The sequence below is a fragment of the Cohnella nanjingensis genome, assembly GCF_014212125.1.
Lineage (GTDB): Bacteria > Bacillota > Bacilli > Paenibacillales > Paenibacillaceae > Cohnella > Cohnella nanjingensis.
In genome coordinates, this window is sequence record NZ_JACJVP010000033.1 from 1 (window position 1) to 57,260 (window position 57,260).

The following is a 57,260-nucleotide window of genomic DNA, read 5'->3' on the forward strand; positions in this document are numbered from 1 at the left end:
CGTCACGCCCGCCGCGGCCCGCTTGCTCGGCGCCGTCGCGACGGCCGCCGAATGCGGCGGCTGGCGCGTCCTGGCCGCCGCGGCGCTTCTTGCCCTTGCCGCGCGCGAAGCCTGGCGCGTTCGCGCAGCCCTTGGCGCCGATGAAGTTCACGCGGCCTGCGCCGCGCGGCTTCATGTCGACCATTTCGAAGTCGATATTGTAATCGTCCATGTTCACCCGACCTACCCGAATACGCACTTCGTCGCCGATCCGATAGACCTTCGACGTACGCTCTCCGATGAGCGCCATGTGCAGCTCGTGAAAATGATAATAATCGTCCGACAGATCGCTCAGCCGGATCAAGCCTTCAACCGTGTTGTCCAGTTCGACGAACATGCCGAACCCGGTCACGCCGCTGATGATTCCGTCGAATTCCTCGCCGATCTTATCCAGCATGAATTCGGCCTTCTTCAGCTTGGCCGTATCGCGTTCCGCATCGACCGCGACGCGCTCGCGCTCCGACGACTGCTGGGCGATGTCCGGCATCCGGACGGCCAACTTCTCGAAACGGTCCTCGGGCAGCGTTCCGCCGTTCTCCAGCACTTCCCGCATTACGCGGTGAATCACCAAGTCCGGATAGCGCCGGATCGGCGACGTGAAGTGCGTGTAGAACTCGGCGGCGAGCCCAAAGTGGCCGAGGCTCTGCGCGTCGTACTTCGCCTGCTTCATCGACCGCAGCATCATCGTGCTGATGACGGTCTCTTCCTTTGTATCCTTGATCTCTTCGAGCAGCGTCTGCAGCGCGCGCGGATGGACGGAGTTGCCCTTGCCGCGCACGGCGTAGCCGAAGTTCGCCGCGAACTGCATGAAGTGCGTCAGCTTCTCGCCGTCCGGTTCCTCGTGGATCCGGTAGACGAACGGCACCTTGAGCCAGTGGAAATGCTCGGCCACCGTCTCGTTCGCCGCCAGCATGAATTCCTCGATGATCTGCTCGGCGACCGAACGCTCGCGCTTCACGATGTCGACCGGCTTGCCTTCCTCGTCCACGATGACCTTGGACTCCTGGAAGTCGAAGTCGATCGCGCCGCGGCGCATCCGCTGATCCCGCAGCGCCATCGCGAGCTCCTGCATCGCCTTGAACGTGTCCACGAGCGGTGCATAGCGCTCCAGCAGCTCATTATCCTCGTCCACGAGGATCTTGCGCACGTTCGTATACGTCATCCGTTCCGTCGTCTTGATGACGCTCGTGAAGACGTCGTGGCGCACGCGCCGCATCGTCTTCGGCTCGAACTCCATCTCGCACGACAGCGTGAGACGGTCCACCTTCGGATTGAGCGAGCAGATGCCATTCGACAGCCGGTGCGGCAGCATCGGGATGACCCGATCCACCAGGTAGACGCTGCAGCCCCGATTGTACGCTTCAAGGTCGAGCCGCGAATTCTCGCGCACGTAATAGCCCACGTCGGCGATATGCACGCCGAGCAGGTAATTGCCGTTCGGCAGCCGTTCGACGTTGACCGCGTCGTCGAGGTCCTTGGCGTCCTCGCCGTCGATCGTGACGATAACCTTGTCCCGCAAGTCGCGGCGGCCCTGGCGTACGATCTCCTCCTCGGCGATCGCGTCAGGCGCGGCGTCGGCCTCGTCCATGACTTCCTCCGGGAAGCTCTCCGGCAGCCCGTGCTTGCGGATGATGCTCAGAATATCGACGCCCGGGTCGTCCTTGTGCCCGAGCACTTCGACGATCTCGCCTTCGGCGGCCGAGCGGCCTTCCGGATAGTGGATGATGTTCACGACGACCTTCTGGCCGCTGACCGCCCCGTTGAACCCGTTGGGGCGGATGAAGATATCCTTGTTGATCCGCTTGTCGTCCGGAATCACGAAGCCGTAGCTCTCATGGTTCTCGAACACGCCGACGACCTGCGTCACCGCGCGCCGCACGATGCGCACGACTTCGCCCTCCATGCGGGCGCCGTTCTCGCTCTTGGAGGTCACGCGCGCGAGGACGGTGTCCCCGTTCATCGCGCCCTTCAGGTCGTTCGCATGAATATATACGTCCGGATGGTCCTGCTCGTCCGGTAACAAGAAGGCGAATCCCTTCGCATGGGCTTGCAACCGCCCGCGAAGCAGGTTCATCCGTTCCGGTACGCCATAGCGGTCCGAACGGGTACGCATGACTTTGCCGTCCTGCTCCAGATCCGTCAGCATTTTCAGGAAGGCCTTGAAGTCAGCCGCGTCTTCTATGCCGAAATTTTTCTCCAACTCTTGGTACGTCATCGGCTTGTATGCATCTTCTTGCATAAAGCCTAGCAGCTCCTGCTCCGTACACAATGGCACCAGCATCACCTCGTCTTCCCTTAGTATACACGCTTTAGCCGTACCCCAATCGGGCTATCCGCCCGCGCGTATGCACAAAAAAAGCGGGAAGCCTTCGCTTCCCGCTTAGTTGATCCGCTAATTACGCCTTCACGACGTAGGCTACGATCAGCGACAGGACGAAAAATCCAACCGCCAGCACGATCGTCGCGCGTTGCAGCACCAGGTCCAGGCCGCGCGCTTTCTGCTTGCCGAACAGATGCTCTGCACCACCGGAGATGGCGCCCGACAGACCCGCGCTCTTCCCGCGTTGCAACAGGACGACGCCGATCAAGCCCAGCGAGAAAATGACCAATACGATTTTCAAAGCAATTTCCACTGCTTCCACCTCCTGAGATGCCGGAACAACTGACGCAGTCCGATCAATACAAAAACAGTATTCTCATTGTATCACACGGGCACGAAAGTGACAACCGTCTCCGTACAAGGACGATCGGCGGTTTATCGCGGCAAGGAGCGGCAGTCACGAGACGAAGTCTCCGCATCTCGCGCATAAGGCAAGCCAACCTCATTCCCTCATTCCCCGTTTGGCGGCCAACCGGACCCCTTGACCCATTAGTTGCATTTGTACATCTTATTTCCCCTCCAAAGCCGTCCAACGCGTAAAAAGTTGCATTCGTACATCTTATTTAGTCGGATCGGACGAAAAATCGCCAAATCGTCGAAATAAGTTGTACGTTTACAACAAAATCGGCCATTTACCCCATTTCGCAGTCAATAAGATGTACTTTTGCAACTTATTATCGGCACGGCCCCAAATCCGGCATTCCCCGCTACGCTTCTCTCGCCCTTCACACGATCCCCGCTCTTCCGTAACAGGCCCGCCTTTCATGTCCACCGAACATCCGCACGATCTCCCGTCCTGCGAATCGTTTCGTCTCTCCTGTCACCGGCACTCGCGCGATCTTATACGCTCTCCGGTTAGTGCTCGTCACTTGCGCCTATCGCTCAATACCCGTCCGTCTTGCCGCCCATCCGCTTGGCCTCGTCCACGGCCCAGTCCGCCTTGGCGGAACTGACGTGGTCGCCGCCGTTGCTGCCTTTGCCGTTTCCGTCACTGCCACCGTTGGTGCCCTGACCGCGCCCGTCACTGTTGCCCTTACCGTTTCTGCTGTCACTGCCGCCGTTGGCGCCCATACCGTTTCCGCCGCCGCCGCTCTTGCCCCCGCCGCTTCCCGCTTCCGCGTCCGCCTTCGCCAGCCCTTCGCGTACCCGGCGCCCGTAATCGGCATCAGCCTCCGTGAAGTAGCCGATCATCCGCTCGCGGATGTCCGGCTTGCAGATCTTGAGCGCCCCGACGAGATTCTCGATCAGCTCGTCCCGCTCCCAATCCTCGAACGCGCGATACGTGTCGCCCGCCTGGCCGAAGTCGTTCGCCCGCTCGATCTTCTGCCGGACCAGCTTCGCGTCGTAATGCGGCTCATGCTCCGCACCCTCCGCCTTGGCCTCTACCAGCCCGCCGAGCGAGGACGGCTCGTAGTTCACGTGCGGACTCTGCCCCGGCGCGGCGTCGACCCGATACTCCATCTGGCCGTCGCGTTGATTGGTCGCCACGTGCGTCTTCGGCGCGTTCACCTGCAGCTGCAGGTAGTTCGTCCCGACGCGATGGCGCTGCGTGTCCGAATACGAGAAGGTGCGGCCCTGCAGCAGCTTGTCGTCCGAGAAGTCGAGGCCGTCCACGAGCACCCCGGTTCCGAACGCCGCCTGCTCCACTTCGGCGAAGTAGTTGACGGGATTGCGGTTGAGCACCATCCGCCCGACCGGGAAGAACGGGAACTGCGCCTGCGGCCACAGCTTCGTCGGATCGAGCGGGTCGAAGTCCAACTCGTCGTGCGCGCCGTCGCTTATGAGCTGCACGCTAAGCTCCCACTCCGGATGCTCGCCCTGCTCGATCGCCTCGTACAGATCCTGAGTCGCATGGCTGTAGTTCAGCTTCTGAATCTCGTCCGCTTCGGACTGGCGCAGGTTGCGGATCGGCAGCTTCACCGGCTCCCAATGGTACTTCACCAGCACGCCTTCGCCCGCTTGGTTGACCCACTTGTATGTATTCACGCCCGAGCCCTGCATCTGGCGGTAGTTCGCCGGAATCCCCCATGGGGAGAACAGGAACGTCACCATATGCGTCGCCTCGGGGCTGAGGGACAGGAAGTCGAACATCCGCTCCGGATCGTTCAGATTGGTTACAGGATCCGGCTTGAACGAGTGCACCATGTCCGGGAACTTGAGCGGATCGCGGATGAAAAAGATTTTCAGGTTGTTGCCCACGAGGTCCCAGTTGCCGTCCTCGGTGTAGAACTTCACGGCGAAGCCGCGCGGATCGCGCAGCGTCTCGGGGGAGTGGCCGCCGTGCACGACGGTGGAGAAGCGAACGAAGACCGGCGTACGCTTGCCCTGCTCCTGGAACAGCTTGGCGCGGGTATATTTGGAGACCGGCTCGTCGCCGACCTTCCCATATGCCTCGAAGTAACCGTGCGCCCCGGCGCCGCGCGCGTGCACGACGCGTTCGGGGATGCGTTCCCGGTCGAAGTGCGTGATTTTCTCGAGGAAATGATAGTTCTCCAGCGTCGTCGGCCCCCGGCTGCCCACCGTCCGCACGTTCTGGTTGTCGGCGATCGGGTGTCCCTGCCGGTTCGTCAAGGTCATCTCTTGGTCCTGCTGCGGTTCGCGCTCGTTCGGCGCCATCTGGCATCCCTACCTTCGATATGGAATCGAGGGTATTGTTTCCAAGCCGAAGGGGAGTATGCGATACACAAGCCGTTCATCGGCAGGAAAGCCGCGGACGCGAAGCGAGCCGCTTCGTTCGTGCCGGTCGCTTCGAGATCCCCGTTCCCGCGGGGATTCCGATTATTGGCGCTTTGATCGGCAAGATCGTCTCCTATGCCCGTAACATTTTTGCTTAAAATGAGAAGAGCCGATGGGATCATCCCCCATCGGCTCTTTAGGTTTAATACGCGCTTTTGCCCGCTTAAATCCAGCCGCGCTCCTTGAACCAAGCGTAGTTCAGCTTCGCGCTCTCGAGCGAGTTCACGTCGTACCGCTCTTGCTCGATGATGACGTACTCGACGCCTGCCTTCTCGGCAGCCGCCAGCGCGGAATCCCAATCGACGGAGCCCTTGCCGATCTCCGTGTCGTTGCCGTCTTCCTTGAAGTCCTTCGCGTGCACGAGCGGCAGACGGCCTGCGTACTTCGCGATGTAGGCGGCCGGATCTTGGCCCGCTACCTTCACCCAGCCGAGGTCGAACTCGGCGAACAGCTTGTTCGCCGGCAGGCGCTCGAACAGATGGTCGATGACGAGCTTGCCGTCGTACGCCGGTTTGAATTCGAACGCGTGGTTGTGGTAGCCGAACGCGAGGCCTGCGGCCGTCACGATATCGGAAGCCTGCTCCAGCGTAGCCGCGAACTTCGCGATGTCGTCTTCGCCCGGGTTGTCCGCCAGCGGATACCACGGCACGACGAAGCGCTGGATGCCCAGCTCCAGGGCGTACTCGACTTGCTGCTTCAGGTTGTCAACGAGCTTGTCCGGCTCGTTGACGGTCAGGCCGACGTGCGCGGAATTCGCGTTCAGTCCGGCGTCCTTCAGCGCTTGCTTCAGGTCGCGGGCAGCTACGCCATAGTAGCCGGCCAGCTCTACGTTCTTGTATCCAATCTCGGCAATCTCGCGAATCGTTCCGAGGAAATCCTTCTCGCTGCGGTCACGTACGGAGTACAGCTGAATCGCCACTTGCGGCTTGCTCATGGAATAACCTCCAAGGTCGAATTTGCACGCGCTGCAAGCGCATGCACGTCTCTTCCCCATTATAGGCCCGGCGCGCGTCCGGTTACGAGTACGGTTTTGGCTCAGTTATTATGGGATTTGGACGTCATGCCCCCGATACCGGAATCTCCCCCGTCACCGGCAGGCGCGCTTTCGAGTACTTCCTCCATCCAGGATGCTTGGCCCGGAAATACCGACGTCGCCGCTCTTCCCGGATGAGACCGATTCGTTGCACAACGCAAAAAAAAGAGCCCGGCCCTCGGGCCGAGCTCTTCATCTAAGATCCAGACACGCGTGTTAACGGCTGAACCGCGGCACGATGCCGCTGCCCTGCTCGCCCGCGGCCTTAGCCGTTCTTCCGCGACGCGGACGCACGGACCCCGACGGTCAAGATCTCGCAGGCGCCCAGCGTTCTCGCGAATCCGGCGCCGTCCGCCGCGGCCGGCAGCGCCGCGCCCGTACGCTCGAGCACGTCGCTCTCGTAGGCAGCGCCTGCCGCTTGGACGCGCAGCTCCGCCGCTTCCGGCCGCAGATTGTACCATCGCAGCAGCAGGTCGCCGCTCTCTTCGGCAATCTTGGCCGAGGAGAACGCGACGCCCTCGCCTTGCCAAGCGAGCAGCCCGTGATCCGGCTGCAGCGCCCCGGCATGTACGCCGGTCTGCGCGGCCGTCCACGGCACCTGGAATTGATAAGCTTCCGCATACGCTCCGCTGACTGCGCCGTCGCCCGCATGCGGGATGATCTTCATCTCTACGGTGTGCGGACCGATGCATTGCGCTTCCGGCGTCGGGAATACGCCCCAGTCGCCAAGCTCGGCTACTGCGCGGAGCAGCGTGACGGCGATCGTGTTGCGCCCGTCGCGCAGCACCTCGTACTCGTTCAGCCCGAAGTTCGCGATCGTGAGGCCTTGCGTCCCGTCGCTGACGTCGGCGAACGCCTGCTGATGCTGCGCGTTGCTCGGGTTCTCCCATTCGGCGGCCGGTTCGTTGTCGCGGACCGCCACCTCGAAGATGGCGTCGGCGCGATGGACGGCCGTCGTCAGATCCGTCGGGAACAGCGCGCGCACGCGATGATCCTTGGCTTGGTTGTCGAAGGAGGCGCGGATGCCGACGCCCTTGCCGCTGCGCTCGAGGCTGACGATCGTCGTGATGACGAGCGGCACCGTCTCGGCGACGCGCTGCGCCTGGCGCTCCGGGAAGTAGACGGCTTCTTGCTTCTCGATCTCGAACGCGGCGTCCGCCGAAGCCGGCACGGCCCAGCGATGCACGATCTCGATCGCGGCGCGGTACGGCGTATCCTCGACGACGCGGATCCCTGCCGCGAGGCCACGAGTCGTGAGCGCCTCTTCGCCGTTCGGCTGCTTGTACATATACTCGTTGCCGATATCGCCGGTGTCCTCGTACACGAGCAGGTCGCGGTAGGTGCGGCCGCTGGCGCGGTCGGTGACCGCGAGCGAGCCGTCGTCCGCGATCTCGACGCGCAGCGCGCCGTTGTCGAGTACGCGGCCGCCTTCGACCAGGGAAGCCGGTTCAGCGCCTTCCTGCTTAGCGGCCGCCTTCACCCAGCCGTAAGCCTTCAGGCCAAGCGCAGGCACGTCCGTCGCTTCGAACGTCAGCTTCACGCGGCGCGACCAGTACGGCTGACGGAACTTGTCGTCCGGCAGGTCATAGCCGAACTGCAAGCCCAGATCCTCCATCGTATAAGGCACGGCCGTTCCTTCGCCGTCGATCAGCGTCCGGCCGGTCACATCGATCGCCTTCATCCGGCCGGTCATCTCGGCGGCCGGCAGGCCGTCGCGGAAGTACACGCGCGCGACGTCCAGATCGACCTCGGTGACGCCGCTGCGGGACCAGCCCGTCGTGTTGTAGGCGATCAGCGGCAGCGCGTCCTCGCCATAAGCGGCGAAGACCGTCGTGTCGACCGCATCCGCCACGAATTGCTTGGCATCGTCCACGATCGTCTCGGCGACGTGCCGGCTCTTGTCGAACCGGGCGACCATCTCGCGGTGCACCTCGTCGACGCTGCAGCCGCAGATGCTGTCATGCGGATGGTTCTGCATGAGCGTCTTCCAGGCGTAGGTGAACAGGTGGTGCGGGTACTCGCCGCCGATCGCGTGCGCGAACGCCGCGAGCGGCTCCGCCACGCCGGACAGCAGCGACTGGCCGCGCTGGTTCATCTGCTTCAGATACACCCGCGCGGAAGCGGTGTTCACGAGCGTCGACCAGCCGTCCGTGCGTTGGCTGCGCAGCTCGCCTTTTACGACCGACAGCTCGTTTGATAGCGCACCGTTCAGCTGCGTCAGGTACTCCTCGAAGCTGGAGTGCACGAAGTCCGTGTCCGGATACAGCTGCCGCGCCACGCGGATCGCCTCGGACAGGTCCGTCTGGATCGGCTGATGATCGCAGCCGTTCATGAACAGCAGCTGTCCCGTCGACGCGTATTTGCCGGCTTCGTCGAGCTTCCGGTCCCAGTAGGCTTTGGCCTCCGCCTCGTCCACCGGCACCTCCATGCCGTTGCAGTACCAGTTCGCGAACAGGATGCCGAGCACGCGCGAGCCGTCCGGTCCTTCCCAGATCAGCTCCGAGAACGAGGACTCGTAAGCGGAATCGGCAACCGTATTGTTGAAGCCGGTCGGCTTCACGCCGCGGCCGAACACGGCGTTGTCGATCCCGGCCTGGCGCAGAATCTGCGGGGCCTGCCCGATGTTGCCGAACGTGTCGGGGAAATAGCCGACGCGCGCGATCGTCCCGTAGCGGGCGGCGTCCTGGTGGCCGATCTGCAGGTTGCGCAGGTTGGCCTCGCCGCTCGTCAGGAACGCGTCCTGCAGGATGTACCACGGTCCGATCTGGATCCGGCCTTCGCGAACCCACCGCTCCAGGCGCTCCCTTTGATCAGGCCGCACCTGCAGGTAGTCTTCCAGAATGATCGTTTGGCCGTCGAGATGGAAGCTGCGGTACTCCGGATCGCGCTCCAGCGTGTCCATCAAGGTGTCCATCAGCTTGATCAGTAGCACGTGGTGCTTCTCGTACGGCAGGTACCATTCCCGGTCCCAGTGCGTGTGCGAGATGATATGCGCGGTGCGGCGGTCCGGCTTTGCGGCCGCGCCCGGCTTCTCGTTCCTATTGTCCATCGTTCGTCTCCCCTCTCCTTAAGCCTTGGCTGCGCCCGCGGCGCGCACTTTCACTTCATCCGGACGATACACGTTCGTGACCCGGCCTTCCCGATCCGTCGCGAAGAGCACCGACCGCTCCCGCTCCAAGGCGAAGCTATAGGTCAAGCCCGTCTTGACGTCTTGAACTTCAATGTCCGCGTCATAGGCATACTCGGAGACGAAGACGTACAACGCGCCCTCGGACATCGAAAGCTTGCGGCCGTAAACGCCCTGCAGGTCGCCGCCCTGAATCCAATGCAGATCCGGTACGTATCCCGACGCCTCGAGCGCGTAGGCGTACAGCGCCGCGACCGTATCGGTCCGCTCGTTCAGCTCGACCGGCAGCGGGCTCCAGAGGATTCGCCCTTGGCCGTGCGCCGCCTCGACGACGTGATCCGCGCCTGCGGCTGCCGCACGCGCGACGCCCGCATTTGCACCTTCCGCAGCGCCTGCATTTACAGTTCCCGCAGCATTTGCGCCTTCAACGCCTACGACCGTACTGCCAGCCGCTGCCGGCACTTCCTTCATCACCTCGGCGATGCGGCGATGGCCGTACGACACCGGATAGACGCGGTCTCCGATCGCGAGCCGCTCCTCGCGGACGACGTTGACGAGCTTGCGCGCGCCCAGGACGTCCGCCAGGCGAGTCCCATGGCGCCAGTAGGCGTCGATGCCCGCCGGACCGGTCAGCAGGAGCGTCGCCCCCGTCCGGCTCACGATGTCGAGCAGCCGGGCGAACGCGGCGTCATCGACGTTGTGCGCGGACGGCAGAACGATCAGCTTGGCCGGGTCCGCTTCCAGCGCGTCCAGGTTGTACTCGGACACGCCGCGGAACGGCACGTTCAATTCGTAGCCGAGCACGCGCGTCGCCCGCGTCGTCGCGTCGAACGCCAGCTTCCGGTTGGAGAAGTCGTTCGAATACGGGAACACGACGGCGACGTCCTCGAGCGCCCGCCCGCGGAACAGATCGCGCGACTGCGCCATGAACGCCCCGAAGTCGTAGGAGACGTCCGCCTCCGGCTTCTCTGTGCCGTCCGCCCGCAGCGCGCCGATATGCGATTCGTTGGCGTTGTCCATGTAGAAGTTGGTATTCCAGATCCACTGGATCGCGCCCGCCCCGCCGGTGGAGAACGCATATGCGTACTTGCGCTCCAGCATGGCGCGCAGCTCTTCCTCCGACCGCTTGGCGAAGCCCGCCGGCGTCTCGACGTACATGATGCCCGTCTCCTGCACGACGTTCGGCTTGTTCGCCGTCTTCGCGAAGATGCCGTCCCAGAGCAGATAGTCGTTCAGCCACCAGGAATGCACCGTCGTATAGTCGACCGCTTCCTCATAGAAGAACGGCGACGGACGCTGCGCGCCGAGCGCCTCGTCCTGCCCGACCGTCACCAGGTGATCCGGGCATTCGTCCTTGATCGCGTCGTACAGCTGCTTGGCCCAGCGGTTGTGCATCTCCATCGAGAACAGCGCGTAGTCCAGCCAGCGCGTCCCCTTCTTGCCCTGGTGCATGTCCTGCACGTCGAAGTTGATCTCCTCGGGCTCCGGGATCTTCGCGCTCGCGAAGTCCGGCAGCTCGCCCGGCGTCATGCTCCAGCGCGCCCGCAGCGTCTCGATCGCGCCGTGGCGCCGCTCTAGCCACTCGACGTAGGCGGCCTGCTCGAACGGATCGCGGCTCGACCGTGGACCGTCCGCGAAGATGCGCGGCGGATCGAACATCGACGGCTCGTTGATCAGATCCCAGTCGACGTTCGTCGTGTTCCGGTGGCGGCCGACGATCGACCGCACGAACCGCTTCTGCGCTTCGACGCTGCGCGGGTCGAGGTACGGATTGCGCCCTTCCCACGGCTCCGGCGTGAACGAGAAGAACGTAAACGTCAGCTGCAGGCCGTGCTTCTTCGCGGTCAGGATGAACGCGTCGATCGAACGAAGCACCTCTTCGGAAGCGTGGCCGTCCACCTGCATGACGTTGCGGTACGCGGTCCAGATGCCGGTGCGGATCCAGTTGATCCCCGCCTTGGCCATCTGCGCCATGTCGCGGTCCCAGACGGCCGCATTCGGGAGGAACAGGAACTTGCGCGCCACGTCGGACGTCATGTACGTCATGCCGACGACCGGCAGCGGCCGGCCGTCCTGCTCGAAGTAATCCCGTCCGGCGCGGATCGGGCTGCCCGCCGACAACAGCGCGGCATCCGCAGCCCAGAACCCTTGGCGCAGCACGCGCGTCTCGCCGGCGGCAGACGTCGCGGCGCACGTCACGGCGTAGAAGCCGCTGCGCAGGTCGATCGGCAGTGGCAGCCGCCGGATCTCCAGCCCTGCGCCGACTTCGATCTCGAGCGTCTCGGCATGGACTTGCTCGCCCGAGCCCTCGTGCGTCACCGCGATCGCGAACGTCCAGGCGGTCTTCGCCGCCGCCGTACTAGCGTCAGTAACGTTGCCTCCCGCAGATTCCGCACCCCGGCTATCGCTGGCCGCGCCTGCTGCGCTGCTCCGCGCGTCCGCAGCCGCCACCGTCGCAGGGACAAATGCCCCGCCCCGTCCCAGCCGCTGCGCCTGCAGCGTCAGCATCGGCCGCTCGTGCAGCTCGTACGACGCATAGCCCGGCTTCACCCACAGGTCGGTCGTCCCTGCGGCGCAGAACGCCGCCCAGCGTCCCAGCGCCTCGATCCCGCCGCGCTCCACAAACTCAAGCCCGAGCGGTACGTTGACGAACAGCCAGCGGCCGCCCGCAAAGTCGCCCTTCGTGTTCTCCCACAGCACGGCGGGAGCGGCGACCTCCCGGCCTGCCGCCGAGACGCCCTTCAGGAGCGCATAGATATGCGCGTCCATCGGACCTGCTGAGCCCATCTGGTGCGGCAGGTCGCTCGACTTGGTCACGTGCGGCACGAGATTCCACGTATCCGAGACGTCGAACAAGCCTTCGCTGCCCGCGAAGAGCGGGATATCGTCCAGCGCCGCCAGCCGGGCGATCGGTTCGCCCTTCACCGGCAGCATCTCGTGGATGCGCAGCTGGCGGTGGTAGGCGGTCGTCTCCGGCTCCGCCTGCCAGCCGCCGTCCGCCTGGCGCACCGGCACGCGGAACGGCGCGCCGCCCGCGCTCACGAGACCGCCGCCCCGCTTCAGGAAGGCGAGGACCGCTTCCCAAGCGTCGGCCGGGAAGTACGGCGCGTGCAGCGAGACGAAGACGCCTCCGGACGCCTCGTCCAGCCTCGCGGCGAGCTCTGCGGCATCGGCGACGGTACCGAGCGCGCGGAGCGAGTCCATTCCGTGCGCATCAAGAGACAAAGCCCCCGGGAAGGAGGCGTCATAAAAGAAGATCGTATTGGATTTGATATGTTGACCTGCATAAAGGTTAGGCATCGAGCAATCCCTCCTGCATCGCCTTGTAGACGAGCTGCGAGAATAGGCTGTTGGACCAGGCGAACCACTTGCGCGTGAACGCGGCCGGGTCGTCGGCGTGGAAGCCCTCGTGCATGTAGCCGGTGTCGGCGTCCGTCGCTTCGAGCATGGCGATCATCGCCAGCTTCTCCTCGGCGGTCGCGGCCGTCAGTCCCTGCATCGACAGCGCCATGTGCCAGATGTAGTCCGGCGGCGTATGCGGACTGCCGATTCCCTTCGCGGCCTTGCCTTCGTAGTAGAACGGGTTCGCCTTGCTCAGCGCGAAGCGCCGCGTATTCCGGTAGACCGGATCGTCGGCGCCGACGTAGCCGAGGTACGGGATCGAGACGAGTCCCGGCGTGCCCGCGTCGTCGAGCAGCGCGTAGTTGCCGAAGCCGTCCGTCTCGTAGGCGTAGATCGGTCCGAACTCGGGGTGCCGGTAGATGCCGTACAGCTTGATCCCGTAGTCGATCTCAAGCTCCAGCCGCGCCATTTCCTTCTCGAACGACAGGTCGCGGAACACGAACTCCGCGATCTCCCGCATCTGGCGGAGCGTCACGACGGCGAACATGTTCGCCGGGATGTTGTAGTGGAACTCGCAGGCGTCGTCGCTCGAACGGAAGCCCGACCAGACCATGCCCGTGTAGTTGACCGGCATGCCGATGCCGTCGTTCATGAGCGAGTCGGTGATGATGCCGTTGTCCCGCTCGAAACGGTACGGCGAACGCTCGAAGTGCCGCTGCTCCGTCTTCCACAGGTCGACGGCCGCGCGCATCGCCGCCTTGAAGTCGGCGTCGAAGATGTCGGCCGAGCCCGTCGCCTTCCAGTAGGCGAACGCGAGCCGCATGGAGAAGCAGATCGAGTCGAGCTCGAACTTGCGCTCCCACACCCAAGGCGACATGTCCGTCTTGTCGTCGGTGTTCCAATGCCAGTCGTTAGCCAGCTCGTTGAACGCGTTCGCGTACGGGTCGATCCGGATATTGCGCATATGAAGCTTGATCAGCCCGCCGATGATCCGGCGTACGTCGGCATCGTCCTTCGCGAACGGGACGTAGTGGATAACCTGCTCGACCGAGTCGCGCAGCCACATCGCGGGGATGTCTCCGGTGATGACGAACGTCGTGCCGTCGTCCAGCAGCTTGGTCGTCGTCTCCAGCGTGTTCGGGAAGCAGTTCTTGAACAGCCGGAGCAGCTTCGGACGGTGCGCGAGCCTGCGCTCCGCCTCTTCCAGCACCTCGCGGATCGCCGCCGGCAGCGGCAGCTCCGGCATCGCGATCTTGGGCAATCTGAATTGTTCCATGTCGTGTATGACCTCCGTAGGCGGGGCGTCCGGCCGTTATTCCTTCACGGCGCCGACGGTCAACCCTTGAATGAAGTAGCGTTGGAAGAACGGATAAGCGAGCACGATAGGGCCGGTCGCGAGCACGACCATCGCCATCCGCGACGTATCCTGCGGCATCGACTGCAGGATGCCAACGCCGAGGGACGGATTGTTCGTGTTCTGCAGGATGAACTGCATGCTGTTCTCGATCCGCATGAGCATCGACTGCAGCGGGACGAGGTTCGGCTTGTCGATGTAGAGCAGCGCGTTGAACCAGTCGTTCCAGTAGCCGAGCGTGCTGAACAGGGCGATCGTCGCCAGGCCCGGCAGCGCCAGCGGCAGCACGAGCCGGACGAAGATGCCGAGCTCGCTCGCGCCGTCGATCTTGCCGGACTCGATGATCGCGTCGGGGATCATCGTGACGAAGAACGTCCGCATGATCATGATATAGAACGCGTTGACCGCCATCGGCAGGATGAGCGCCCAGATCGAATTCTGCAAGCCGAGCAGTTGCGTGGTCACGATATAGGTCGGCACGAGGCCTCCGTTGAACAACATCGTGAAGAACGCGAAAAACGAGAAGAAGTTGCGGTATTTGAACCCTTTGCGCGAGATCGCGTAGGCGAACAGCGAGATGAAGACGAGACTGATCACGGTGCCGACCGCCGTGACGAAGATCGTCACCCCGTAGGAGCGCAGCAGTTGGTCGCCCGCCTTGAACAGATAACTGTAGGCGTCGACGCTCCATTTTTTCGGGAACAGCGAGTAGCCGTTCTTCGCCAGCGTCTTCTCGTCCGTGAACGAGATGATCGTGACGAATAGGAACGGGAAGACGCAAGCGATCGCGATGATGGCGGCGATCAGGTTGAAGGCGACGTTCCAGGCCGGCGACAGCCGGTGAAAGTCGCGCGAGCGGATGCGCGTCAAGGATGCCATAGGTAGATCTCCTTTCTCGGAAGCGGTCTCCTGCTTAGAACAGGGCGTTGTCCTTGTTGAATCTGCGGACGACGTAGTTGGACGTGATGACCAGCACGAAGCCCACGAACGATTGGTACAAGCCCGCGGCGGTGCTCATTCCGATCTCGCCGGTCGTCTTCAGCCCGCGATAGACGTAGGTGTCGATGACGTTGGTGACGGAGTAGAGCGTGCCCGAATCGCGCGGCACTTGATAGAACAAGCCGAAGTCCGCGTAGAAGATCCGTCCGATCGCCAGCAAGGTCAGGATCGTCATGAGCGGCATGAGCATCGGAAGCGTGATGTTGCGGATCTGCTGCCATTTATTGGCCCCGTCGATCATGGCCGCTTCGTAGAGCGACTTGTCGATCCCCATGATGGCGGCGAGGTAGACGACGCTGTTGTAGCCGATCGACTTCCACAGGAAGACGACTATGATGATGAGCGGCCAGTACTTGGGATCGGAGTACCATTGGACCGGATCCGCGCCGAAGGCGGCGGCGATCTTGTTCACCATGCCGCGGTCGAAGCTCAGGAAGCTGTATACGAAGTAGCCGACGATGACCCAGGACAGGAAGTAAGGCAGGAACATTCCGGTCTGGTACCATTTCGCCAGCCGCTTATTGGCGATTTCGGAGAGAACGATCGCAAGCCCCACGGCGAGCACGAGGCCCACGACGATGAACACGGCGTTGTAGAGCAGCGTGTTCCGCGTGATGACGAAGGCGTCTTCGGTGCTGAACAGGAACTTGAAGTTGTCGAAGCCGACCCATTTGCTATGGATGATGCTGGCCAGGAAGCCGTCTTGGCTGACCCGGTATTCCTTGAACGAGATGACCGTGCCGATCATCGGGAGATACGCGAAAAAGATGAACCACAGGGTGGCGGGAAGCACCATCAGGAGCAGCGCCTTGTTGCGGTTGATGTCCTTAGCGAAGCGTCCTAAGGCTTTCATAATCAATCACCCCTTCGAAGATGTGAACCGTAGGCGAGCAAGAAAAAACGGGCGAATGCCGAACATTCGCCCTTTGCCGCTATGCCGTTTCCGGATTGCCGATTACTTGTTGTTGGCTGCTTTCCATGCGTCGAGCTGCGCTTGCGCTTCGGCCATGACTTTGTCGAGACCGGCCGCTTTCAGCTTGTCGATCGCCTTCGGCAAGTATTTGTCCGGATCGACCGTACCCGTCATCAGCGGCGCCCAGTAAGCTTCCTTCGCGTTGTTGATGGCCGCGATCTCGTTGGACACCTTCGACATGTCGAAGTTGAAGCCGAGCAGGACCGCCGGTTTGCCGGCCGCGTTGTACTTCTTGAACTCGTCCCACTTGTTCTCCGGGTCGCCCGGGTTCAGGTAGGTCAGCATGACGTTGCCCAGCGAGAACGTCGGCATGTCGTAGTTCTTGGACTCCGGCAGGTTCTCCATGTGCGTGTCGTCGATCTTCTTGTAGTGCGTGCCTTCGATGCCGGAATCCACCATGTTGCGCAGCACCGGATCGGTGTTCAGCAGGTTCAGGAACTCCATCGCTTTCTCCGGATGCTTGGAGTTCGCGGAGATCGCCTGCATCGAGCCCATGACGGACCAGTTGTAGATGAGCGCGTCGCTAAGCGGCGTGGATACGATCGGGTATCCGGCGCTCGTCGACCAGAGGTTGTCGGCGAACGGCTGCGTCGTCGCTTTGTCGACGAACCATTTGCCCGTCACCATCGCGTCCGAGGAAGATTCGGTCGTCGCGGCTTCGGTCGGAATGTAGCCGGCCGTGTAGTACTTGTGCATCGTTTGGAGCGCTTGCTTCATCTCCGGCGTTTCGAGGACGTTTACGACCTTGTAGCTGTTGTCGTCCAGCTTGACGGCGAGCGGGAATTTCTCGATCAGGTAGTCGTACGGCACGTACGGTCCGTAGTTCTTGTCGACCTGGAACGGCATGACGTCCGGATTCTTCTCCTTGACGGCCTTCAGCAGCGGCTCGAGGCTCTCCAGCGAGCGGATGTTCGAGATATCCAGCTTGTCGGCGTCGAGGATCTGCTTGTTGAAGCGCCATACTTCTTGGGAAGGAAGCTCCTTGTACGCCGGGATGCCGTAGTTGTGGCCGTCGACCTTGGAGCCTTCCAGGAAGGCCGGATCCAGCGTGCTGACGATGCCTGCGCCTTCTTTTTTCAGCAGGTCGTCGATCGGCTTGAACGCGCCTTTGCGCGCATTCTGCACGTAGTCGAACGCCCAGGAGGCGGTGAACATGATGTCCATCGGCGTGCCCGAAGCGGTCAGCACCTGCATCTTCTGGTTGTAGTCGCCCCAGTCGATCATTGTCATCTTCACGGTGACGCCGATTTTGTCTTTCGTATATTTGCTGACTTCCTGCATGACCTTGTCGACGTCCTTCTGCGGCGTGCCGATCGTGTACCAGTTCAGCTCGACCGATTCTCCCTTGGCGGGGCTGCCGCCGCCGGATGCCGACGGGCTGGCGGATCCGCCGGATGCGTTGCCGTTGCTGCTGCCGCAAGCGGATAGCGCCAGCGAAGCCGCCAATACGGACGCGAGGGTGAGCGTCATTTTTTTGCGGTTGTTGCTCATGTGAGAGCCTCCCTTTTTCTATCTGCAGTAGTGTGCTTCAATTCATATCTCAACATTAATCGATGAAAACCGTTTCAAAAATACAAGAAACCAAAGATATCATGTACAAACTAAAGAAAGGAACCGCCGAACGCCTTCGCGCGTCACAGCAGCCCCTTGTATTCGCTCGGCGAGATGCCGACGTGCTTCTTGAATTGCTTGTAGAAATAGCCGATCTCCAGGTACCCGACCTGCCGCGCGATCTCGTTCACCTTCAGCCGGCTGTCCTTCAGCAGCTCCTTCGCCTTGTCGATCCGGAACTTGTTGATCCGATCCGCGAAAGTATCCCCCGTCTGCTTGTGGAACAGGTGCCCGAGGTAGTTGGGATGGATATGATACTGCTCGCCCAGCGACTTGAGCGTCAGCCCCTCGGTATAGTGCGACTCGATGTGGCGCAGCACCTGGCGGATGACGGGGCTGAGGTCCTCGCCGGAGTATGACTCGACCGAGAGCTGCGCGGCGGACTGGACCGCCCGCTCGACCTCCTCCAGCGAATCCGCGCCCGTGATGCGCTCCAGCGCTTCCTTGAAGCCCTCCCCCCGGTCGCCGCGGCTCAGCTTGTCCGCCTCCATCTTCATGCGGATGACGAGCTCGATCGCGGCGGTCTTCGCCCGGGTCGGGTTCAGCCCCTCGGCCGCGCGGATCGCTTGGAAGTCGCTCGCGATCTGGTCGGTCAGCGCGTCCTGCTCCCGGGCGACGACCCACTTGGCGTACACATCCCAGCTCAGCAGCTCTGCGGGGAAGGCCGTCTCGTCGGCGGACGGCAGCCGGTCATAGTCGACGAACGCGCGGTCCGGCAGCACGAGGAAAAACTGCTGCGCCTTGCGCGCCTGCTCGTAGCTGGCGCCGACCTCGGCCATCGGGCAGGCGCCGCCGATCGAGACGCGGACGGGACTGGCATGCCCTTCGAGCGCGTCAGCCAGCGACTCCAGCGCACGGACGGCTTCGGCCTTGCCCGTCTCGGGATCGTCCAAGCCGAAGACGATGACCGTGTCCTCCTCCAGGTCGCGGAACACGACGGCGGCGGATTCCTCCTTGAACCGCGCCTCGGCGGCCTCATACGCCGCCTCCGCGCCGCCCTGCGCCCGCAGCACCGCGACGGCCGCGTACGGCTTCGTCAGGTCGATGCGCAGGAGCGCCGTCCGCTCCGCCCATTCGGGCGGGGAGATGCGGCCGGTCAGGTAGCGGTACATGACGTTGTCGCGCAGGATGCCGATCTCGTCGTCGCCGAAGGGGCGCTCGGCCTGCTGCGCGTTCAGCTTGTCGACCGTCCCGGAGAGCGTGGCGTGGAGCTCTTCGAAGTGGACCGGCTTCAGCAGGTAGTTCTCGATGCCGAGCCGCATCGCTTGCTTCAGGTAGTCGAATTCGTTGTATCCGCTCAGGATGATGACCTTGAGCTGCGGCAGCCGCTCCCGCGCGTGCCGGATCAGCTCCAGACCGTCCATGACGGGCATGGAGATGTCGGTGATCAGAATGTCGGCCGGCGCCTCCCGGAGCCGCTCCAGCGCCTGCTCCCCGTTCTCCGCGGTGCCGACGACCTCCAGGCCGAAGGCGGACCAATCGACCGCGTCGCTCAACCCTTCGCTTATGAACGGCTCGTCATCGACGATCAGAACTTTATACATCGCTGTTCGCTGCTCCCTTCTCATCGCCGCCCGGCCAGCGGACCGTTACTTCCGTGCCGCTGCCCGGCTCGCTCTCGATATTCACGCCGTTCGGTGGACCGTAGACCAGCCGCAGCCGGTCGTGCACGCTCCGGAGGCCGAACGAGACGCCTTGGCCCTCGGCCTCCGGCAACTCCAGCGCCTGCCGGATCTGCCGCAGCCGCTCCGCCGCGATGCCTCTCCCGTTGTCCGCGAAGCGGACGACGATCGACTCCTCGTCCCGGCATGCCGCGATCGTCAACCGGTTGTCCGACCGTTGCGTCTCCAGGCCGTGCACGATGTAGTTCTCCACGATCGGCTGCAGCAGCATCTTGAATACCGCGACGTTCGCGAGCGCGGGATCGCATTCGATCGTATAGGCGAACTTGTCCTTGTAGCGGATGCGGAACAGCTCCAGATACAGCCGGCACATCTCCAGCTCCTCGGAGAGCGTGCACGATTCGCCCGTATGGACGACGTTGCGGAACAGCGCGGCGAGGCTGTAGATCATCTCGCCGACGTCCTTCGCGCCCTGCGACATCGCCCGCATCCGGATCACTTCCAGCGTATTGTACAGGAAGTGCGGGTTCACGCGGGCCTGCAGCGCGGCCAGCTCGGTCTGCTTGATCCGGATCTCGGCCTTGTATTCCCGGTCGATCCGCCGGTTCAGCTCGTCGAGCATCTCGTTGAAGCTCTGCGAGATCTGGCCCAGCTCGTCCTCCCGCGGATCCTGGAGCCGCGCGCCGAGATCGCCGCCTTCGACCTTGCGTATGAAGCGGACGATCTTGTTCGTCCGCTTCGCGATGCGCGCGACGACGAGCGACGGGATGACGACGGCGACCGCGATGCAGGCCGCGCTGATCAGGATGATCGTCCGCCGGAGTCCTTCGTAGGCCTTGGCGACCTCCCGCTTCGGCGAGATGCCGACGACGAGATAGCCGGCTTTGTTCTGCGTCAGCAGCGAGACGTAGGACGGCTCGTCCAGCTGCTCGACGGGTTTCGGCGACTGCAGCTCGCTCATGTACGGGTAGGTCTCGCCGTAGCCCCGGCCGGACGAGTCGAACATCACCTGCCCGTCCGGCGTCAGCACGAGGATCTTTCCTTTGAGCGGCTTGCCGGCCTGGGCGAGCGACTTGCTGACGAGGCCGGAGTCGAAGTAGACCAAGAACTGGCCGATATTTTTCAGCGTGTTCTTGTCGTTGAGCTGGGCGCGCATCGAGTAGAGCTGCTGATCCCATTGGCCGATCGTCTTGCGCACCCAGACGTTCGGCGTCGAAGCGACAGGCCCTTCGGCCGACATGACGTCGGGCACGTACGAGTTGCCCCGGTTCACGTTGAACAGCTTGCGGGTGCCGAACGGCATATAGACGTACATCTCCTGCCGCTCGGCGCTGTACAGAATAAGGTTGCGGATGTCCGGGTCGGTGTCCCGCCGGTCTCTCAGGAACGCCAGGATGTTCGAGCTGCTGTCGTCCCCTCCGGCGTAAGCGCGGTCGAGCGTATACTGCACGTAGTCCTGGTAAGGGTGCGTTAGCAGGTAGGAGGCGCTGGCCGCCAGCGTGTCGTTTCGGTACACGTCCGCGATCGCATTCTGCACCCATTCGTATTTCTCGTCGATATAGCGGCTCACCCGGTCCATCGCTTCCCGCTGGTTGTCCAGCTCGCTCTCCACGATCGAGGCGGACATGAAGTTGAACAGCAGGTAGGAGAGCGTGATGATCGTCACGATCACGATCGCGGCGAAGGTCACGATCACCTTGGTGAACAGGTTGTTCCGGATATAGTTGCGGTAGATTTTCCCGAGTCTCAACGGTATGGTTCCCTCGCAGGCAGGCAAGATGATAAATCGCGTGCACCCATTATAGCATGCTCATCCTCGAAGGCGCGCCACTCGGAGGAAGCGTCCTGCTGACTGACCAACCAGCCGTCCCCCGTACACAGCAAAAAGACGAACCCGTGTGCATGCACAGTCGGGTTCGCCTTTTGGGAAGTTGCATTGGCTTCGCGCTGCAGCGCGAGGCGGATTACTTCAGGTTGCTCAAGTTGTAGAACGCCTTCTTGCCCGCGTATTGCGCGGCGCCGCCCAGGCGGTCTTCGATGCGGAGCAATTGGTTGTACTTCGCGACGCGGTCCGTACGGGACGGAGCGCCCGTCTTGATCTGGCCGGCGTTCGTCGCCACCGCGATGTCGGCGATCGTGCTGTCTTCGGACTCGCCGGAACGGTGAGAGATGACAGCCGTGTAGCCGGCGCGCTTCGCCATCTCGATCGCGTCGAACGTCTCGGTCAGGGAGCCGATTTGGTTGACTTTGACGAGGATGGAGTTGGCTACGCCCTTCTCGATGCCGTCAGCCAGACGCTCGGTGTTCGTGACGAACAGATCGTCGCCGACGAGTTGGACTTTGCCGCCCAGACGGTCGGTCAGCAGCTTCCAACCTTCCCAGTCGTCTTCGGAGCAGCCGTCTTCGATCGTGATCAGCGGGTATTTGTCTACCCAGCTCGCGAGCAGGTCGACGAACTCGGCGGAGGTGAAGGACTTGCCTTCGCCTTCGAGGTGGTATTTGCCGTCTTTGTAAAACTCGGTGGAAGCGACGTCCATGCCCAGGAACACGTCGACGCCCGGCTTGTAGCCGGCTTTCTCGATCGCTTCGATGATCGTGGACAACGCTTCTTCGTTGGAGCCGAAGTTCGGCGCGAAGCCGCCTTCGTCGCCTACGGCCGTGTTCAGGCCTTTAGCCTTGAGGACGGACTTCAGCGCGTGGAAGATCTCGGCGCCCGTGCGGAGCGCTTCCTTGAAGGTAGGCGCGCCTACCGGCAGGACCATAAACTCTTGCACGTCGACGTTGTTGTCGGCATGCGCGCCGCCGTTGACGATGTTCATCATCGGAACCGGCAGCGTCTTGGCGTTGAAGCCGCCCAGGTAGGCGTAGATCGGCAGGTCCAGCGCGTCTGCCGCAGCGCGGGCTACCGCGATGGAGACGGCGAGGATCGCGTTCGCGCCCAGCTTCGCTTTGTTCGGGGTGCCGTCGAGCTCGATCATCTTGCGGTCGATCGCGACTTGGTCCAGCGCGTCGTAGCCGATGATTTCCGGCGCGATGATGGAATTTACGTTTTCTACGGCTTTCTCGACGCCTTTGCCGAGGTAGCGGTCTTTGTCGCCGTCGCGAAGCTCAACGGCTTCGTAGGCGCCGGTGGATGCGCCGGATGGCACGATGGCGCTGCCGAACGCGCCGGATTCGAGACGAACTTCAACTTCGACAGTCGGGTTGCCGCGGGAGTCGAGGACTTCGCGTGCGTACACGTCAGAGATAATCGTCATGGGTTGAACACTCCTTAGGGTCGTTAATTTAGGGTCTTGATGGCACGCGGCCTTGGGACTGCACTAGGTATGTTACGCGCCCGGCAGACAAGCGTTGCATTCTCTTCGCCTGTCGCTTGCGCGGTTGATCTTTCATGGCGTAAAGGATGATTGAGCAGGGCTGCAACCCGATTCTTTCGGCTTACAGACCCCAGGTCGCGCGATTTCGGCGTTGTAACCCGATTTTTTCGGCTTACAGACCCCAGGTCGCGCGATATCGGTGCTGTAACCCGATTTTTTCGGCTTACAGACTCCAGTTCGCGCGTTTCGGCGCTGTAACCCGATTTTTTCGGCTTACTGACCCCAGGTCGCTCGATTTCGGCGCTGCAACCCGATTTTTTCGGCTTACAGACCCCAGGTCTCGCGATTTCGGGGCTGTAACCCGATTCTTTCGGCTTACAGCCCCCAGGTCGCGCGATATCGGTGCTGTAACCCGATTTTTCGGCTTACATACTCCCCATCACGCGGCTCTTGGTTAGCCCTGGATCAGCGTGCGGCCCGTCATCTCGACCGGCTGCGGCAGCTCGAGCAGCGTGAGCAGCGTCGGCGCCACGTCGGCCAGGATGCCGTCGCTGCGGAGCGTCACGCCCGGCTTGGTCACGATGCACGGCACCGGGTTCGTCGTATGCGCCGTGAACGGACGGCCGTTGTCGTCGATGACCATGTCGGCGTTGCCGTGGTCCGCGATGATGACGGCCATGCCGCCCTTCGCCAGGATGGCGTCGACGACTTTGCCGAGGCAGGCGTCGGTCGCTTCGACCGCTTTGATCGTCGGCTCCAGCATGCCGGAGTGTCCGACCATGTCCGGGTTGGCGAAGTTCAGGATGATCGCGTCGTGCTTCTCGTCCTCGATCTCCTTCACCGCCGCGTCCGCGACTTCGTAGGCGCTCATCTCCGGCTGCAGGTCGTACGTCGCCACCTTCGGCGAGTTGATCAGGATTCGCGTCTCGCCCGGCAGCTGGACGTCGCGTCCGCCGCTGAAGAAGAACGTGACGTGCGGGTACTTCTCCGTCTCCGCGATGCGCAGCTGCGTCTTGCCCTGCTGCACGAGCACTTCGCCGAGGGTGTTGTCGAGCTCCTTCGGCTTGTAAGCCACGAATCCGCCGACCGATTCGGCGAACAGCGTCAGGCAGACGAAGTACAGCCCTTTCGGACACTTCGGACCCCGGTCGAAGCCGCGGAAGTCCTCGTTCGTGAACACGTTCGACAGTTGAATCGCGCGGTCCGGACGGAAGTTGAAGAACACGACCGCGTCCTCCGACTCGACCAGGCCGACCGGCTTGCCGTCCGCGCCCACGATAACCGTCGGCATGACGAATTCGTCCATGACCGACTTCTCGTACGATTCCTTCACCGCTTGGATCGGATCGACGTAGGTCGGGCCTTCGCCGTACACCATGGCGCGGTAGGACTTCTCCGTCCGCTCCCAGCGCTTGTCGCGGTCCATGGCGTAGTAGCGCCCTTGAACCGTCGCGATGCGGCCGATGCCGACTTCTTCGATCTTCGCTTGGAGCTGCGTCAGGTAGCCCACCGCGCTGTCCGGCGCGACGTCGCGGCCGTCCAGGAACGCGTGGATGTACACGTCCGTCAGCTCTTCCTTCTTCGCGAGCTCCAGCAGCGCGAACAAGTGCGCGATATGGCTATGCACGCCGCCGTCGGAGAGCAGGCCGTACAGGTGCAGCTTCTTGCCGTTCTGCTTGGCGTGGCGGACCGCGCCGAGCAGCGTCTCGTTGTCGAAGAAGTCCCCTTCGCGGATGGACTTCGTGATCCGCGTCAGATCCTGGTACACCGTACGTCCCGCGCCGATGTTCAGATGGCCCACTTCGGAGTTGCCCATCTGTCCCTCCGGCAGGCCGACCGCTTCGCCTTGGGCCGTCAGCTGCGTATGCGGATACGTCGCCCACAGGCGGTCGAAGTTCGGCTTGTTCGCTTGGGCGACCGCGTTGCCGTGGGTCTCCTCGCGAAGGCCGAAGCCGTCCAGGATGATCAGCGCAACCGGTTTGGGTGCGGCCATCTTACTTCGCCCCCTCGACGAGCGCTGCGTACGATGCCGGCTCCAGGCTGGCGCCGCCGACGAGCGCGCCGTCGATATCCGGTTGGCCCATGTATTCCGCTACGTTGTTCGGCTTCACGCTGCCGCCGTATTGGATCCGGACTTGGGCCGCGACTTCGGCGCCGAACAGGCCGCTCACGACGCTGCGGATGTAGGCGATGGCTTCGTTCGCGTCGGTCGCGCTCGAAGACTTGCCCGTTCCGATCGCCCAGATCGGCTCGTACGCGATGACGACTTGGGCCGCTTGCTCGGCCGTGAGGCCCGCCAGCGCGGCTTCGGTCTGCACGCGGTTCACTTCGTCGGTCTTGCCGGCTTCGCGCTCTTCGAGCTTCTCGCCGACGCACACGATCGGAGTCAGCCCGTGCTTGAAAGCGGCATGCGTCTTCTTGTTGACGGTCTCGTCCGTCTCCGCGAAGTACTGACGGCGCTCGGAGTGGCCGATGATGACGTAATGCACGCCGAGATCCTTCAGCATGACGCCGCTCACTTCGCCCGTGAAGGCGCCGTTGTCTTCGAAGTGCAGGTTCTGCGCGCCGACCTTCAGCGACGTCCCCTTCACGGCTTCGACGAGCGCCGGCAGCGCCGTGAACGGCGCGCAGATGACGCTCTCTACGCCTGCGACTTCGGCCTTGCCCTTGACTTCGTTCACGAACGAGACGGCCTCGGAGACCGTCTTGAACATTTTCCAGTTGCCTGCGATGATCGGAGTTCTGCTCATGGGTTCACCCTCACTTATCGTTTAGCGCCACGACGCCCGGAAGTGCTTTGCCTTCCATGAATTCGAGCGACGCGCCGCCGCCGGTGGAAATATGGTCCATCTTGTCGGCCAGGTGGAACTTCTCCGCAGCAGCCGCCGAATCGCCGCCGCCGATGATCGTGTAGCCTGCCGACTCTGCGCAAGCCTGCGCGACCGCGCGCGTGCCGTGCGAGAACGGTTCGATCTCGAATACGCCCATCGGCCCGTTCCAGACGACCAGCTTGGAGTTCTTGATGACGTCCGCGTAGATCTCGCGCGTCTTCGGTCCGATATCGATGCCTTCCCAATCGGCCGGGATGCCGTCGGTGTCGACGATCTTCGTGTTCGCCTTGGCGCTGAATTCGTCCGTGACGACGATGTCGACCGGCAGGTAGAAGTTCTTGCCGAGCTTCTTCGCCTTCTCGAGGAATTCCAGCGTCAGGTCGAGCTTGGAGTTGTCGCACAGCGATTGGCCGATCTCTTTGCCTTGCGCCTTGAGGAAAGTATAAGACAAGCCGCCGCCGATGACGATATTGTCGGCGATCTCGATCATCTTGTTAATGACGTCAATCTTGTCCTTGACCTTGGAGCCGCCTACGATCGCCGTGAACGGACGCTCGGGGTTGTTCAGCGCTTTGCCGAGAACGTCGAGCTCCTTCTCCATCAGCAGGCCGGATACGGCCGGCAGATGATGCGCGATGCCTTCGGTGGAAGCGTGAGCACGGTGAGCGGCGCCGAACGCGTCGTTGACGTAGACGTCGGCGAGCGCCGCGAACTGCTTCGCCAGCTCCGGATCGTTCGACTCTTCGCCCGGGTAGAAGCGGACGTTCTCCAGCAGCAGCACGTCGCCGGCGTTCAGCGCGTTCGCCTTCGCCAGGACTGCTTCGCCTACGGCTTCGTCGGCTTTAACGACCGGCTTGCCGAGCAGCTCGGACAGGCGGGCGGCGACCGGCGTCAGACGCAGCTCTTCCACGACTTCGCCTTTCGGACGGCCGAGGTGGCTCGCCAGGATGACCTTCGCGCCTTTCTCGATCAGATAGCGGATCGTCGTGAGCGTCTCGCGGATGCGGGTGTCGTCGGTGATGGCGCCGTTCTCGAGCGGTACGTTGAAGTCGACGCGTACGAATACTTTTTTGCCGGATACGTCGATGTCGCGAACACTTTTCTTGTTCATGGTCCACACTCCTCCTACTATTCAAAAGCCTGTATCGGCCGTCGGCGGCCGGGAGCCGCCGGGCCGCCCGAAGATCGGTTCCGGGCGGGATCCGGCCCCCGGATACGGCGTCGGCGGCGATCCTTCCCGGGCTACGCAGACGGAAAGAGGAGCGCGGCGTCTCCTCTTTTCCGTTTTCGAGAATTTAAGTTCGGTCTTACAGGCCTTTGCTGGCGATGAAGGTTACCAGGTCTACGACGCGGTTGGAGTAGCCCCATTCGTTGTCGTACCAGGAGAGGACTTTGACCATGTTGCCTTCGACGACCATCGTGGACAGCGCGTCGATCGTGGAGGAAGCGGCGTCGCCGTTGTAGTCGCTCGATACGAGCGGCTCTTCGGAGTAGTTCAGGATGCCTTTGAGCGGGCCTTCGGAAGCGGCTTTGAGGGCGGCGTTCACTTCTTCGACCGTGACGTTGACTTTCAGCTCGGCAACCAGGTCGGTTACGGATACGTTAGGCGTAGGAACGCGCAGCGACATGCCGTTCAGCTTGCCTTTGAGCTCCGGCAGGACGAGAGATACCGCTTTGGCGGCGCCCGTCGTGGAAGGAATGATGTTCTCGGCGGCGGCGCGAGCGCGGCGCAGATCCTTGTGCGGCACGTCGAGTACGCTTTGGTCGTTCGTATAGGAGTGGACGGTCGTCATCATGCCCTTGACGATGCCGAATTGATCGTTGATGACCTTCGCGAAAGGCGCGAGGCAGTTCGTAGTGCAGGAAGCGTTGGAGATGATCGTGTGTTGGGCCGGGTCGTACTTGTCTTGGTTGACGCCCATGACGATCGTGATGTCTTCGTTCGTAGCCGGTGCGGAGATGATGACTTTCTTCGCGCCGCCTTTGAGGTGAAGCTCGGCTTTGTCCTTCGCGGTGAAGATGCCCGTCGATTCGACGACGATCTCAGCGCCTACGGAGCCCCAAGGCAGGACGCCCGGGTCGCGCTCCGCGAATACTTTAACCGTCTTGCCGTTGACGATCAGCGCGCCTTCGGCAACTTCAACCGTGGCGTCCAGCTTGCCGTGCGTCGTGTCATATTTAAGCAGATGAGCCAGCGTGCTGACGTTCGTCAAATCGTTGATCGCGACTACTTCTACGTTAGGGTTGTTCAGAGAAGCGCGGAATACGTTGCGTCCGATCCGTCCAAAGCCATTAATACCGATTTTTACCGTCATTGATGGTTCCTCCTTGGAAATTCTTATTTTTATTTTGATCTATAGCAGGCGCCGCTAAGCGCCGAGACCACAAGTTCTTCCTGGGCGAGGCTAGGCGTGTCTGAGCGCCTCCTGGGCCGCCGCCTCGTCGGTGACGAGCACGTCGTCGTGCCCGAAGCGCATGACCGCCGCGATCGCCTCGCCCTTGCTATGTCCGCCCGCGACGCCGATGACCGACTCGGCCGCCTCGATGTCCTCGAGCCGCAGGCCCGCGGTCGCCATCCGGTGCACCACCGCGCCTTCGCGGTCGAAGTAGTAGCCGAACGCCTCCGCCAACGCGCCGTCCCGCAGAATCTCCTGAACGGTGTCGGCGTCCAGCTTGCGCCGCCGCGCCATCGCCGTCGCGTCGCCGATGCCGTGGACCACGATGCGCGCGCTGCGGATCATGTCCACCACTTCCCGCACGTTCGGCTCCTGCATGATCGACTGGTAGGCTTCCTCGCTCAGGTGGTCGGGCACGTGCAGCATCCGGTACCGCGCGCCCGTCCGCTTCGCCAGCTCGGCGGCGATCGTGTTCGCTTGGTAGTCCACGCTCTCGCCGAGACCGCCGCGCGCCGGGACGAACCAGTTGTCCCGCAGGGGGGACGGCACCGAGAGGTGCGCCGCGAGGCGCGCCATCGTGGATCCGCCCATGACGGCCACGACGTCGCCGGGAGTGAGCACGTGGCGCAGCACCCTGCTCCCCGCGCGGCCGAGCTCCCGCTTCACGTCGTCGGAGTCGTCCGAGTCGCCCGGCACGATGACGACCTGCTTCAGGCCGAACTTCGCGCGGACCGCCTCTTCCAGGTCCGCGAGGCCGAACATCTCCTTGACGAGCGGCTCCATCTCCTCCAGGAGACGTTTGCCCGCGTCGCTCAGCGTCATGCCGGCCGTGCCGGCCTCGAGCAGCCCTTGGGCCCGCAGCAGGTCGAGCTCGGCGCGCAGCGTGCGCTCGGTGAGATCGACGCTGGCGGCCAGCGTCCGCCGGCCCACCGTTCCCGACACGCGGATGCGGTGCAGAATGTCGTAACGCTTCTGCAGCACCTGAACCAGGTCGGGCACTAGCTTCTTCTGAATGTCGAGCATCTTCCGCATTCCTGCCGTCTCTCCCTCGGTTACCGGAATCGCGCCTTCTTCTGAATGCGGATCGTCGAAATGAAGCGGACTGTGTTGGACCGAAAACGTCCCACCACCTAATTTTAAGTCCCACTTCATGCTTTCATTTTAATTCAATGACGCTTCGCTTGCAAGCCTTGACTTCAACGATTCGTCACATTTTCTTATCGCTCGGCCTTGACCGCGTCGTCTCCCTTCCATATCGTTCCTGCCCGCAGCAGGCACAGCCGCGGCCGTTTACGCGTGCAGCTTGGACACATATTCTTACCCCGTTGCGCGGTTTCGGATTTCCGCTTGCTTTTCCTACCCCCATCGCCTATAATGAATCTTGCTGTTGTTGCAAGCGCCCGTGGTCCAACGGATATGACGCAGGCCTCCGGAGCCTGAGATTGGGGTTCGATTCCCTACGGGCGCGCCAACCCAACCTTACACAGGATTCACCATCCTGCAGACAAGCAAACCCGCGACCGCCGAGAGAGGTCGTTTTTTTATGCCCTTAGTTTGACTTTCTTTGACTTTTGCTTTCTGATACTTTAGAATGTAGTCATTCCATTTCCAAAGGAGGGATCTTCGCATGAGCTTCGTCCCTATGGTTGTAGAACAAACGAACAGAGGAGAGCGGGCGTACGATATCTATTCCCGTCTGCTGAAGGACCGGATCATCTTCTTGGGCACCCAAGTGAACGACGTGGTGGCCAACTCCATTATCGCGCAGATGTTGTTCCTGGCTGCGGAAGATCCGGAGAAGGACATTCATCTCTACATCAACAGCCCAGGCGGATCGATCACGGCCGGGATGGCGATCTTTGATACGATGCAGTACATCAAGCCGGACGTCTCTACGATCTGCGTAGGCATGGCCGCCTCGATGGGCGCCTTCCTGCTCGCGGCCGGCGCCAAGGGCAAGCGCTTCGCGCTTCCGAACGCCGAAGTGATGATTCACCAGCCGCTCGGCGGCGCCGAAGGCCAAGCGAGCGACATCGAGATTCGCGCGCGTCGCATCCTGAAGCTTCGCGACAAGCTGAACGGCATCCTCTCGGAACGCACGGGCCAACCGCTCGAGCGCATCGAGAAGGACACCGACCGCGATAACTTCATGGAAGCCGAGCAAGCCCGGGCGTACGGCCTCGTCGACAAAGTCATCGAGAAGATCTAACCCGAATCGCACGAACAAGCCCGCTCTCTCCGAACCGGAGGCAGCGGGCTTGTCTTTATTCCACACCAACTGGCCCATCTTTTTACCACACAAACTCGATTTTGTCAAGAAAAATTCAAAGGCTTGAATCACCCCTCTGCGAACGCCCATCAACGTGATATGCTATAGCAAGGAAACATTCCATAAACCTCCATATCTTGCTATGGAATAGGAATCACGCAAAAAGGGGGATCTCCTCAATGAATCAGCACACCCATTCCTTGCATTTGGTGCCGCGCCCCTTGTCCGCATCCGAGATGAACAGCGCCAACTCCGGCAACGACGATCCAAGCCACATGATCGCTCGCAACTTGAAAGATAAGGCATCGTTGCTTCGTCCGCTGAAGGACGAGCATTTGCTGGAAGTATATCGGGAAGCGAAGAAAATGAACTTGTCTAGCGAATTCATCGAACTGCTGGAAGATGCGATCGAGCTGCGGAATCTGGAGCACCGTCTCAAAGCTTAATCCAGCCGCAGGCAGCCTGCCCAGCATACGTCAAGGATAGGTTCAAGCTCACCCATGCAAAGCGATCGGATGCAGGCCCCATCCTGCCGATCGCTTTTTTTCTTGTCTTCATCCGAGTCGGGATACCGAAGGTCCGGGGCGCTATCTACAGAGAAGAGCCTGGCAGCGTCATCCGCTCCCAGGCTCCGGCCTGCCGTCGTTACTTCATCTCGTACTGCACCGTCACGTTCGCCGCGATCTCGATCTGTCCCGTCTGAATGGAGGAGCCCGCATCGGCAGCCGCGCTCGCCATCTCCTTCGCGAACAAGGCGTTCTGCCGGATGATCGGCACCGACGCCGCTTCGCCCTGCACGATGTTGATCACCTGGCCGAGCTGACGCTTGGCGGATACGGCCAGCACGTTCGCTTTCGCGTCCGCGTTCGCCATCGCCTTCTTCAGCGCCTCCAGCTGGTACTGCTCCTCTTTCTCGGTGCCGAACTGCACGCCGTCCATCCGGTTGGCGCCCGCCGCGGAGACCGCGTCCAGCAGCTTGCCGATGTTATCCAGATCGCGGTAGGTAACCTGGACCTGGTGCGAGGCGAGGTAGTCCTTCAGCTTCTGGCCTTCCTTCTCCGTATACGTGTACTCGGGCTGCACGCTGAAGCTCGTCGTCTTCACGTCCTTGCGATCCAGCTTGAACGTCTCGTACAGCGTCTTCTCCACCGCCGAGAACCGTTTGGCCGCCTCCTGCTGCGCCGCTTGCGCCGTCGCGCCCCGCGCCTCTACGGCGAAGTTCAGGTAAGCCACGTCCGGCTCCACCTTAATCGAACCTTCCGCGCCGACCGTAACCGTATTCTGTACGTTTGCCGTTGTTGCGGCCGTGACCGCCGGCGATTCCGCAGACACCGCTTGCACGCCTCCATTCGTATAGCCGAACCATCCCGCGACTACCATTACCGTAGCCAGCACTGCGATCTGCACGCCTTTTGCCCGCATGATCGTAACCCCTTCCGTCAGTTTGTCTATTCAACGCTTAGCATAGGTAAAAGGTTGCAGGATTACCAACTCGAATTTGCAGACGAGATCCCGGTGCAGAGGGGCGGGCGGCGCGGAGATATGTCCCTATGCAAAAAGCTCCCGCAAAGGGGAGCTTTGAGCGCATTCTCGCTTATTATTGGTTCTCGAGCTCTTCCTTGCTGACGAGTTGGACTAAAGCGGTTACAGCTTGCTCCGCATCCGAACCCTCGGCACTGATGGCTACCTCGGTGCCCGAACTGATCGCGAGACTCATGATTCCCATGATGCTCTTCGCGTTCACTTTCTTGTCTTCCTTCTCCACGAAGACATCGGAGGAGAATTTATTGGCTTCTTGCACGAATAATGCCGCCGGTCTGGCGTGAAGCCCCGTCTTAAGCCGAACAACCACCGGCTGTCTCGTCATGGAACGGATACCCCCTATCTTGATCTCATCCCGGTTCACGGGACCCACCGCGCATGGTCTGTTACCTATTATAGCATTAGTCAGAACCATTACGCCACCAGGTTATACCGTGCCGTTACGGATTTTTTCGGCCCACTCGTCGATTTTGCGGAGACGATGATTCACGCCCGATTTGCTGACCTGGCCTTTGAGCATGTCGCCGACCTCTTTGAGGTTCATGTCGGGGTGCTTCAGCCGGATCTCCGCGACTTCGCGAAGCTTATCGGGCATATTCTCCAGGCCGACTTCCTTCTGCAGCAGCTTGATGTTGTCGATCTGCCGGACCGCGGCGCCGATCGTCTTGTTCAGGTTCGCCGTCTCGCAGTTCACGATCCGGTTCACCGAGTTGCGCATGTCCCGCATGATGCGGACGTCCTCGAACTTGAACAGCGCCTGATGCGCGCCGATGATGCTCAGGAACTCGATGATCTTCTCGCCTTCCTTGATGTATAAGATGAAGCCCTTCTTCCGCTCGATGAATCGGGCGTTCAGTTGGAACTTGTTCGCGAGGTCTACGAGCGCCTTGCAGTGTTCTTCGTACATCGAAGCGATCTCCAAGTGATAGGAGGAGCCCTCCGGATTGTTCACGGAGCCGCCCGCGAGGAACGCCCCGCGCAGGTAGGCGCGCTTGCAGCACGACTTGCGCACCAGGTCCTTGTCGATGCTCGGATGGAACTGGAAGCCCGCTCCGGCGATCTTCAGATCGCTGAGCAGTTGGTCGACGCCGGCGGGCACGCGGACGATATAGACGTTGTTCTTCTTCAGGCGCATCTTCTTGCGGACCAGCAGCTCCGTCGGCACGTTGTACTGCCGCTTCATGAGCGTATAGATCCGGCGGGCGATGGCCGCATTCTCGGTCGAGACGTCCAGCACGATCCGCTTGTTGGTCAGCGACACCGACCCGTTCATGCGGATGAGCGCGGACAACTCCGCTTGGTCGCAGCAGGATTCCGTCTCGATCATCGTTAATTCTTTCTTGGTTTGAGCAGCGAACGACAACCGTCTCTCACCCCTTTCGCAACATCCAGTCTTTCACCAGCTGGTAGATATGCCCGCTTAGCTTCGCCGCGTCGTGGCGCAGATACGTGCGGAACATCACGAGCCGGTCCGCGATCACTTTGTAGCCGCGCCGCTCGACTTCCTCAAGGTCCAGGTGGACGGCCTTGGAGCCCTGTTCGGCGTACATGCTGTGCACTTGGGGCGGGATCTCGCCGTCGTTCACGATCACGTAATCGAACAGATGGTGGCCGACATGGGCATGAACGGCGTCCAGATGGTCGCTCACCGAGTAATCGTCCGTCTCTCCGGGCTGGGTCATCACGTTGCAGACGAACAGCTTCACGGCATCCGCGCCCACGATCGCCTCTGCCAGCTTCGGCACGAGCAGGTTCGGGATGATGCTCGTATACAGGCTCCCGGGACCGATCAGGATCGCATCCGCCTCGCGGATCGCCTCGACCGCCTCGACGAGCGGCTCCACGTGCTCCGGCTCGATGAACACCCGCTTGATCGCGACGCCGGCCTTCGGAATCTGCGATTCCCCGACGACGATCGTGCCGTCCGCCATCTCCGCTTTGAGCAGGATGGCCTGGTTCGCGGCGGGCAGCACGCGCCCGCGTACGGCCAATACGCGGCTCAGCTCCCGCACGCCGGTGACGAAGTCGCCGGAGATGTCCGTCATCGCCGCCAATATCAGATTGCCCAGGCTGTGTCCGGCCAATCCGTTCCCGTTCTGAAAACGGTAGGACAGCATATCCGCGAGCAGCGGCTCGGCATCGGCGAGCGCGGTCAGCACGTTGCGGATATCGCCCGGCGGCGGCATCTGCAGCTCCTGCCGGAGAATGCCCGAGCTGCCGCCGTCGTCCGCGACGGTGACGATCGCGGTAATATCGAGCGGCTTCTGCTTCAAGCCGCGCAGCATCACGGACAGCCCGGTCCCGCCGCCCATGACGACGATCCGGGGACGACGCGTCAGCGGCCCGGCGCCGATCTGCGCCTTAGCCATGCCGGTCCCGTTCCGCGTCGCGATGGCTCACGCGCACCGATTCGGTCTCGCCCGCGCTGAGCATCCGCCCCAGGTACTCGCCGATGGCGACCGAGCGGTGTTTGCCCCCGGTGCAGCCGATGCCGATGACGACTTGGCTCTTGCCTTCTTTGTGGTACAAGGGGATCAAATATTGCAGCATGTCGAGCAGCTTCGACAGGAACGTCTGCGTCTCCGGCCACTTCATGACGTAATCGTACACTTCGCTGTCCTGCCCCGTCTTCGGACGGAGCGCATCGACATAGTGCGGATTCGGCAGAAAGCGGACGTCGAAGATCAGATCGGCGTCGATCGGCACGCCGTACTTGAAGCCGAAGGAGGTGACGTTGATGGAGATCTTGTTGCGGTCCAGATTCGTGAACCGCGAGACGATCTTGTCCTTGAGCTGCGCGGGCTTCAGGCTGCTCGTGTCGATCACCTGCGTCGCCCAGCCCTTCAGATCCTCCAGCAGCTTGCGTTCCGATTGGATGCCCTCGAGCGGCATGCCGCCTACGGCGAGCGGGTGGCGTCTGCGGCTTTCCTTGTAGCGCTGAACGAGCACCGAGTCGGTCGCGTCCAGGAACAGGATCTCATAGTGAATGGTATAGTGCTCGCGGATATAGCTCAGCGATTCGGACAACGCGGTGAAAAACTCCCGGCCCCTCAAATCGATGACCAGCGCCACCTTGCCGATGCGTCCCTGCGATTGATCGATGAGTTCGGCGAACTTCGGGATCAGCACCGGCGGCAAGTTGTCGACGCAGAAAAAGCCGAGGTCCTCCATGCTCTGGACGGCGATCGTCTTGCCCGCCCCCGACATGCCGGTGATGATCACCAGCGTCGGTTTGGTTATCGTCGTATCCATCTCCATCTCTCCTTCCCCATGCAGGCCAACCCTAACCATGCTGTGACGTGAAGCAAAAACGGCTTCGCCCGCTTGCCGTGCGGTGAAGTCGTCTGAACCGGAACGATGCGCGAATGCGGACCGCTCCATGGCGCGGATCCGGACCGCTCCGCCATGAACAAAGCGCCTGCCCGCCGGTACGGGCGAAGCAGGCGCCAAGTCTGAAGTTAAGCGTAAAGGAAGAGGCCCGCCGCGCCCACGACGCCGGCGTTGTTGCCCAGCTCGGCGGCGACGATGTCCACGCCCTTCTGCGCCGCGTCCGTCGAATACTTGCGGAACACTTGGCGGATCTGCTCGAACAGATATTCTCCCGCCTTGCTCACCCCGCCGCCGATGATGAAGCGCTGCGGGTTGATGACGACCGCGACCGCCGCCATCGACTTGCCCAGATAGAAGGCTGCGCGGCTCACGATGCGCTGCGCCACCTCGTCGCCCGCCTTGGCGGCGTCGATCACGTCCTTCGCCGTCAGCGGCGTCTCGATGAGCGACAGCGACGTGCGGTCCCCGCGCTCGACCGCGTCCTTGCCCATCCGGATGATGCCCGTGGCGGAGGATACCGTCTCTAGGCAGCCCATCTGGCCGCAGCCGCATTGGATCGCTTCGAGGTCCGGCACGATGGACATATGGCCGAGCTCGCCGGCCATGCCGCTGAAGCCCTCGATCAGCCGGCCGTTCACGATCAGTCCGCCGCCGACGCCGGTGCCCAGCGTATAGCAGACGCAGTTCTGGACGCCTTTGCCGGCGCCGCCCCATACTTCGCCCAACGCGGCTACGTTGGCGTCGTTGTTGATCTTGATCGGCTTGGCGAGCTTCTCCTCCATGATCTGCCGCACGGGCACGTTCCGGAGGGGAGGCAGGTTCGCCGAGAAGTCGATGATGCCGTTCGGAATGTCGAGGAATCCGGCGATGCCGATGCCGACGCCTTTGACGTCATCCCACTCCTGCGTGCCGGGAGGAACGAGCTCGTTCACATAAGCGGCGATATTGCTCATGATCTTGTCCGTACCCTGGTCCGTATCGGTCGGGCCCTCGAACGTGCGCAGCAGCTCTCCCTTGTCATTGCACAAGCCGATCTTGATGGAAGTTCCACCTAAATCGACGCCAACGTAAAGCGATTGAGACATAGTGGTCGACACCTCATGATTGTATTGGACTCATTACGACGGTTCGCAAGCCTCCGTAGAGGGCGAACGCGACATAAGTTTAAACAAGCTTCCCTTCGGCGCGTCTGCCGCGCCGTGCCGCCGGCCGGATCAGCCGAGCGTCTGGCTCCAGTCGTGCACCATCGAGCCTTCGAGATACTTCTCGCAGTCCAGCGCCGCCATGCATCCGCTGCCGGCGGCCGTGATGGCTTGGCGATACTTCGTGTCCTGAACGTCGCCGCAGGCGAATACGCCAGGGACGTTCGTCTCGGAGGAGCCCGGCTTCGTCACGATGTAGCCGTGCTCGTCCGTCTCCACCTGTCCGCCGAGGAACTTCGTATTCGGCGTATGGCCGATCGCGATGAACACCCCGTGCGCATCCAGAATCTCCTCTTCGCCGGTCTCGTTGTTGCGGACCTTCAGCCCGGTGACGCCCATATCGCCCGCCACGACTTCCAGCGGCGTACGGTTCAGTCCCCAGCTGATCTTCTCGTTCTCGCGCGCGCGATCCTGCATGATCTTGGAGGCGCGCAGCTCGTCGCGACGGTGCACGAGCGTCAGATCCGACGCGAAGCGCGTCAGGAAGTTCGCTTCCTCCATCGCGGAGTCGCCGCCGCCCACGACGATGATCTTCTTCCCGCGGAAGAAGAAGCCGTCGCAAGTCGCACAGGTGCTGACGCCGCGGCCGACGTTGTCCTTCTCGCCGGGAATGCCCAGGTACTTCGCCGAAGCGCCGGTCGAGATGATCAGCGTCTCCGCCGTCAGCTTCTCCCCCCCTTCGAGGTTCAAGGTGAACGGACGCTGCGCGAGCTCCACCGAGTTGATCCAGCCGGTGCGGAACTCCGCGCCGAAGCGCTCCGCTTGCTTGCGCATGTTCGCCATCAGGTCGGGTCCCATGATGCCCTCGGGGAAGCCCGGGAAGTTCTCGACATCGGTCGTCGTCGTCAATTGACCGCCCGGTTCCGGGCCTTCGATGACGAGCGGGCTCAGATTCGCGCGCGCTAAGTAGATGGCGGCCGTGAGGCCTGCGGGTCCCGTTCCGATCACGATGCTCTTGTAAGATGACATAATTCATTCCTCCTCGGCCAACTGTAATTACGATTGTAACAGTTGAACCGTTGTTCCGCAACAAACGTTAGCCTTGTTCCTGGAATGAACGGTTCGTTAGTTTTAGCTTCTCCCGAATGCCGCAAGCTTCGTCAATCCGGTTCGCGTAGCGGCTGATCGTCGCCTGGGAGGCGCCGTAGCGGCTGACCAGATCGGCATAGGTCACCGTCTTGCGGTGCATCTTCGCCGTCCAATACTCCAAGGCGGCCGCCCATCCCGAAGCGTTGTGCAGCTTCGGCACGTCCGGGTAGACGCGCGAGAGGTAATCGACCCAGAGCGTCATCATGTCATGCTGCTGCACGACGTCGTACCGCTCCGCCATCTGCGACATCGCCTGCTCCAGGATGCCTTGCCAGGAGCTGTCCCAGACCGGCAGGCGCGCGGACCTTCGGCGGGCTTCCAGCGTGAGCGTGCGGCCGCTGAACATGACGTTCAGCGCGTCCTCCACGCCGATCGACCGGAGCACCAGCACGGCCACCCGCTTCAGCTCGTCGTCCTCCTCGGGATCGACGAGGAACGCCTTCAGCGCCTCGATCACCTCTTCGTCGGCGACGAGCCCCAGCGCCTGAATGACCTGCATCTTCGTGCGCCGGTCGCCGTGGCGCAGCGCCCAGAAGAAGGACGAGCGGATGAGCGGGTCCTTCTTCAGCGTGGCGGAGACGAGCTCCGGCCGCTTCTCCCATTCGCGGAACTGCTCGTCGAACGGCAGATGGTAATGGTACTGGGCGGGCGCCTTCTCCTGGCCCTCCCTTACCTTGGCCAATTTGCGGAGGTAGAAATCAGGCACCGCGGGCGACGGATCGAGGCGCTTGGCCTGCAGCCAGTGGCGCTCCGCATCGTCCAGACGGCCGATATTCGCCGCGGCCACCGCCGCGAAGTGATGCAGGCTCGGCTCGCCCGCCAGCTCGCCCGTGCGCAGCAGCCTGCGGAAGTGCCGGTAAGCCTCGCGGTGGTCGCCGATGATGCCGAGCGTCGTCGCCAGCTTGAAGACGTGCTCGGGGTGAATCGGGACCGTCTTCTTCAGCACCGCGACCAGCGACGTCAACTCGGACCGCTGATTCGCGTGCTGGTAGAAGATCGCCAGATTGCAGAGGGCGTGCAGATTGCCGGGTTCGGCCGCCAGCACTTCGCCGATCGTCTGCACCGACTTGTCGAACAGGCCCATATAGTAATAAGCCAAGCCCAGATTGTTGCGCGCGGCGAGGAAGTCGGGCTGCCGCCCGATGATGTCCTCCAGGATGCGCACCGCCTCGGCGAAGCGGCCCGCCTCGAGCAGCTCCCGCGCCTTGTCGTGGGCGTAGAGGTTCTCCTTGGACTTGATCGTCGACAGCTTCGTCGGGCGGTTCAGCTCGTAGTTCAGCAGATCGAGCAGCTCATCCGCCTCGTCGAGGAACTGGCCTTCCGCATCCGTCTCCAAGTAGCGCACGAGCGATTCCTCGGCCGCTTCGTACAGCTCCATGTTGGCGTAGTTGTTCGCCAGATAGTAATAGCATTCCGTCATGGCGGGGTCGATCTGATCGAGCACCGACCGCAGAATCACGTTCGATTCCTCGTATCGCCCCATCTCCGACAGAATGCCGGCCATGTTGCAGTGGTTCACCGGATTGTCCGGCTCGTATTCGACCGCCCGGCGGAAGTACTTCAGCGCCTTGTCGTAATGGAACCGATCCAGCGATTGCACCGCCCGCTCAAAGAAAAAAGTCGCGTCCAAAGAGAACGGAATCACTTTCGGGCGACGGCTCTTCGCGATCGCGCGCTTCCGCTGATTCATCGGCAAGGCACCTCCCCGGTAGTTCATTCGTCTTGTCTAAATTGTCATACCCTGTCGTCCGTCGGCCCGCAGCCGTCTTTTCGTCAATCCGATTATAACACAGCATCACCATCCATAAAACCGCGTAATCCTGGCTTCGCCGCGCCGCGCAAGGGGAAACGGCTCCTCCCTCCTCGAAATAAGGGCGGCCCGCCGGGAACGAAGATCCCCGCGGGAGCGGCGGATCGCCATACGAATCCGTACGGAATGAGCAAGAAAGGACCGCCCGCGTCCGCCTGTCGCGGAGGGGAGATCCTTTCTCCTACACGTTGTTGGATTCGATTGTCGCTAGACGCCCGCGGTCTTGAACAGCGTGCTGATCGAGCCGCCTTCCATGATGATCTTCGTGGCTTCGGACAGCATCGGCGCCACGGAGAGCACCTTGAACCGTTCGGAACGGTCGTTCGGCAGCAGGATGGTGTCGGTAACCACGACCTCCCGGATGTTCGGGTGATCCAGCTTCTGCAGGGCGTTGCCGGAGAACAGCGGGTGCGTCGCGCAGACGAAGACGTCCTCGGCTCCGCGTTCCTTCAGTCCCTCGACGACGTTCACGATCGTCGTGCCGGTGTCGATCATGTCCTCGATGATGATCGGCGTGTAGCCTTCGACTTCGCCGATGACGTGGGTGATGACCGACTCGTTGTGCGCCGGGCGCTTCTTGATCATGATCGCGAACGGAGAGTCGAGCTGGTTCGCCAGCTTCTCCGCCGTAGACGCGCGGCCCGCGTCCGGCGAGACGATGACCGGGTTCTGGATGTTCTTCGCCCGCAGGTAGTCGCTGATGAGGTCGAGCGCCGTGAGGTGGTCCACCGGGATATTGAAGAAGCCTTGAATCGCCGGCGCGTGCAGGTCGATCGTCACGATCCGCGAGGCGCCTACCGTCGTCAGGACGTCGGCCACCATCTTCGCGGAGATCGGTTCCCGGGGCGCCGCTTTGCGCTCTTGGCGCGCATAGCCGTAATAAGGAAGCACGATGTTGATCGTCCGAGCGGAAGCCCGCTTGGCGGCATCGATCATGACGAGCAGCTCTACGAAAAAGTCGTTGATCGGATGAGATAACGATTGCACGAGGAACACGTCGCAGTTACGGATCGTCTCCTCATAGTGAACGTAAACTTCGCCGCTCTTGAAGCGCGAAAGCTTAATCTTGCCGAGAGGCAGACCTAGCTGGTCGGCTATCTTCTCGGCCAACACCGGGTTCGATGATCCGGAAAAAATACGAAGCTTGCTGCTGTACATGTGCCCCTCCAAAGGTTCGGTCGAGTAAGGCAACCGCGAATCTATCTTCCCTATTATTATACATGAGATTCCACCGTTCGCCAAAACCCTTCTTGCCCGAATCTAGGGCATTCAGCGGCCGCTTTGTTGCGAAAATCCGACATTTGGCGCCAAGCGCGCAGCATCTCCCGGGCAAAGCCGGTCTTAGTCCTTCTTGACCGGTTTGCGATGGCGGAACTCGAGCTCCTGCAGCACCTCGTCGAACGGGATGCCCTGCTGCTTCAACAACACCATCAAGTGGAAAATGAGGTCGGCCGCTTCGCTGCGCGTCTCGACGTTGTCGTGGTTTTTGGCTCCGATGATCACTTCGGCCGTCTCTTCGCCGACCTTCTTCAGGATCTTGTCGAGCCCCTTCTCGAACAGGTACGTCGTATACGCGCCTTCCGGGCGCTCCGCGTAGCGCTGGGCGATGGTCGTCTCGAGGCCCGAAAGCGCGGCGAACCGGTCCGGCGCCGGCCGGCGCTCCTCCGGCAGTTCTCCGTCCGCGTCGCGATAGAAGCAGCTGTATGCGCCGGTATGGCAGGCGGCGCCGTTCTGCTTGACGAGCGCGAGGAGCGTGTCGCCGTCGCAGTCGTAACGGAGCGAGACGATCGGCTGCGTATGGCCGGAGGTCGCGCCCTTGTGCCACAGCTCCCCGCGGGAGCGGCTCCAGAATACCGTCTCGCCCAGCTCCAGCGTCCGCCGAAGCGATTCACGGTTCATATAGGCGAGCATCAGCACTTCCTTGCTGCCCGCGTCCTGAACGACGACCGGCACGAGGCCGTTTTCGTCCCATTTGATCTGATCGGCTAGCGATTGCGTCATCGTACGTTCACTCCTTGGTTCCGGAGAGTGTCCTTGACCTCCCGGATCGTCACTTCCTTGTAGTGGAAAATGCTCGCGGCAAGCCCTGCGTCCGCCCGCCCTTCGGCGAATACGTCCGCGAAATGCCGCGCATGGCCCGCGCCGCCGGAGGCGATCACGGGAATGCCGACGCGGTCCGACACGGCGCGCGTCAGCGCGATATCGAAGCCGTCCTTCGTACCGTCGGCGTCCATGCTCGTGAGCAGAATCTCGCCCGCGCCGCGGCGGGCCGCTTCCTGCGCCCAATCGAGCGCCTTGATCCCGGTCGGGTTGCGGCCGCCGTGCGTGAACACTTCCCAGTCGCCCCATTCGGCATTATACTTCGCGTCGATCGCGACGACGATGCACTGCGCGCCGAACGTGCGCGAGCCGTCCGCGATCAGGTCGGGATTCTTGATCGCCGCCGTATTGATGCCGATCTTGTCCGCGCCCGCCCGCAGCAGGCGCTTCATGTCCTCCACCGCGGAGATGCCGCCGCCGACGGTGAACGGAATCGTGATCTCGCCTGCCGTCCGCCGGACGACGTCCACCATCGTCGCGCGTCCCTCCACCGAAGCGGAGATATCCAGGAAGACGAGCTCGTCCGCGCCTTCGCGGTCGTAGATCGCCGCGAGCTCGACCGGATCTCCGGCATCCCGCAGGTTGACGAAGTTGACGCCTTTCACGACCCGGCCGTCCTTGACGTCCAGGCAGGGGATAATCCGCTTAGCTAGCATACGCGCTCCCTCTTTCTATTCGCAGAATGGCGCGACCGGGCCATGACGCATCCGCATCGCCGCAGTGGGCGGGCCGCGCTGACGGCGGCGCCACAGTGGGGGCCCGCCTGACGGTGGCGCCACAGTGGGCGGCCCGCCTGACGGCGACGCCTCAGTGGCCGGCCGCGCTGACGGCGACGCCGCAGTAGGACCGCGTCTGACGGCGGCGCCACAGTGGGGCGGCCGCGCTGACGGCGACGCCTCAGTGGCCGGCCGCGCTGACGGTGACACCGCAGTGGGCGGCCGCGCTGACGGCGACGCCGCAGTGGGCGGCCGCGCTGACGGCGACGCCGCAGTGGGCGGGCCGTGCCCGATGGCGTTGTCCGCCAGCGCTGAATCTCCGGCCTCCCTGAAGACGGCGAAGAATGCGCGATGACAATGGGTAATGATTCATGGCCGAGTCGCGCCGATCATTCGTGTTTCGTTTAGACTCCCGTGTACCGCTTTACCGCATCTGCGAGGGAGATGTTGCCCGTATACAGCGCCTTGCCGACGATCGCACCGCCGACGCCCGCGCCCGCGTGCTGCACCAGGTTTGCCAGGTCCTCAGGCTTGCTCACGCCGCCGGAAGCGATTACCGTACGCCCCGACACCTGCGCGAGACGCGCGATCGATTCGACGTTCGGACCGCTCATCATCCCGTCGCGGGAGATGTCCGTGAAGATGAACGTCTCCGCGCCTTCTGCAGCGAGCGCGACGGCCAGATCCTCGGCCTTCACCTCGGACGTTTCGAGCCAGCCGCGCGTCGCGACGTAGCCCCCGCGCGCGTCGATGCCGATGGCGACCTTATCGCCATGCTTGGCGAGCACCTTGGACACGAACGCGCGGTCTTCGATCGCCGCCGTGCCGAGGATGACGCGGGAGACGCCGAGCCCGAGCAGGCGCTCCACGTCCGCCTCAGTGCGCAGACCGCCGCCTACTTGCACCGGCACCTGCACCGTGGACGCGATCCTTCCGATCAACTCGTCGTTGACCGGATGGCCGGCCTTGGCGCCGTCCAGGTCGACCAAGTGTACCCACTGGCCGCCTTGCGCCTCCCAGTCGCGCGCCGCCGCGACCGGATCGTCGTTGTATACCGTTTCTTGGTTATAGTCGCCCTGGACCAGACGGACGGCTTTGCCGCCCCGGATGTCGATCGCGGGATAGATGATGAACTTGGACATGTCAATGGTCCCTCCGAACGGGGTTGGAGTGCGTTGCGGCCATGAATTGCTTTGTAACGATAAAAAGTATCGTTACGGCAACGGAAGCAGCCATTTTTTGCTCTGTAGCGATAGAAAGTATCGTTACAGCGGCAGATGAGGTCGATTGTTGGTCTGTAACGATAGAAAGTATCGTTACAGCGAGAGATGCGACCATTTTGTGCTCTTTAACGATAGAAAGTATCGTTACAGCGGCAGATGAGGCCGATTGTTGGTCTGTAACGATAGAAAGTATCGTTACAGCGGCAAATGAGGTCGATTAGTAGTCTGTAACGATAGAAAGTATCGTTACAGCGAGAGATGCGACCATTTTGTGCTCTTTAACGATAGAAAGTATCAATGCGGCGGCGTTCGCGGAGACACGCGGTTAACGGCCCCTCTATCTGCCTCGCCCGGGCTGAGATAACCGCACATTGCGGTTAACGGCCCCTCTATCCGCCTCGCCCGGGCCGAGATAACCGCACATTGCGGTTAACGGCCCCTCTATCCGCCTCGCCCGGGCCGAGATAACCGCATTTTGCGGTTAACGGCCACTCAATCCGCCTCGCACGGGCCGAGATGACCGCATTTTGCGGTTAACGGCCCCTCATCTTGCTCCGGCCGAGCCGAGATAACCGCACATTGCGATTAACGCTTCGGCTCAACGCCGCCCTCGGCGAGCTCCACGAACCGGCGCAGCAGCGCCATGCCGAGCTCGCCGCTCTTCTCCGGATGAAACTGCATGCCGTACACCGAGCCGCGGCCGACGATCGCCGTCACCGGCTGGTGGTAGTCCGCCGTCGCGAGCAGATCCTCGCGGCGTTCCGGCAGCACATGGAACGAGTGGACGAAGTAGACATGGCCCGGCGCAAGTCCCGCGAACAGCGGACTCGGCTGCGCGAAAGCCAGCTCGTTCCAGCCCATGTGCGGCACTTTGTAGTCGCCTTCGAAGCGGACGACGCGGCCCGGCAGCAGACCGAGTCCTTCGTTCCGGCCGTACTCCTCGCTCTCCGAGAAGAGCAACTGCATCCCGAGGCAAATCCCGAGCAGGGGTTTGCCGGAAGCGGCGTATTCGCGTACAGTCGCGTCAAGTCCGGTTTCCCCCAGGTTGCGCATCGCGTCGCCGAAGGCGCCGACGCCCGGCAGGATCACGCCGTCTGCGGCCAAGATCTCCTCCGCCGAGGACGTGACGACCGCATCGCAGCCCAACCGCTCCACGGCCTTGCTCACGCTGTGCAGGTTGCCCATGCCATAGTCGATGATCGCGATCACCCTACAGCACTCCCTTCGTCGATGGCACGCCTTTCACCCGGGGATCGATGGACGTTGCTTCGTCCAGGGCGCGTCCGAGCGCCTTGAATACCGCTTCGATCATGTGGTGCGTGTTCTTGCCGTAGTGCACGATGACGTGCAGCGTGATGCGCGCTTCGAGCGCCAGCTTCCACAGGAACTCATGCACGAGCTCCGTGCTGAAGCTGCCGACCGTCGCGGACGGATACTCCGCCCGGTATTCGAAATGCGGCCGGTTGCTCACGTCGATGACGACCTGCGCCAGCGCCTCGTCCATCGGGACGAAGACGCTCGCGTACCGCTTGATGCCGGCTTTGTCGCCAAGCGCTTCGCGCAGCGTATGTCCGAGGCAGATGCCGATGTCCTCGACGGTGTGGTGATCGTCGATATCCACGTCTCCGCGCGCCTCGACGGTCAAGTCGAATTGGCCGTGCTTCGCGAACAAGTCCAGCATGTGGTTTAGGAACGGCACGTCGGTCTCGATGTTCACCGTGCCGGTGCCGTCTACGCCGAGGGCCAGCTTAATGTCCGTCTCATTGGTCTTGCGCGCGATCTCCGCGCGGCGTCCGCCCGCTTGTTCTAAGGATTGCGTCATTGAGATTCTCCACCTTCCAATCGGATCTCGACCGCTCTCGCATGGGCTTCCAGGCCTTCATGCCGCGCCAGCGTCGCGATGCCGGCGGCATCGCGGAGCAGCGCTTCGCGGCTGTATCGGATCAAGCTCGATTTCTTCACGAAGTCGTCCACGTTCAGCGGCGACGAGAACCGCGCGGTCCCGTTCGTCGGCAGAATATGGTTCGGGCCGGCGAAGTAGTCGCCGACCGGCTCCGAGCTGTACGGGCCGAGGAAGATCGCGCCCGCGTTCTCGATCGTGCCGAGCACCGCCATCGGGTCCTCGGTGATCACTTCGAGATGCTCCGGCGCGAGCTTGTTGATGACTTCTACGCCCTCGGCGAGGCTCCCGACGGTCAGGATCGCACCGTACTGTTCGAGCGAACGCTCCGCGATCTCGCGCCGCGGCAGCGTCGCCACCTGGCGGTCCAGCTCCGCCGCGACCGCCTGAGCCAGGCGCTCGGACGTCGTCACGAGCACCGCCGAAGCCATCTCGTCGTGCTCCGCTTGCGACAGCATATCCGCGGCGACATACCGCGGATCGGCGCTGTCGTCCGCCAGCACGACGATCTCGCTGGGCCCTGCGATGCTGTCGATGTCGACCGCGCCGAATACGGCGCGCTTGGCGAGCGCCACGTAGATGTTGCCGGGCCCGCAGATCTTGTCGACGGCGGGGATCGACGCCGTCCCATAGGCGAGCGCCGCGACCGCCTGCGCGCCGCCGATCCGATACATCTCGGTCACGCCCGCTTCGGCGGCCGCCACGAGGATGTACGGGTCGATGCCTTCGCGTCCGCCTGTAGCCGGCGGCGTCACGAGCGCGATTTCCGGCACGCCCGCGACCTTGGCCGGCAGCACGTTCATGAGTACCGACGAAGGATACGCCGCCTTGCCGCCCGGCACGTAGAGGCCGACCCGCTTCAGCGGACGCATCACGACGCCGAGCATCGTGCCGTCCGGCTGAAGATCCATCCACGAGCTGCGCTTTTGCTTCTCATGAAAAGCCGTGATGTTGGCCGCCGCCTGCCGCAGCGCGTCCAGAAACGCCGGCTCCACCTTCTCGTAGGCCGCCGAGATCTCGGCCTCCGTCACCCGGAGCCGATCCGGCGTCAGCTTGACGCGATCGTGCAGCTCCGTGTACCGCAGCAGCGCCTCGTCGCCTTCCCGGCGCACCGCGCCGACGATCTCGGCCGCCGCCTCATTCTGCTCGCGCGAGCCGTATTCGCTCTCCCGCTCCAAGCGGAAGCCGCTTGCCGGTCCGATATACATACCGTCTCCCCCTCGCTTGCCAGCTATTTATTCCTTCAAGGCCGCCGCGCCCCCGACTGCCCCGCCAGACGCTGGAGCAGCTCGCGGACAGCGTCTCGCGCGCTCGATCTGCCGCACCCAGCGCGCCGGATCTGTCTGGCGAAGCCGCTTAAGCCCGCACAGCGCCGGCCAGCGTCTGCGAGATCCGGTCGCACAGCGCCTGAATCGCCGCGTTCTGCAGCCGATAGCTGACGCGGTTCGCGATGAGCCGGCTCGTCACCGAGAACAGCGTCTCCATCTCGACGAGCCCGTTCTCCTGCAGCGTCTGCCCCGTCTCGACCATATCCACGATGCGGTCGGCCAGACCGATCAGCGGAGCCAGCTCGATCGAGCCGTTCAGCTTGATCACCTCGACCTGCTGTCCGCGTTCGCGGAAGTACTGCGATGCGACGCTCGGATACTTCGTCGCCACGCGAGGATTGATGACCGGCTTCCAATTCGGCAGGCCGATGACGGACATGCGGCATTTGGCGATGCCGAGATCGAGAAGCTCGTAGACGTCCTTGTTCTCCTCCATCAGCACATCCTTGCCCACAATGCCGATATCCGCTACGCCGTATTCCACATAGGTAGGTACGTCTACAGGCTTCGCCATGATGAACTCCATGTTCGCTTCGGGGACCGGGACGATCAGCTTGCGCGAATCGTCGAAGTCCTCCGGGATCGGCAGGCCGGCTTGCCGGAACAGCTTGCTCGCCTGCTTGTAGATCCGTCCCTTGGGCATCGCTACTTTCAGTACCGCGCCGCTCTCCGTCATGCCTCTTCCCCCTCTCCGATGCCGAACGCCACGAGTCCGTCGTAGCGCCGCCCCTGATATACCAACGGTTCGCCGTTCTTTGCACGGTTTGCCTTCGTCTGGAGCAAGGCCTCCACAGCTCCCCGCTCTTCGGCCGTGCGCACCGCTTCGGTCACGACCGATTCGCCTGCCTCGCGGCGTTTGCCCGCTTCCGCCAGCGCCGCGATCCGCGACGGCTCCGCATAGAGGATCAGCGTCGTCCCGTTCGCTTCCGCCTCGTCCTCGACCACTTCCAGGATCCGCGTCGTCTTCAGCGCGAAGCCCGTGGCCGGCGCCGGGCGCCCGAATTGCGCCAGCAGGTTGTCGTAGCGGCCGCCGCTCACCACCGGGAAGCCCAGATGCGCCGCGTAGCCTTCGAACGTCATCCCCGTGTAATATGAAAAGTCGCCGATCATCGTCAGATCGATCAAGACGTGCTCCTGGACGCCATATGCCCCGAGGACGTCCCACAGGTCGCACAGATGGCGAATCGCCAGATGCGCCGCGTCGTTGCCGCTGAGCCGCAGCGCCTGGTCGCATACTTCCTGACCGCCGCGCAGCCGCAGGATGCCTTCCAGCTCCGAGCGGATCGGCTCCTCGAGCGACAGCGAGCGCAGAATATCGCGGTAGCCGACATGATCCCGCTGCAGCAGGCACGCCTTCAGGCTCTCCTGCGCTCCCGCACGCCCCGGCAATGTCTCCTCGAACAGCCCGTTCAGGAAGCCGACGTGCCCGACGGCAATCTTGAACTCGGGCACGCCCGCAGCTTGCAGCGAGGCGATCGCAAGCGCGATGACTTCGGCGTCCGCCTCGGGGGACGCGTCGCCGACCAGCTCAACGCCGGTCTGGAAGAACTCCGCCTCCCGTCCGCCCTCTTCCTCGAAGGCGCGGAACACGTTCGCATGATAGCTCAGGCGCAGCGGGAAAGGTGTCTCCTTCAGCAGCGAAGAAGCCACGCGCGCGATCGGCGCGGTGACGTCGGAACGCAGCACGATCGTCGTACCGCGGTGGTTCAGCAGCTTGAACAACTTCTGGTCGGAGGTGGCGCTCGCCACCCCGACTGTATCGTAATATTCGATGGTCGGCGTCATGATCTGTTCATAGCCCCAACGGTGCATACAAGCCAGCACGTTCCGCTCGATGCGCCGCAGCTTCGTGACGGCATGAGGCAAATAATCTTTGACGCCGGTCGGTTTCTCAAATCCTTTAGGCTTCGACAAGCGGACGACCTCGTTTCGTTGGCGAATAACGCTTTACTGTATTAAAGTGCTACCAAGTTACCATACTGCCAAAATAAAGATTTTGTTCAACTTTATCATGAAGCGCCCCACCCGTCAAGGCGCGCCGCAGGCGCGGAGGTTTCAGCCTCCGCTTCTATCCAAGCTTCCGCGCACGCATCTTTCTGTGCTTCTATCCACGCGCTTTGCCTGCGCCTCTGTCGCCGCACATTTGCACGCGCTTCNNGCGCTTCTATCCACGCACATTCGCCTGTGCTCCTGTCCACACACATTGGCCTGTGCTTTCTATCCACGCTGCTGTCCACGCATCCCCAGCCCCGGCCCGAGCACCGGCTTCTCTGCAGCCGGGACAAGCCCGGACCGCAAAAAAAGAACCGTGCGCGGACTCGCTCTCCGCCGCTTCCGGTTCTCCTCTGCTATAGCCTTCTGGAGGCCGGTGTTGCCTTCAAGGAAACGCGGGTCCCAGCAGCCCCCAATGGCAGGCCTTCAGTTCTTTCCCATTGCTCGCTTTGCGTCCGGTGCTGCCCGCCCAGCTGAGACAATCCGTGGTGACGGCTTTGGGGATCGCCTTCTTCATATCCGCGATGAGCTCCGCCGGATCGTCGGACATGCCGCCCGCGTTGACGCGATAGCCGTTCCGGTCCTCGGGCCCGTTGATGCCCCGCTTCACCGTGAAGGTGACGTCCATGCCGAGCTGATGGCAAACCTGGAGCAGATCCTTGGAGAAGTCGCCGTACGGGAACGCGATGACTTTGAGCCGATTGCCCAGCTTGACGGCGAGCACTTGGTTCGCTTTGTCCAGATCCTTGGTGATGCGAGCGAGATATTCTTCGTGCGTCTCGACCCGCTTCTCGCCGTTAATGTTCATATAGAGCGGCGCAGCGAGCACCCCGCGGATGCGTTTGCCGTTCTTGGCGACCGGGAACTCCATATGCGAGTTGTACGTGTGGCTATAGAAGGAGATTCCGTTCTGATGCATCTCCTGCACTTGATCCCAGTTGAGCTTCGGTACGCCCTTGGCCTTCGGATTGCCGACTGTCGATACGATCAGGAAGCTGGTGGCCGGCGCTTGATACTGCCTCAACAGCGGATAGGCATACTGGTAAAAGGACGCGTAACCGTCGTCGAACGTGAGCAGCACCGCATTGTTCGGCACGCGCCCGCCATGCAGCATGAAGTTCACGTATTGCTCCATCGTAATCCAGTTGAACCCGGCTTCCTTCATCAGTTTGAGCTGTTCCGAAAAGCGGTCTACGGTTAGCGATTTGTCGTTCAGCGGCGTTTGCGATACGTCGTGGTACATCAGGACGATCACTTGGTCTTGATAATAGACAGGATTGGGAAGCTCGCCCGCAGGTTGGTCGTCCCCCTCCGGCCGCTGCGTCCCGTGGGCGCCGACAGCGGCGAACATTCCTCCGCCTACGACGAGCAGGAGCAGCCCCGCCCACACCAATATCGCCAACCGCCTTTTCATGGATGTTGCCTTCTTTCCTTCAAGTATGGCCTAAATCCGACTTCCTGTCCCCGTCCCCCAGCTCGCGGAGCGGATTTCCCCCTACCCGCGCATGGGCCGGCACGTCCCGGTGCACCACCGACCCGGCAGCCACTACCGCGTGGTCGCCGATCGTGACCCCCGGCAGGATCGTGACATTGGCACCTATCATAACGTGCGAACCGATGCGGATGTTGCCGATCCGATATTCCTTTATCAGGTATTCGTGCGTGAGCAGCGTGGAGTTGTAGCCGATGATGCAATTGTCGCCGATCTCGATCCGCTCGGGGAAAAAGACGTCCACCATCACCATGAGGGCGAAGGACGTCTGTTTGCCGACCCGCATCTTTAGGATATGTCGATAGATCCAATTCTTGACTGACAATTCCGGGCAATATCGGGCGGCCTGGATCGCGATGAAGTTGCGCACCGCTTTCCAGCGGGACACCGTCCGGTACACCTGCCATAGCGCGTTCGGCCCTTCAACCGGATAGCGCTCCACTTGTCTCAACGGCTATCCCTCAATTCCGCACAGGGGGATCAATTCGCGCATGTCATGAATGATGTGCGAGGCGCCGGCTTCGCGGAGTACGGCATCGCCCTTCAGAGACCAGGCGACGCCGACCGGGATGGCGCCGGCCGCCAGCGCGGACAGGATGTCGACGCCGCTGTCGCCGACCATGAGCGCGCCGGACGGATCCTCGCCAAGGGCGCGAAGCGCGTTCTCGACCGGTTCCGCATGCGGCTTCGGATGCGTCACGTCGTCCAGCGTCACGATCACGTCCATGTAGTCGTACAACCCCAACAGCTTCAGCGCCCGTTCGGTCGTCTCCCGCATCTTCGTCGTCACGACGCCCAGCTTCAAACCGTGCGCCTTCAGCAGCGGCACGACTTGTTCGACGCCGGGGAACAGCGATACCATCTCGTCATGATGGTGCAGGCTGTATTCCCGGTAGGAGGCCAGCAGCTCGTTCACCTCTTCGCGGCCGGAGAACTGGCGCATCTGCGAGAGGAGCGTCTGGCCCATCAACGGAATGATCTCATCCCGGCTGAACGCCGGCGGGACGATTCCCTTCAGCGCATATAGGAACGCCTGAATGATCAGTTCGTTCGTATCGATGATCGTGCCGTCCAGGTCAAACAGTACTGTCGTGATCGGGTTTCTCTGGCTGGTCATGCTTGACAGTCCCTTCTTCGACTGGCGCGGTACGGACGGCCGGCTCTGCGGCGGCCGGCGCTGCCGGCTCGTCTGCCGCGTTCGGTCCCGCAGCCGCGACAGGGTGCTTGTAGTTGACGAGCGGATCGAGATACCGCTCCTTGGCTTGACCGTTGCGGCGGCGCACGATGATCATGACGATGCTCGCGATTATGATGAGCAGCGCCAGCAACTGGGAGCTGCGGACATTGCCGTAGTCGGGATCAAGGTAACCTTGCTCTCCGAAGATCCACTTCATCGGCGTCCAGAGCGCGTCCAGCAGCGAAGCGAGCCATGCCGGACCTTGGAAGGCTAGGCTGTCCGTGCGCAGCGCTTCGATGAAGAAGCGGCCGATCGAATACCAGATGAAGTAAGAGAAGAAGAGCTCGCCCGCCCGCAGGAAGCGCTGGCGGCGGAGGACGAACAGGATGATCAGTCCGACCAAGCTCCAGAGCGATTCGTACAGGAAGGTCGGATGATGATAGACCCCCGAGCCGGCCGCGTCGACGACGTACATCTGATCGACGATGAAGTTCGGGAGATGGAGCTTGTCCCGCAGGAAGGTCTCGGTAGTCGGTCCGCCGTAAGCTTCCTGGTTCACGAAGTTCCCCCAGCGTCCGATCATCTGGCCGGCGAGCAGCGACGGCGCGCAGATGTCGACGACGCGCCAGAAGGAATAACCCTTGGAGCGGAAATACACGACGCCGCAGATGAGCGCGCCGATCAGCGCGCCGTAAATCGCGATCCCGCCGTTCCAGATCTGAATGATCTCTCCCGGGTGCTTGCTGTAGTAGCCCCATTTGAACAAGACGTAGTAGAGCCGAGCCGCGATGATCGCGGACGGCACGCCGTACAGCATGAGGTCGAGGAAGAAATCGGCCGACAGCCCGAACCTTTTTCCTTCCTGGATGGCGAGCAGCAGGCCGACCAGCGCGCCGGTCCCCAGGATGATTCCGTACCAGTGAACCGACAGCGGGCCTAGCGTGAACGCGACCGATTCCAGCTTCAGTGGCAACAACATGCGTATCCTCCGTCTCTCATGTTCAAGGGGCCGTCCGGCCCCCTGAATCGGTTATTCGTAGTCTTCGTCGGCGATCGCTTCCGTCAGCTTGTTCGTGAACTGCAGCGCGGCGTTGTAGCCCATCCGCTTCAGTCGGAAGTTCATCGCCGCCACCTCCAGGATGACGGCCAAGTTCCGGCCCGGCCGGACCGGCACGGTGACGAGCGGCACGTCGGTGTCGATGATGCGCGTCGTCTCCTCGTCGAGGCCGAGGCGGTCGTATTGTTTGTCCTGCTGCCAGTTCTCCAGCTTAATGACGAGGCTGATCTGCTTCTGGTTGCGTACGGCGCCTGCGCCGAACAGCGTCATGACGTTCAAGATGCCGAGTCCACGGATCTCGAGCAGATGCTGGATAAGATCCGGCGCGCTGCCGTACAGGTAGTTGTCGGCCGTCTGGCGAATCTCGACCGCATCGTCCGCGACGAGACGGTGGCCGCGCTTCACGAGCTCGAGGGCCGTCTCGCTTTTGCCGATGCCGCTGCCGCCCGTGATCAGCATGCCGACGCCGTAGACGTCCACAAGTACGCCGTGAATCGTCGCCGTCGGGGCCAGCTTCTTCTCCAGGAAGTTCGTGATGCGGCTGAGCAGGATCGTCGTCGCCGTGCTGCTCCGGAGGACGGGGCAATGCCGTTCTTGCGCGACTTCGACCAGTTCCGGAGGGACGTCCAGACCGCGCGTGATGATGATGCAAGGGGTGTCGTCCGCACAGATGCAGGCCATCCGCTCGCGGCGTTCTTCGGAAGTGAGCGTCTCGAGGAACGCCAGCTCCGTCTTGCCTAGGATCTGGGCCCGGTCTGCCGGGTAATAATCGTAATAGCCGGCCATCTCCAGGCCCGGCCGATTCAAATCGTCCGTGACGATGGTGCGCCGCAGGCCGTCTTCGCCGGCGACCACCTCGAGCTGAAATTGCTGCACGAGCTCGGATACTCTCACTTTTTTAGCCATCGTACAGCTCCCTCCAACGCTCCTGTTATCCTAATTATCGTATCGGAAATGAAGCCGGAAATCAATGTAAAAGCGGCCGCATCAGGGCCCTTTGGCCCGCATGACGTAAAAAAGCGCCCGGCCGATATCGGCCAGACGCTTTGGGGGAAACGGGGATTAGGCTTCCAGGATGTTCAGCTCGGAGTCCTTGTCGAAGATATGAACTTTGTTCATATCGATCGCGAGCTTCACGTTCTGGCCTTCTTGCAGGCCTGCGCGGCCGTCTACGCGGGCGATGACGTTGTCTTTGCCCAGGCCGTTCAGGTACAGGTACATCTCGTGGCCGAGGTTCTCGGACACTTCGATGCTGGCGTTGATGACGGAGTTCGGAGAAGCTTCGATGAATACCGGCTCTTCGTGCAGATCTTCAGGACGGATGCCCATGATGATCTCGCGGCCGATGTAGCCTTTGTCGCGAAGGACTTTGGCTTTGCCTTGCGGCACTTCAACGTTGACGCCCGTCGCTTTGAACTTCACGGCGCCGCCTTCTTCGGACAGCTGGCCCGTGATGAAGTTCATCGCAGGAGCTCCGATGAATCCGGCAACGAACAGGTTGACCGGATGGTTGTAGAGCTCTTCCGGCGTAGCCGCTTGTTGAATGAGGCCATCCTTCATAACGACGATCCGGTCGCCCATCGTCATGGCTTCCGTCTGGTCATGGGTTACGTAGATGCAAGTCGTCTCGAGACGCTTCATCAGCTTGGAGATGTTCGCCCGCATCTGCGTACGCAGCTTGGCGTCCAAGTTCGAGAGCGGTTCGTCCATGAGGAAGACTTGCGGTTCGCGGACGATTGCGCGGCCCAGGGCGACACGCTGACGTTGACCGCCGGACAGCGCCTTCGGCTTGCGGTCGAGCAGATGCTCGATCTCGAGCGTGCGAGCGGCTTCGCGAACGCGACGGTCGATCTCGTCTTTGCGGAACTTGCGGAGTTTCAGGCCGAATGCCATGTTCTGATATACGTTCATGTGCGGGTAGAGCGCGTAGGATTGGAATACCATCGCGATGTCGCGGTCTTTCGGAGCTACGTCGTTCACGACGCGGTCGCCGATGTACAGCTTGCCTTCGGAGATCTCTTCGAGACCCGCGATCATCCGCAGCGTGGTCGATTTGCCACAACCGGACGGGCCAACCAGCACGAGGAATTCTTTGTCTTGAATGTCGAGGCTAAAGTCGGTTACCGAAGCTTTGTCGGTACCGGGATATTTTTTAAATACATGCTCTAAACGTACGCCTGCCATTTGCGAGTTCCCCCTAACGCTTCGTTTAAGGTACAGTCCTATCTTACCGCACCGGTGGGCGACTGACTATGCACAATCCGTACAAAAAATTCATTTCCTTTTCGTAACTTTGTACAATAGCAGCATGATTCGGACGAGCACCGCGTCGTTGAAGGAGCGAACGTCCAGTCCGGCCTCCTGCTTCAGCTTGTCGAGCCGGTAGAGCAGCGTATTCCGGTGGATGAAGAGGCGCTTCGCGGTCTCGCTTACATTGCAGTCCATCGCGAAAAAAGCATCCAGCGTCGAAACCGTCTCCGGATCCGCGAACAAGTCCTGCCGGCCCGCCATCTCTTCCATGAAGCGCGTACGCACCGGCTCGGGGATGCCGTTCAGCAGCCGTTCGAGGTGGATCAGCCAAGGCAGGTGCACCTGCATGCCGACGTGGAACTTCCTGCCGAGATAGATGGTCTCCCGCAGCATCCCGACCGTGTAGACCAGACTCTCCGTCGGAATGATCGGTTCCCCGACGGCCACGTGACATTCGCCGCCCCACTCCTCGGTGAACATCTGGTGCAGCCCGGTCGCGAGCGATTGGAGCGCTTCCTTCGTCTCTTCGCGTTCGACGAGCTCTTCCTCAGTCGTGTCCACTTCGGCCAGCAGCCGATCCGAGCCGAGAATCAGCCATTCGCGTTCGCGAATGGGAATAAGCAGCATCTCATCGGAGATATAAGAGCGGAATGCCTTCTCCAGCTCGACGTAAGACGGTTCGCGGGCATCCGATTGCTCGCTGAGCAGCAGGAAAGGAATCATGCCGTCGAACAAGCGGTTGTGCAGTTCCAACCTGTCCGGAATCTCCGCGCGCCAATCGCCGGCTCCGATGGACTGTTGGATCCAATCCCCGAGGCGCCGCGCCTGGTTCTCCATATCGGTAATGCCGCCGGCCGGCTTCGTCGCCCCGCCCTGCAGCGCCCACTTGAGCAGTTCTCTCTCGAGCGGCGTCAGCTTGGCTTCGCTCTGCAGGATGTGCAGCTCCGCTCCCTCGGTCTTGACGACGAGCCAGAACGCCTCGCCCCGCTGCAGATAATCGCCGGGCTCCGGATTCTTCGCGCCGCCTTCCGCCGTCCATGCCTTCTTCGTGATCGTCATGGCCTCTACAGGAGCGGCTAACAATTGCTGCAATCGCTGGAGTCTTGTTTTGTTCATTCCCGCAAGCCCCCCGTCGTCGCATGGCGTTATCCATATTGTAACATATACGCGGGGTGTCGGGCGAAACGCTTCAAAGCCGTTTCATTAATGAAGCATCAGCATCACGACGATCGACATGAGCGCGAAAACGGCAGCGATTAAGTACAGGAACGATACGGTCTGAACCTGCGTCAGTCCCCATTTCATCAGACTATGATGGGTATGCAGGTTGTCCGCCCGGTGCAGACCTTTGCCTTCGATCAGCCTGCGCGTGAAGACGATGGCCGTATCCAGGATCGGGACGCCCAGCGCCAGCACCGGCACCAGCAGCGACACGAAAGTCGCGCCCTTGAGCGTGCCCTCGATCGCGGTAACCGCTAAGGTATATCCCAGGAAGGTCGCGCCGGCATCTCCCATGAAGATTCTGGCCGGATGGAAGTTGTAGGTGAGAAAGGCGAGGCAAGAACCGGCAAGCGTCAGCGCGATCATCCCGGTCACTTCCTGGAAGCCGATCATCGAAACGATGAACAGGGTGAGCGAGGAGATCACGCAAATGCCCGATGCGAGGCCGTCGATGCCGTCGATGAAGTTCATCATATTGATCAGGGCGAATACCCAGATCACGGTAAAAAATAAGCTCCAGCCGGGCGAGAACAAGATCATCGACGAGGAGGAAGGCGAAGAGACGCCCGCGATGCGGATCCCGTACCAGACGGGGATCAGGGACACGAGCGTATAGATGATTAAGCGCGGCCACACGGGGAACTCCCGTTGGTACGCCTTGAAGGCGTCGTCGGCGATTCCCGTCACGACGAGGAGACCTCCCCCGACCGCGATCGCGCGGAACAGCTGGATGTCCCGGGTAAACAGGTACGCGGTGACGATCACGCCGATATAGATGGCGATGCCGCCGCTTAAGGGTACGGGATGGGCATGAATCTTGCGGCGGGTCGGGCGGTCGACGAATCCGATGCGGATGGCCAACATTCGGACCAAAGGCACCAGCAAGACGACCAGCAGGAATGAAAACGCAAGCGCGAACAGGTACATCATGCGCGGAGTCCTCCGAAAGGCGGGATACCTTAGCGTGCCCTCGGTCATGCGTTTTCCATTCGTTGGCCATGATTCGACGTGAATCCTATAAATGGCGGGATGACGCAAGAAAATGCGTAAACGCAAAAAAACAGACGTTCGCACGTCTGTCTCTGATTGATAAACTGGTGAGCCATGTAGGACTCGAACCTACGACACCCTGATTAAAAGTCAGGTGCTCTACCAACTGAGCTAATGGCTCGGGTAAACTGGTGGAGGCTGATGGATTTGAACCACCGAACCCGAAGGAACAGATTTACAGTCTGCCGCGTTTGGCCACTTCGCTAAGCCTCCATGTACCCGACCGGTAGCATGCGCACCTATCGGCTTGCTTATACCGGGTCAAACAAGTGGTGGCTCGGGACGGAATCGAACCGCCGACACGAGGATTTTCAGTCCTCTGCTCTACCAACTGAGCTACCGAGCCAAAAAAAATGGCGGAGCTGACGGGATTCGAACCCGCGGTCTCCTGCGTGACAGGCAGGCATGTTAGGCCTCTACACCACAGCTCCGAGTAAATTCATGGTGGAGGCTGAGGGGATCGAACCCCCGACCCTCTGCTTGTAAGGCAGATGCTCTCCCAGCTGAGCTAAGCCTCCATGAATGTCTTCCTATAATAAGGGTGGTAGCGGCGAAGGGGATCGAACCCCCGACCTTTCGGGTATGAACCGAACGCTCTAGCCAGCTGAGCTACGCCGCCACGCTTGATCGCGCTCGGAACTTGTCCGATACGCTACAGAGCTTGCGCCCTGAAAACCGGATGCGAAACGAAGCTAGAAACATCTTTTCCTGTGGTATGCTGCGGCTTGAGCCTTTACCTTCACCCTAACGGG

Annotated in this window: 45 protein-coding genes, 7 tRNA genes and 1 pseudogene; 4 read left to right on the top strand and 49 right to left on the bottom strand. The window is 62.0% G+C overall.

Annotated elements, in window-relative coordinates; genetic code table 11:
* From rnr to H7C19_RS20845, 18 genes and pseudogenes are all read right to left on the bottom strand, one after another.
* Window positions 1–2,308, bottom strand: a 2,308-nt coding sequence (gene rnr, locus H7C19_RS20760; protein WP_185671015.1) for a ribonuclease R, incomplete at its 3' end; no start/stop codon positions are given.
* 127 nt (window positions 2,309–2,435) lie between these two features.
* Window positions 2,436–2,672, bottom strand: coding sequence for a preprotein translocase subunit SecG (gene secG / locus H7C19_RS20765; protein WP_185670975.1), 237 nt, complete (start codon window positions 2,670–2,672; stop codon window positions 2,436–2,438).
* A gap of 848 nt (window positions 2,673–3,520) precedes the next feature.
* Window positions 3,521–5,035 (bottom strand): annotated as a pseudogene (locus tag H7C19_RS20770) (catalase); the annotation flags it as partial.
* 283 nt (window positions 5,036–5,318) lie between these two features.
* Entirely contained in the window at window positions 5,319–6,089 is a 771-nt protein-coding gene (locus tag H7C19_RS20775; protein WP_185670976.1) for a sugar phosphate isomerase/epimerase family protein, read from the bottom strand.
* A gap of 364 nt (window positions 6,090–6,453) precedes the next feature.
* Window positions 6,454–9,237, bottom strand: a complete 2,784-nt coding sequence (locus tag H7C19_RS20780; protein ID WP_185670977.1) for an alpha-mannosidase — start codon at window positions 9,235–9,237, stop codon at window positions 6,454–6,456.
* Window positions 9,238–9,255: 18 nt separating this feature from the next.
* On the bottom strand, window positions 9,256–12,615 hold the full coding sequence (locus H7C19_RS20785) for a beta-galactosidase (protein ID WP_246469642.1): 3,360 nt from the start codon (window positions 12,613–12,615) through the stop codon (window positions 9,256–9,258).
* The gene (locus H7C19_RS20790) at window positions 12,608–13,933 is read right to left on the bottom strand and encodes a glycoside hydrolase family 125 protein (RefSeq protein WP_185670978.1); all 1,326 of its coding nucleotides are present in this window, start codon (window positions 13,931–13,933) and stop codon (window positions 12,608–12,610) included. The genes H7C19_RS20785 and H7C19_RS20790 overlap by 8 nt, the downstream gene beginning before the upstream one ends.
* A 36-nt stretch (window positions 13,934–13,969) precedes the next feature.
* Window positions 13,970–14,890: a carbohydrate ABC transporter permease gene (locus H7C19_RS20795; RefSeq protein ID WP_185670979.1), complete on the bottom strand. Its 921-nt coding sequence runs from the start codon at window positions 14,888–14,890 to the stop codon at window positions 13,970–13,972.
* A 34-nt stretch (window positions 14,891–14,924) separates the two neighbouring features.
* A complete protein-coding gene (locus H7C19_RS20800) occupies window positions 14,925–15,863 on the bottom strand; it encodes an ABC transporter permease (RefSeq protein ID WP_185670980.1) in 939 nt (312 codons plus the stop codon).
* Between the two features lie 102 nt (window positions 15,864–15,965).
* Complete coding sequence (locus H7C19_RS20805; RefSeq protein ID WP_185670981.1) at window positions 15,966–17,474, bottom strand: ABC transporter substrate-binding protein; 1,509 nt, start codon at window positions 17,472–17,474, stop codon at window positions 15,966–15,968.
* Window positions 17,475–17,617: 143 nt separating this feature from the next.
* Window positions 17,618–19,138 carry a response regulator transcription factor gene (locus tag H7C19_RS20810; protein WP_185670982.1) on the bottom strand — a complete coding sequence of 507 codons (1,521 nt, stop codon included), beginning with the start codon at window positions 19,136–19,138 and terminating at the stop codon, window positions 17,618–17,620.
* A complete protein-coding gene (locus tag H7C19_RS20815) occupies window positions 19,131–20,966 on the bottom strand; it encodes a sensor histidine kinase (protein WP_185670983.1) in 1,836 nt (611 codons plus the stop codon). The genes H7C19_RS20810 and H7C19_RS20815 overlap by 8 nt, the downstream gene beginning before the upstream one ends.
* A 214-nt stretch (window positions 20,967–21,180) precedes the next feature.
* Entirely contained in the window at window positions 21,181–22,473 is a 1,293-nt protein-coding gene (eno, locus tag H7C19_RS20820) for a phosphopyruvate hydratase (RefSeq protein WP_185670984.1), read from the bottom strand.
* Window positions 22,474–22,987: 514 nt separating this feature from the next.
* Window positions 22,988–24,526: a 2,3-bisphosphoglycerate-independent phosphoglycerate mutase gene (gene gpmI / locus H7C19_RS20825; protein WP_185670985.1), complete on the bottom strand. Its 1,539-nt coding sequence runs from the start codon at window positions 24,524–24,526 to the stop codon at window positions 22,988–22,990.
* 1 nt (window position 24,527) lies between these two features.
* Window positions 24,528–25,283 (bottom strand): triose-phosphate isomerase, encoded by a 756-nt coding sequence (gene tpiA, locus H7C19_RS20830; protein WP_185670986.1) that lies wholly within the window; start codon window positions 25,281–25,283, stop codon window positions 24,528–24,530.
* A gap of 10 nt (window positions 25,284–25,293) precedes the next feature.
* On the bottom strand, window positions 25,294–26,475 hold the full coding sequence (locus tag H7C19_RS20835) for a phosphoglycerate kinase (protein ID WP_185670987.1): 1,182 nt from the start codon (window positions 26,473–26,475) through the stop codon (window positions 25,294–25,296).
* A 196-nt stretch (window positions 26,476–26,671) separates the two neighbouring features.
* Window positions 26,672–27,679 carry a type I glyceraldehyde-3-phosphate dehydrogenase gene (gene gap, locus H7C19_RS20840; protein WP_185670988.1) on the bottom strand — a complete coding sequence of 336 codons (1,008 nt, stop codon included), beginning with the start codon at window positions 27,677–27,679 and terminating at the stop codon, window positions 26,672–26,674.
* A gap of 90 nt (window positions 27,680–27,769) precedes the next feature.
* Entirely contained in the window at window positions 27,770–28,792 is a 1,023-nt protein-coding gene (locus tag H7C19_RS20845; protein WP_185671017.1) for a sugar-binding transcriptional regulator, read from the bottom strand.
* Window positions 28,793–29,156: 364 nt separating this feature from the next.
* On the opposite strand from H7C19_RS20845, the gene H7C19_RS20850 reads away from it, so the two are divergent.
* The 3 genes from H7C19_RS20850 (at window position 29,157) to H7C19_RS34920 (ending at window position 30,475) form a co-directional block, all read left to right on the top strand.
* Window positions 29,157–29,231 (top strand) — tRNA-Arg (locus H7C19_RS20850).
* 156 nt (window positions 29,232–29,387) lie between these two features.
* Entirely contained in the window at window positions 29,388–29,969 is a 582-nt protein-coding gene (clpP, locus tag H7C19_RS20855; protein WP_185670989.1) for an ATP-dependent Clp endopeptidase proteolytic subunit ClpP, read from the top strand.
* Window positions 29,970–30,208: 239 nt separating this feature from the next.
* Window positions 30,209–30,475 carry a sporulation histidine kinase inhibitor Sda gene (locus tag H7C19_RS34920; RefSeq protein ID WP_246469643.1) on the top strand — a complete coding sequence of 89 codons (267 nt, stop codon included), beginning with the start codon at window positions 30,209–30,211 and terminating at the stop codon, window positions 30,473–30,475.
* A 199-nt stretch (window positions 30,476–30,674) separates the two neighbouring features.
* Here the strand turns inward: H7C19_RS34920 and H7C19_RS20865 are convergent, their stop codons facing one another.
* The 12 genes from H7C19_RS20865 to hisA all read right to left on the bottom strand — a co-directional run bounded on the left by H7C19_RS20865 (window position 30,675) and on the right by hisA (window position 42,960).
* Entirely contained in the window at window positions 30,675–31,451 is a 777-nt protein-coding gene (locus H7C19_RS20865; protein WP_185670990.1) for an SIMPL domain-containing protein, read from the bottom strand.
* Between the two features lie 175 nt (window positions 31,452–31,626).
* A complete protein-coding gene (locus H7C19_RS20870) occupies window positions 31,627–31,896 on the bottom strand; it encodes an HPr family phosphocarrier protein (protein ID WP_185670991.1) in 270 nt (89 codons plus the stop codon).
* A 102-nt stretch (window positions 31,897–31,998) separates the two neighbouring features.
* Window positions 31,999–32,934: a DNA-binding protein WhiA gene (whiA, locus tag H7C19_RS20875; RefSeq protein WP_185670992.1), complete on the bottom strand. Its 936-nt coding sequence runs from the start codon at window positions 32,932–32,934 to the stop codon at window positions 31,999–32,001.
* A 7-nt stretch (window positions 32,935–32,941) separates the two neighbouring features.
* Entirely contained in the window at window positions 32,942–33,940 is a 999-nt protein-coding gene (mgfK, locus tag H7C19_RS20880) for a gluconeogenesis morphogenetic factor MgfK (RefSeq protein ID WP_281384918.1), read from the bottom strand.
* On the bottom strand, window positions 33,933–34,823 hold the full coding sequence (gene rapZ, locus H7C19_RS20885; protein ID WP_185670993.1) for an RNase adapter RapZ: 891 nt from the start codon (window positions 34,821–34,823) through the stop codon (window positions 33,933–33,935). The genes mgfK and rapZ overlap by 8 nt, the downstream gene beginning before the upstream one ends.
* Before the next feature lie 206 nt (window positions 34,824–35,029).
* Window positions 35,030–35,986: an ROK family glucokinase gene (locus tag H7C19_RS20890; protein WP_185670994.1), complete on the bottom strand. Its 957-nt coding sequence runs from the start codon at window positions 35,984–35,986 to the stop codon at window positions 35,030–35,032.
* Window positions 35,987–36,115: 129 nt separating this feature from the next.
* A complete protein-coding gene (gene trxB, locus H7C19_RS20895; RefSeq protein WP_185670995.1) occupies window positions 36,116–37,072 on the bottom strand; it encodes a thioredoxin-disulfide reductase in 957 nt (318 codons plus the stop codon).
* Between the two features lie 67 nt (window positions 37,073–37,139).
* Window positions 37,140–38,882 carry a tetratricopeptide repeat protein gene (locus tag H7C19_RS20900; protein ID WP_185670996.1) on the bottom strand — a complete coding sequence of 581 codons (1,743 nt, stop codon included), beginning with the start codon at window positions 38,880–38,882 and terminating at the stop codon, window positions 37,140–37,142.
* Window positions 38,883–39,209: 327 nt separating this feature from the next.
* Entirely contained in the window at window positions 39,210–40,160 is a 951-nt protein-coding gene (locus H7C19_RS20905) for a ribose-phosphate diphosphokinase (protein WP_185670997.1), read from the bottom strand.
* A 183-nt stretch (window positions 40,161–40,343) separates the two neighbouring features.
* On the bottom strand, window positions 40,344–41,003 hold the full coding sequence (hisIE, locus tag H7C19_RS20910) for a bifunctional phosphoribosyl-AMP cyclohydrolase/phosphoribosyl-ATP diphosphatase HisIE (protein WP_185670998.1): 660 nt from the start codon (window positions 41,001–41,003) through the stop codon (window positions 40,344–40,346).
* Entirely contained in the window at window positions 41,000–41,758 is a 759-nt protein-coding gene (hisF, locus tag H7C19_RS20915) for an imidazole glycerol phosphate synthase subunit HisF (protein WP_185670999.1), read from the bottom strand. The genes hisIE and hisF overlap by 4 nt, the downstream gene beginning before the upstream one ends.
* 464 nt (window positions 41,759–42,222) lie before the next feature.
* Complete coding sequence (hisA, locus tag H7C19_RS20920) at window positions 42,223–42,960, bottom strand: 1-(5-phosphoribosyl)-5-[(5-phosphoribosylamino)methylideneamino]imidazole-4-carboxamide isomerase (RefSeq protein WP_185671000.1); 738 nt, start codon at window positions 42,958–42,960, stop codon at window positions 42,223–42,225.
* A gap of 41 nt (window positions 42,961–43,001) precedes the next feature.
* Between hisA and H7C19_RS20925 the strand changes: the two genes are divergently transcribed.
* Entirely contained in the window at window positions 43,002–43,262 is a 261-nt protein-coding gene (locus H7C19_RS20925) for a hypothetical protein (protein WP_185671001.1), read from the top strand.
* Window positions 43,263–43,626: 364 nt separating this feature from the next.
* Here the strand turns inward: H7C19_RS20925 and hisH are convergent, their stop codons facing one another.
* From hisH to H7C19_RS21020, 19 genes are all read right to left on the bottom strand, one after another.
* Window positions 43,627–44,250: an imidazole glycerol phosphate synthase subunit HisH gene (hisH, locus tag H7C19_RS20930; RefSeq protein WP_185671002.1), complete on the bottom strand. Its 624-nt coding sequence runs from the start codon at window positions 44,248–44,250 to the stop codon at window positions 43,627–43,629.
* Between the two features lies 1 nt (window position 44,251).
* Window positions 44,252–44,863, bottom strand: a complete 612-nt coding sequence (gene hisB, locus H7C19_RS20935; protein ID WP_185671003.1) for an imidazoleglycerol-phosphate dehydratase HisB — start codon at window positions 44,861–44,863, stop codon at window positions 44,252–44,254.
* Window positions 44,860–46,149 carry a histidinol dehydrogenase gene (gene hisD, locus H7C19_RS20940; RefSeq protein WP_185671004.1) on the bottom strand — a complete coding sequence of 430 codons (1,290 nt, stop codon included), beginning with the start codon at window positions 46,147–46,149 and terminating at the stop codon, window positions 44,860–44,862. Before hisD ends, hisB begins: the two co-directional genes overlap by 4 nt.
* A 148-nt stretch (window positions 46,150–46,297) precedes the next feature.
* Window positions 46,298–46,945 carry an ATP phosphoribosyltransferase gene (hisG, locus tag H7C19_RS20945; protein WP_185671005.1) on the bottom strand — a complete coding sequence of 216 codons (648 nt, stop codon included), beginning with the start codon at window positions 46,943–46,945 and terminating at the stop codon, window positions 46,298–46,300.
* A complete protein-coding gene (locus H7C19_RS20950; protein WP_185671006.1) occupies window positions 46,942–48,183 on the bottom strand; it encodes an ATP phosphoribosyltransferase regulatory subunit in 1,242 nt (413 codons plus the stop codon). The genes hisG and H7C19_RS20950 overlap by 4 nt, the downstream gene beginning before the upstream one ends.
* Before the next feature lie 463 nt (window positions 48,184–48,646).
* Window positions 48,647–49,675, bottom strand: a complete 1,029-nt coding sequence (locus H7C19_RS20955; RefSeq protein WP_185671007.1) for a polysaccharide deacetylase family protein — start codon at window positions 49,673–49,675, stop codon at window positions 48,647–48,649.
* Window positions 49,676–49,694: 19 nt separating this feature from the next.
* The gene (locus H7C19_RS20960) at window positions 49,695–50,204 is read right to left on the bottom strand and encodes an acyltransferase (RefSeq protein ID WP_185671008.1); all 510 of its coding nucleotides are present in this window, start codon (window positions 50,202–50,204) and stop codon (window positions 49,695–49,697) included.
* Window positions 50,205–50,207: 3 nt separating this feature from the next.
* Window positions 50,208–50,870, bottom strand: a complete 663-nt coding sequence (gene ppaX, locus H7C19_RS20965) for a pyrophosphatase PpaX (protein ID WP_185671009.1) — start codon at window positions 50,868–50,870, stop codon at window positions 50,208–50,210.
* Entirely contained in the window at window positions 50,830–51,909 is a 1,080-nt protein-coding gene (lgt, locus tag H7C19_RS20970; RefSeq protein ID WP_185671010.1) for a prolipoprotein diacylglyceryl transferase, read from the bottom strand. Before lgt ends, ppaX begins: the two co-directional genes overlap by 41 nt.
* Window positions 51,910–51,960: 51 nt before the next feature.
* On the bottom strand, window positions 51,961–52,893 hold the full coding sequence (gene hprK / locus H7C19_RS20975; protein ID WP_185671011.1) for an HPr(Ser) kinase/phosphatase: 933 nt from the start codon (window positions 52,891–52,893) through the stop codon (window positions 51,961–51,963).
* Between the two features lie 156 nt (window positions 52,894–53,049).
* Complete coding sequence (locus H7C19_RS20980) at window positions 53,050–54,171, bottom strand: ABC transporter ATP-binding protein (protein ID WP_185671012.1); 1,122 nt, start codon at window positions 54,169–54,171, stop codon at window positions 53,050–53,052.
* Between the two features lie 90 nt (window positions 54,172–54,261).
* Entirely contained in the window at window positions 54,262–55,353 is a 1,092-nt protein-coding gene (locus H7C19_RS20985; protein WP_185671013.1) for a PucR family transcriptional regulator, read from the bottom strand.
* A gap of 87 nt (window positions 55,354–55,440) precedes the next feature.
* The gene (locus H7C19_RS20990; RefSeq protein ID WP_185671014.1) at window positions 55,441–56,388 is read right to left on the bottom strand and encodes an MraY family glycosyltransferase; all 948 of its coding nucleotides are present in this window, start codon (window positions 56,386–56,388) and stop codon (window positions 55,441–55,443) included.
* A gap of 165 nt (window positions 56,389–56,553) precedes the next feature.
* A tRNA-Lys gene (locus tag H7C19_RS20995) sits at window positions 56,554–56,629 on the bottom strand.
* 8 nt (window positions 56,630–56,637) lie between these two features.
* Window positions 56,638–56,721, bottom strand: a tRNA-Tyr gene (locus H7C19_RS21000).
* Between the two features lie 57 nt (window positions 56,722–56,778).
* Window positions 56,779–56,854: transfer RNA gene (locus tag H7C19_RS21005), tRNA-Phe, on the bottom strand.
* Between the two features lie 8 nt (window positions 56,855–56,862).
* A tRNA-Asp gene (locus H7C19_RS21010) sits at window positions 56,863–56,939 on the bottom strand.
* Between the two features lie 11 nt (window positions 56,940–56,950).
* A tRNA-Val gene (locus tag H7C19_RS21015) sits at window positions 56,951–57,026 on the bottom strand.
* Window positions 57,027–57,050: 24 nt separating this feature from the next.
* Window positions 57,051–57,127, bottom strand: a tRNA-Met gene (locus H7C19_RS21020).
* Window positions 57,128–57,260 lie beyond the last annotated feature (133 nt).

Bases quoted from the DNA above. Each gene is read 5' to 3' on its own strand.
- ppaX (WP_185671009.1), bottom strand. From the start codon at position 50,870: ATGACCAGCCAGAGAAACCCGATCACGACAGTACTGTTTGACCTGGAC.
- H7C19_RS20870 (WP_185670991.1), bottom strand. From the start codon at position 31,896: ATGACGAGACAGCCGGTGGTTGTTCGGCTTAAGACGGGGCTTCACGCC.
- gpmI (WP_185670985.1), bottom strand. From the start codon at position 24,526: ATGGCCGCACCCAAACCGGTTGCGCTGATCATCCTGGACGGCTTCGGC.
- H7C19_RS20925 (WP_185671001.1), top strand. From the start codon at position 43,002: ATGAATTGCTTTGTAACGATAAAAAGTATCGTTACGGCAACGGAAGCA.
- hisIE (WP_185670998.1), bottom strand. From the start codon at position 41,003: ATGACGCAATCGCTAGCCGATCAGATCAAATGGGACGAAAACGGCCTC.
- gap (WP_185670988.1), bottom strand. From the start codon at position 27,679: ATGACGGTAAAAATCGGTATTAATGGCTTTGGACGGATCGGACGCAAC.
- H7C19_RS20790 (WP_185670978.1), bottom strand. From the start codon at position 13,933: ATGGAACAATTCAGATTGCCCAAGATCGCGATGCCGGAGCTGCCGCTG.
- mgfK (WP_281384918.1), bottom strand. From the start codon at position 33,940: ATGGCTAAGGCGCAGATCGGCGCCGGGCCGCTGACGCGTCGTCCCCGG.
- H7C19_RS20905 (WP_185670997.1), bottom strand. From the start codon at position 40,160: ATGTACAGCAGCAAGCTTCGTATTTTTTCCGGATCATCGAACCCGGTG.
- lgt (WP_185671010.1), bottom strand. From the start codon at position 51,909: ATGTTGTTGCCACTGAAGCTGGAATCGGTCGCGTTCACGCTAGGCCCG.
- hisD (WP_185671004.1), bottom strand. From the start codon at position 46,149: ATGTATATCGGACCGGCAAGCGGCTTCCGCTTGGAGCGGGAGAGCGAA.
- H7C19_RS20800 (WP_185670980.1), bottom strand. From the start codon at position 15,863: ATGAAAGCCTTAGGACGCTTCGCTAAGGACATCAACCGCAACAAGGCG.
- hisG (WP_185671005.1), bottom strand. From the start codon at position 46,945: ATGACGGAGAGCGGCGCGGTACTGAAAGTAGCGATGCCCAAGGGACGG.
- H7C19_RS20835 (WP_185670987.1), bottom strand. From the start codon at position 26,475: ATGAACAAGAAAAGTGTTCGCGACATCGACGTATCCGGCAAAAAAGTA.
- H7C19_RS20845 (WP_185671017.1), bottom strand. From the start codon at position 28,792: ATGCGGAAGATGCTCGACATTCAGAAGAAGCTAGTGCCCGACCTGGTT.
- H7C19_RS20780 (WP_185670977.1), bottom strand. From the start codon at position 9,237: ATGGACAATAGGAACGAGAAGCCGGGCGCGGCCGCAAAGCCGGACCGC.
- H7C19_RS20775 (WP_185670976.1), bottom strand. From the start codon at position 6,089: ATGAGCAAGCCGCAAGTGGCGATTCAGCTGTACTCCGTACGTGACCGC.
- eno (WP_185670984.1), bottom strand. From the start codon at position 22,473: ATGACGATTATCTCTGACGTGTACGCACGCGAAGTCCTCGACTCCCGC.
- hisA (WP_185671000.1), bottom strand. From the start codon at position 42,960: ATGTCCAAGTTCATCATCTATCCCGCGATCGACATCCGGGGCGGCAAA.
- hisB (WP_185671003.1), bottom strand. From the start codon at position 44,863: ATGACGCAATCCTTAGAACAAGCGGGCGGACGCCGCGCGGAGATCGCG.
- hprK (WP_185671011.1), bottom strand. From the start codon at position 52,893: ATGGCTAAAAAAGTGAGAGTATCCGAGCTCGTGCAGCAATTTCAGCTC.
- hisF (WP_185670999.1), bottom strand. From the start codon at position 41,758: ATGCTAGCTAAGCGGATTATCCCCTGCCTGGACGTCAAGGACGGCCGG.
- H7C19_RS20865 (WP_185670990.1), bottom strand. From the start codon at position 31,451: ATGCGGGCAAAAGGCGTGCAGATCGCAGTGCTGGCTACGGTAATGGTA.
- H7C19_RS20795 (WP_185670979.1), bottom strand. From the start codon at position 14,890: ATGGCATCCTTGACGCGCATCCGCTCGCGCGACTTTCACCGGCTGTCG.
- H7C19_RS20785 (WP_246469642.1), bottom strand. From the start codon at position 12,615: ATGCCTAACCTTTATGCAGGTCAACATATCAAATCCAATACGATCTTC.
- rapZ (WP_185670993.1), bottom strand. From the start codon at position 34,823: ATGGATACGACGATAACCAAACCGACGCTGGTGATCATCACCGGCATG.
- clpP (WP_185670989.1), top strand. From the start codon at position 29,388: ATGAGCTTCGTCCCTATGGTTGTAGAACAAACGAACAGAGGAGAGCGG.
- H7C19_RS20900 (WP_185670996.1), bottom strand. From the start codon at position 38,882: ATGAATCAGCGGAAGCGCGCGATCGCGAAGAGCCGTCGCCCGAAAGTG.
- H7C19_RS20980 (WP_185671012.1), bottom strand. From the start codon at position 54,171: ATGGCAGGCGTACGTTTAGAGCATGTATTTAAAAAATATCCCGGTACC.
- tpiA (WP_185670986.1), bottom strand. From the start codon at position 25,283: ATGAGCAGAACTCCGATCATCGCAGGCAACTGGAAAATGTTCAAGACG.
- H7C19_RS34920 (WP_246469643.1), top strand. From the start codon at position 30,209: ATGAATCAGCACACCCATTCCTTGCATTTGGTGCCGCGCCCCTTGTCC.
- H7C19_RS20990 (WP_185671014.1), bottom strand. From the start codon at position 56,388: ATGATGTACCTGTTCGCGCTTGCGTTTTCATTCCTGCTGGTCGTCTTG.
- H7C19_RS20955 (WP_185671007.1), bottom strand. From the start codon at position 49,675: ATGAAAAGGCGGTTGGCGATATTGGTGTGGGCGGGGCTGCTCCTGCTC.
- H7C19_RS20810 (WP_185670982.1), bottom strand. From the start codon at position 19,138: ATGTATAAAGTTCTGATCGTCGATGACGAGCCGTTCATAAGCGAAGGG.
- trxB (WP_185670995.1), bottom strand. From the start codon at position 37,072: ATGTCATCTTACAAGAGCATCGTGATCGGAACGGGACCCGCAGGCCTC.
- H7C19_RS20805 (WP_185670981.1), bottom strand. From the start codon at position 17,474: ATGAGCAACAACCGCAAAAAAATGACGCTCACCCTCGCGTCCGTATTG.
- H7C19_RS20985 (WP_185671013.1), bottom strand. From the start codon at position 55,353: ATGAACAAAACAAGACTCCAGCGATTGCAGCAATTGTTAGCCGCTCCT.
- H7C19_RS20890 (WP_185670994.1), bottom strand. From the start codon at position 35,986: ATGTCTCAATCGCTTTACGTTGGCGTCGATTTAGGTGGAACTTCCATC.